The sequence below is a fragment of the Bartonella melophagi K-2C genome (assembly GCF_000278255.1).
GTDB lineage: Bacteria > Pseudomonadota > Alphaproteobacteria > Rhizobiales > Rhizobiaceae > Bartonella > Bartonella melophagi.
In genome coordinates, this window is sequence record NZ_JH725081.1 from 499868 (window position 1) to 557538 (window position 57671).

Below are 57671 nucleotides of genomic sequence, written 5' to 3' on the forward strand. Positions count from 1 at the left end.
ACCAGGATGTTGGCTTAGAAGCAGCCATCATTTAAAGAAAGCGTAACAGCTCACTGGTCTAAATAAGGGTCTTTGCGCCGAAAATGTAACGGGGCTCAAGCCATACACCGAAGCTGTGGATTTACTCTTATGAATCATATGAGTAAGTGGTAGCGGAGCGTTCCGTAAGCCTGTGAAGGGAGACTCGTGAGAGCTCCTGGAGGTATCGGAAGTGAGAATGCTGACATGAGTAACGATAAAGGGAGTGAGAGACTCCCTCGCCGAAAGTCCAAGGGTTCCTGCTTAAAGTTAATCTGAGCAGGGTGAGTCGGCCCCTAAGGCGAGGCCGAAAGGCGTAGTCGATGGGAACCACGTTAATATTCGTGGACCTGTGGGAAGTGACGGATTGCGTATATTGTAAGGTCTTATTGGATTGATCTTGCAGTGAAGTAGTCCCAGGAAATAGCTCCCACATATAGACCGTACCCGAAACCGACACAGGTGGACAGGTAGAGAATACCAAGGCGCTTGAGAGAACTACGTTGAAGGAACTCGGCAAATTGCACGCGTAACTTCGGAAGAAGCGTGACCCTTTTGCGGGCAACCGTTAAAGGGTGGCACAGACCAGGGGGTAGCGACTGTTTACCAAAAACACAGGGCTCTGCGAAGTCGCAAGACGATGTATAGGGTCTGACGCCTGCCCGGTGCTGGAAGGTTAAGAGGAGATGTGCAAGCATTAAATTGAAGCCCCAGTAAACGGCGGCCGTAACTATAACGGTCCTAAGGTAGCGAAATTCCTTGTCGGGTAAGTTCCGACCTGCACGAATGGCGTAACGACTTCCCCGCTGTCTCCAACGTAGACTCAGTGAAATTGAATTCCCCGTGAAGATGCGGGGTTCCTGCGGTTAGACGGAAAGACCCCGTGCACCTTTACTATAGCTTTACACTGGCATTTGTGTCTATCTGTGTAGGATAGGTGGTAGACTTTGAAGCAGGGGCGTCAGCTCTTGTGGAGTCACCCTTGAAATACCACCCTTATGGATATGGATGTCTAACTGCAGTGCGTTATCCGCATTCAGGACAGTGTATGGTGGGTAGTTTGACTGGGGCGGTCGCCTCCTAAAGAGTAACGGAGGCGCGCGAAGGTAGGCTCAGAACGGTCGGAAATCGTTCGTTGAGTGCAATGGCATAAGCCTGCCTGACTGTGAGACTGACAAGTCGAACAGAGTCGAAAGACGGTCATAGTGATCCGGTGGTCCCGTGTGGAAGGGCCATCGCTCAACGGATAAAAGGTACGCCGGGGATAACAGGCTGATGACCCCCAAGAGTTCATATCGACGGGGTTGTTTGGCACCTCGATGTCGACTCATCGCATCCTGGGGCTGGAGCAGGTCCCAAGGGTATGGCTGTTCGCCATTTAAAGCGGTACGTGAGTTGGGTTCAGAACGTCGTGAGACAGTTCGGTCCCTATCTGCCGTGGGTGTAGGAATATTGACAGGATCTATCCCTAGTACGAGAGGACCGGGATGGACGTATCTCTGGTGGACCTGTTGTGGCGCCAGCCGCATAGCAGGGTAGCTATATACGGACGGGATAACCGCTGAAAGCATCTAAGCGGGAAACCCACCTGAAAACGAGTATTCCCTGAGAACCGTGGAAGATCACCACGTTGATAGGTCAGGTGTGGAAGTGTGGTAACATATGAAGCTTACTGATACTAATCGTTCGATAGGCTTGATCGTTCCCATTCCCTATGTTCATTCTAAAATAAAAAACTCAAATAAAACTAAGCAAAAAAACCAGTTCTCGTTCATTGATATGTTCTTAGCTGACTTGGTGGTTATAGCGGAATGGCTGCACCCGATCCCCATCCCGAACTCGGCCGTGAAACGTTCCAGCGCTGATGGTACTGTGTCTTAAGGCACGGGAGAGTAAGTCACTGCCAGGTCTGTTAAAAACATACAATGGTCTTCTCAAACAGTTTCCAATAGAGGTCAGCAGTCAAGTGATTTTGTTACAAACAATATCATCGTCACAATAACTGTGGGATCTCTGCAATGGCGCGGGGTGGAGCAGCCCGGTAGCTCGTCAGGCTCATAACCTGAAGGCCGCAGGTTCAAATCCTGCCCCCGCAACCAAAAAAAATTCTGACAAAATCTGTACTCTCTTCTAAAAAAACACCACCATTGGAAATTAATATTTGCTTCTTAGGGCTTTACCTTACTATTAAAGTTCTCATATCCGCTGTAAAATATTCTTATCTGACCATTTCTCTAAAAGTCTCTTCTCTCTTCATAGCACAATACATAGTTCTTATGTTTGCACGGCTCTTATATGTCTGCTGTGTTTTTAAGAGGGGTAAGGGCTTATTGTCTTCTGCACTTCCTTTATATCTTACTACAGACGGGTAAATGGGTGTATCTATCTCGTTTAAAGGGTAGGGTATATAGTATATAAATGATAGGGCACAAAGCGTCTGTTCTTATTCATGTATGATTATTATAAAAGATGTTGTGGCAGTGCTCAATAAATCTGTTCAAGCTCAAAGTCAGAAAGGGCATATGGTCATTTTGTAAAAAAAGTGGTTATCGTGCATATTCCATTAAGATAATAAAAACGCTTATAAAAAAGAGAAAAGGCCTTTTTTATCAACTTTACTCACTTAAATTCCATCTGGAAAGCATACCTTAACATTAGCGCCTAAAAAAGCTACAATCACTCTGAATGCGCTTATCATAAATCTATCAAACAGATAAATGAAGGTGGTAGGATCAGCATTTCTCTAATGATAAAGTGTATAAAATTTATAAGTTGGTAGGTGTTTCAAGCATGTACTTATCCATCTTTCGAAATGCTAGAGGTAATTGTTTCTCCTTTTAAGAAAGCTGCCATGAGTTAGCAGCTTTCTTGTTGTGATGATCAATTATGATCCATTGCAGCAGTGCTTTTTAAGCAAAGCTTTTAAGTAGGCAGCAATGTTTACGGCTTTTGGCACCATAATAGCCACATACAGTCGCAATGACAGCGCCGATAAGACTACCTAAAAAGCTCCACCACCCAATTGTAGAAGCTGTTCCAATGGCTTTGTCTGCAAAGCTTTGAGCGCTCTTTGCTGTTTCTTCAAGGTAATGAGATAATGTGTCGACTTGTTGGTTGAAATTTTTGATTGCCTGTTCAGTTTTTACCCGTGCTTCTTGATAAAGAGTGATTGCACGATCTGCAGTATGTTCAGCTTCAGCCTGGGTCATGCCATTGCTCGTAAGAGCGCGGATGACATCTTTGCGATCAATATTATCTGTAATCGTTTCAAGGCGGCTAGATAAACGATTTCCTAGCTTCTTAAGATAGACAGAATAACCGGTAGGATTATGCATCAAAGCTGTGATGACAGACTGTATATCATTTAAGCTTTCTTTATAAACGCTATTCAAACGTTCAGGGTTAAGAGCTGGAATATTACTTTCGTTAAGTACTGTTCGTAAATCCTTGCCTAGTTTATCAAAATCAATTTTATGGCTGTTTTTATCACTCAACAGTTTGTTAAAATAGTCATAGTCTGGAGATGAGAAGAGGGTATCGATCCCTTTTCCTAGGCTAGAAATAGCGTTTTTGGAGCTAGATGCAACGCTTGAGAGAGTTTGAGCCCCCATGTGTGCTGCTCCGGAAACGAACAGAGTTGTCTGAAGTGTTATAAGAAGCATGAGAAGAGCCCAGGTTAAGAAGCCATGTGCTGCTCCTGCTTGTTTTGCAAAATATCCAGCAACAAAGCCACCAATAGCAAGACTAAGAAACATCACAATAATGGAACCGATGCCAACAGACATCAAAACTCCTCCAAAAGGTGCAGAAGAATAGAGGTCAATTTGTCCTAAACCTAAAGCTGCGAGCAAAAAAGAAAAGCAAATTGAAGTAGCAATAGCTGTAATCAGTCCTGCAAAAAGAGCTGACCAAGAAAGAGGCCTATGAAATAGTGGACGCTGAGGTTCCACAATTTTTTCTCCATGAAAATGTGGATTTAATGATGTTTCTGTTGGAATGCGCGTTTCCATTTGTTTATCTCCTTCTATGAGTATTGATATACAACGCATGATCTGCGTCTATGTTTCAATCTAGGGAGATATTGATAGAAGGAAAGGGTACGCCTAATAATGCCAGGTCTTTAGGAGCTATATCCGTTTTAAATAAACCTTGAAAATAAAGCATCTCATTGCCATGATCATTTGTAATAATCTATTTACTAAAGGAGTAATGATGTGATGCTCTTTAAAGAGTAGTACAGTGTTATAGCGGTGTAATGGGGCCTCTTATTGTGAGTTTTTAGGTGCGGGAACTTTTGTAAGATGAGCTCTTGTAAATGGTTGTACTGTTCTTACTGCAATGGATGATGAGGGCATATTATAGTATTTATGGTGTGCTAGGAATATATTATTATTTTCTTTATTGGCGACCGCATTGAGCAACTTTTGTTATGTCCGCTTTGTGGGGTTATAAATAAATTGCTGATGCTGATCAAAGTTATAGGACAATGAACGATGATATTGTTTTTGTCTTTTTTTGAGAATATTTATGCTTTTGCTGATAAAGCAGATAAGAATTACACTGTCTTAGAAAGAGTGCTCACAATGGTTCAAATGTGACACGAATACACTTTAGAAATAAAAAAGCTCTATTAATGGTGTTTACTTGTTTGAGACAAAACGCCAATAAGCACTAGTGTTACAGGTTATAAAAAGAAAAATTAAGGAGGAAAGAGAGGTTCAAAAATAGTGTTCCTTAATAGAGAGAAGAACTAGTGATTGAAGTAAGTAATGCATGGCGAAATATAAAAATTAGAGACTTAGCTTATTGCCATTACAATTTTGGCTTAAACTTACGGAACTGAATGGCAAAAATAACATCAATACTATTTGAGATTGTTAAAACTGTTTTTACTTGTTCAATGGATAATCCAGTGGCAAAAAATTATATGTGAAGGATTTTTTTTGAACAAGACTCTATCTTTAGAATAATATGCGATGTTCATACTAGGAATAGTTTGATAAATTTTTAGCTATTGGCTTTGATATATAAGTGTTTCAAAAATATTTTGAATCTATCAATATAGCGGGTTAAACAATTAAAATTGTTTATTGTTTCCTAAAGTTTGATTTATTGCGATGTGTAGGAGTATGTTTTTTATGCTAAGTTTAATTATACTGTATAATAATTTTTTATAGAAAAAATGTAACAAATAAAAAAGCCTTGTTAGAAACAAGGCTTTTTAGTGATTAAGTTATACAATATACAAGAAATTAGAATTTATAAGATACTCCAGCACGAAAATCATTAGTCTTGTAATGAAGTTCAAAGCTATCTTTAGCAAATTTCTTTTTTCCGAAATCCGAATAACGGTACTCTGCACGCAAAATAATATCATCGGTCATTGCAAAATCAATACCCGCACCGAAAGTGTAACCAATCATTGTTTTTGTTTCATCCACCACATTATTAAGCTCTTTGTCGTGTGTTGCTGTGCTTGATAGCGATAGAATATTTTGGAACTGTCCATAAGCAACACCACCAGCAATATAAGGCATAATACGATCCGCAGCAAAACCGATACGTATCCGTGTAGCACCAGTCCATTTTTGATTTAAAGTATACTTAAATGTTATACTATTTTTTTGTGCCTCTTCTATATTAATTGTATTTTCTCTTAATTGGACATCTCTTCTTAACCGTTGGTGTTGGCTATTCTCATTATTTGGTGTTAAGTTATTTTCTCCTAGCATATCATCTACAGTAGATGGGGGGGTAATTACGATAGTGTTTGTATTTTTTCGTGCAGATAGAAGTATATCCGTATCAATGCTTAGGATAAGACCATTACTGAGATCAACATTGGAACCTGCATAAAAACCACCTATGAAACCAGAAAGTTTAGGCAAAAATTTTTCATTAACTGGAACCCATTTTTTAGGTCTACCACTCTTATCAGGAAGTAAGGGAATATCATCATCATGACTCATTGCGGAAATCTTACTTGAGAAACCACCAACTTGCCCCCCAATATAAAAACCACTCCAAGAAAAAGTAGGGGGTCTAACAATTGGTGAAACACCCATTTTGTAATTTTCTTTAAAAACTATACTATCTGCTGCTTGTACTAAAGAAATTGTAGCTAAAGTGAAAATAGATGTAGCTATTAAACATTTTGTATTCATATTTTTCTCCAAAGGTAATAGTTTAAATACGTAATGTTATTTTTACATCAAAAAATTTACAAAATGTTGATTTTTTCTTTGTCTTAAAAACAATGCTTTACAATATATTTCAAAGCTTTTTTTATGCAAGATAAGCTTATATGTGCTTACTTTCGGTGTTGTTATATAAATAATCAAAATGATTTTAATAATACATCACTATGTTTTTAATTTCTTTAAGAACAAGTACAGTAACACAATCTCTTAGTTTAAGCAGCATTCCTCCAATATCGTTGATACAGACATCAAGTCATTTCATTAAGATTGTTATTCTTACTCTTCCTTCAGCTTCTGTCTCAGTAATGCTTAATGCTATAAATAGATGTGATATGAAAAGATTGTCCTGTTTTCTTTCGTGTATAATATAGGCTGCCCAGTGAAGGAAAAAGACCTTTTGTGGATAAATTAATGGCTATTCTTAATGCACTCAGAAATACAAGTGTCATACATAATAACTGGATTCAACATTTCCGGGGAAGATATAAAGCATATAACTTGTACTTCATTTGGAGATGAGAAGAAGCTTGAAGTTTTAAATGTTTTGTTTACGGAACAGCATAAGTAATATCTTCTACTTCCCTTAATATTTCTTGTTTTTTGTGTTGTAGATAAAACTTCATACCTTACAATAATATTATAGATAAAATTACTCCTAAACTTTTAAAATTCTTCATTTTGTGTCACTACATTAATTAATTTAAATAATGCTAAAGCGTATTATGCCTATTCCATAGCCTATAAACAAATATTTACCAAGGCGAATGAGCGCAAGGATCATATCATTGCTGAGTTGACTCCAAGGCAGAATAACTTGAATGTTTAACGATCTTATGGACTGTTTAGTTTAACCCAAGCAGCAAAAATGTTAGAATTAGAGCCCAAAGATTTTCTAGTTATTTTCACATTTATTATGGGGTTTATTATTGTATTCCAAGAGGGTTTTTATTATCATTATTAAAGTAAAACTAATAAAAAAACTAATGAATTGTATAATCTGCATCTTCAAATACCAGTGGAATAGAAAAGACCGTTTCTAGCGCAAAAATCACAGCCAAGGGATTAGTATGCTTGTAGGAGTAAATTCAAAGACAGCGCGCATATTAAAAGATATCAATTAAGGCACGACCCTTTTTAATACACGTGTTTTTCACGCTAAAAGTAAGGTGTATCCAAAATTAATAAAAATAATGATGAAAACTTCCTTTATAGCAAAAGTAGCGCAGAAATATAATTTATCAGAACAAAAATTTCGTGAAGCACTCTGCAAAAAAAACACCGATAACAAAGATAATCTGCTTTCTGTTACATGCGCTATGTATTTGGAAAACATTAAATATCCAATAAAAATCACCTAATATTTAAAAGAATGCGAACAGGATACAAAATATTGGCGAAAATATCCTTTTAGCATATTGCAGAATGAAGCAATTAAACAATATGCACGTCTTGCCCTCGATTCTGTTGGTCCTTTTTTATGAAGAAGAATAAAGCTTTTTATAAAGAAAAAGGTGTAGCCGATCATATTCACGAGATCATTTGCCACAAATGAGATTAATTATAATCTCCAAAACGAGAGGGTATCTGATGAATTGCTTGTGCAAATCAAAGAGTAAAAAAACAAACACAAACAAAGTGGTTTTAAGCTCGTTTAAGAAAAGTTACTGCTTCAAGCAGTGACAGCATTGTCAGTAAAATAACTAAAAGCTTGCCGACAAGTAGATATAAAGACTACAAAAATAAATTCATCCCAAAATGCTTAGAAGGTGAAACAATATCATCTTATGAAATGTTAGTTATAAAATGGGAAAATAAGCGTGAAGAGAAGGTAATTAAAGAATACAGCCTCAAACGTAAGGTCACTATTATCAAATGCGGATTTATTCCTCATCCTACAATTAAAATGGCAGGTGTTATTCCTAATGGTCTCATTGGGGATGAAGGTCTTATAAAGATCAAATATTCTCAACTAACAACGCATGTACGTTTTTTGTTGGATAGTAAATCAAACCTGAATATATCCTACAAATGCAATTCTAAATGGCTTGCACAGGGAGAAAATGGTGTGATTTTGTCAGCTATAATCCTTGGCTTAAAGGCCAATACACTCATTTGTGTATAAAAATTAACGCATTTCACGCGATGATGAACAAATTGAACGCATCAATAAAGCTGTCGAAACATTTTTAGAAGAAATAAACAAGAAATGCAAATCTTTATACAAGCTGCTTAACCCTATGAGGGCGCTCTTTTACTTACATGTCTCCTTGAGCGCCTCTACCATCCATTTATGTAATATAAGAAGAGAGAGGCAATGAAATGATATTTAATGATGGCGATAGATATGTCACAACACGTAAATGTACATAGCTTTTCAACGTATCAACAAAAGGTTCGAATTGGGTGATGCAAGAAGCTTTTTCCGAACCATATAAATTAGGTAGAGCAGTAAGATGGAGAAAAAAAGTCTTATTTTTCAAAGAAAATAAGCTGCAAATAGGAACAATTTAAGTAAAGTTATATAAGCCGCAAAAGATAGACTAAAAGATGGTCTAAAAATTATCAAATTAAATAAAAATCTATATATTCCGATATATTAAAGACAAAAAATGGTGCCCAGAAGAGGACTCGAACCTCCACACCTTGCAGTACAGGTACCTGAAACCTGCGCGTCTACCAATTCCGCCATCTGGGCAATAGAATTTATCTAAGCTTGAGAAGTAACTCTGTCAATGATCATTAGTTCACTAAAATATTAGAGTTAAGGTGTTTATTTCCCTAAATTACAATTATAATGATTTAAGGCGTAATGATTTTTTTTGATAAAATTGTTGAATCGGAATTGAAGTCATAAATAATAGGGATACCGGTTGCTAATTCTTGAGATATGATTTTTTCACTACCTAGACCTTCAAGTGCCATAATAAGAGCACGCAGAGAATTACCATGTGCTACAATTAAAACAGTTTGAGAGCGCAAAATATGGGGCTGGATATGGTAAAAATAATAAGGCCAGACACGTGCACCTGTATCACGCAAGCTTTCTCCATTAGGTGGTGCAATGGCATAAGAGCGGCGCCATATATACACTTGTTCTTTCCCCCATTTTTGACAAGCATCATCTTTATTTAAGCCGGATAAATCACCATAATCACGCTCATTCAATGCTGAATTTTTTATCAATTGCAAATCTGTTTGTTCTGTTTGTTCTAAAATATGCTGAGCAGTTTTTTGTGCACGCTGTAAGGCTGATGTATAAGCAACATCAAATTTTAAGCCAGATTCTTTTAGTTTTTTTCCTGCTTTTATTGCTTCTGCATGACCTTTTTCTGTCAAATCTGGGTCTTTCCAACCCGTGAAAAGATTTTTAAGGTTCCATTCACTTTGCCCATGACGGATTAATACAAGTGTACGTCCCATTATAAATTTCCTGCAGTTGATTGATTAACGTTAATCGTTCAGGTTTAAAACATCCAGCATTGAATAAAGACCATTTTTATGATTTTTTGCCCACAAAGCTGCTTTTAATGCACCGTTGGCAAAAATAGAACGTTCTTGTGCTGAATGTGAAAGAACAATGTGTTCATTTGGACCTGCAAAAATAACACTATGCTCTCCGACAATTGTTCCACCCCGTAAACAGGCAAAACCAATAGTGCCTTTTTTGCGTGCGCCTATAGAGCTTTTGCGTTCACTGACATAGACATCTTGGAACTGCACATTGCGGCCTTCTGCTGCTGCATTTCCAAGAAGAAGAGCTGTTCCAGAAGGAGCATCAACTTTGCCAGAATGATGCATTTCGGAAATTTCAATATCAAATTCTTCAGATGTTAATGTTTTAGCTGCTTTCTTTACAAGGTCAGCCAAAAGATTAATTCCAAGACTCATATTCCCAGATTTGACAATGGTTGTGTGCATCGCAGAAGTTGCAATTTGTGCCTCTTCTTCTTTGCTAAATCCTGTTGTTCCTATAATGTGGACAATGCCTTTTTGGGCCGCATAATCAGCATAGATAATAGTGGCTTGTGGCTGGGAAAAGTCTAAAATACCTTCAGCGTCAGAAAAGGCTTTTTCAGGATTATCAGTGATTGGAATTCCAAGAAGGTTTGAACCAATCAATACGCTGGTGTCTTTCCCTACAAAAGATGATCCTTTGCGCACAAGCACACCACAAAGTTCTACGCCTTTTCTATGTTGGAGAGCTGTAATTAACGCACGCCCCATTCTCCCATTGGCACCAACAACTGCAAGGCGCATGTTTTTCTCCTTATGACACTTTACTCTGTGATTATAGGCAAATTCTTTTCTTTTTGCCAACTATTCTTTTTTTATATAAAGCTAAATTTAGCACATTTAGCAGTTTAAGCTGATGGCTTGTTTATGTAGAATTTTGTAAGAAATATATTTTTTATTATTATAGCAATAAATACTGCAAATGTAGGTAAAGTATTTTCATAGTATATTTTTTGATTTTATTGTAATTTTTGTATTTCACTAAAATAAATAATAAATTTATGTTGTACAATGTATATTAATTGTAAACTTAAGAACGCCTTTTGTTTACCTATATGTAAATTATTTCAATAATATTATTGCGAGTTGTTATATGAGCAAAATTGAATGCTTTCTTTGAGATTGATAATATACAGGAATTTTTTTTACAATTTGATAAAAATTTTAGTTAAGATTGCTCCTATTGGTCAATATAAGATAGTTCTAAAAATTACAGTATTCATTGACAGATCAGAAGTCCAAATCAGCGTAATGGGAGCTGGGCGTAATTCCACGGATCCGATCATTTAAAAGAGAGCGAAAAGAAGGGCGGGATTTGATCCGCATATACCATTCTCGAACAGCAGGAGATTGCTCCCAGTCAATTTCTCCTAGAAAATCAAGTACAGAAATAGAAGCTGAAGCTGCTAAATCTGCATAGGAGAGTATAGATCCAGCTAACCAATCACGAGATGTGCAAAGCCAATTTAAGTAATTCATGTGTGGTGGAATATTAGCACGTGCACTACGTAAAATTTGCGAATTGGGAGCTCCGCCACCAATAGCCAATGGCATTTCACGTTTATAGATTCGTTCTCGCACAATATGGCGCGTAACTTCATTTTCAAATTTGTTTAAAAACCAATCATTAAGACGGCGCACTTCGGCGCGTTCTAAAGGGTTTGCTGGAAAAAATTGTTTATCTGGTCGTAAACTACCACGAGTTTCATCTAAATATTCATAAATCACAGTGGCACCCGATAATGGTATTTCATGTTCAGCAAGGAAAACGGGCAAATGTCCTGCTGGATTGAGTGCAAGGAACTCAGGTTTCCTTGCCCATTCATTCTCTTCAATAAGATGGGTTGCTATACCATATTCTTCGAGAATAAGACGTATGAAACGAGAGGCAGAAGATAGAGGATGATGAAAAAGTGTGAGCATAATTTATGTGCTTAAATAGAGTCGATAGATTTTTAATATAATAGGGATTTTTATAAAGGTGCTTTGTTGAAGGAACAAGAACATTAGTAATTGCTAACAGTTATGTTTAATAATCTATTAATAGAGATATTTATATTTAATAAAGATATCGTCTTATTGCGTAACTGCTTGCAAAATGGCAGTACGTAATTCTTCTAAACCTAAAGCTTTTTGTGAAGAGGTGATTAGCAACTCTGGATAAGCAGCCGGATGTTTTAAAATATTTTTTTTTGTAGTAGTTACTAAAGTTTCAAGTGCATTCGGTTTGATTTTATCACTTTTGGTTAAAACAATTTGATAAGAAACTGCTGCTTTATCAAGAAGATCCAAGACATCTGTATCATTTTTTTTAATTCCATGACGTGAGTCAATTAACACATAAGCACGTTTGAGTGTTGTGCGCCCTCGCAAATAGTTAAAGATCAGACGTGTCCACGCTTCAACGCAATTTTTAGGAGCTTTGGCAAAACCATAACCAGGCATATCGACAAGTGCTATAGGGGGAAAGTCTTCTTTCTGATCACTTAAGTTTTCAGGTATAAAGTAATTAAGTTCCTGAGTACGCCCTGGTGTATTTGAAGTGCGTGCTAAACCTTTTTGCTGCACCAATGCATTGATTAGGGAAGATTTTCCAACATTAGAGCGTCCTACAAATGCAATTTCTGGGGGGCCTTCAGGTGGAAGACATTGTATTGCAGGCACACTGCGAATGAATATCCAATTGCAAAAAAAAATCCCAGAAGTTATAGGATGTTTTGTCATTTATGTTTTTCTTTTTTAGATTTCTTATGAAACATAGCCTTAAGATTGTCAAAAAGCTCAATTTTCACGCCTTGACGTTTCATCATGATGCCTTGTTGAATAATTGACAATGTATTATTCCATGCCCAATAAATAACAAGACCAGCAGGGAAGGAAGCTAGCATAAAGGTAAAAATGACAGGCATCCATGTGAAAATCATAGCTTGTGTTGGGTCTGGAGGAGTTGGGTTCATATGCATCTGTAGAAACATTGTTATTCCCATGATTAAAGGCCATGCACCGAGGATAAGAAATGTTGGCACTTCATAGGGTAGTAAGCCAAATAGGTTAAAAATAGACGTTGGATCAGGCGCTGCTAAATCGTGAATCCAACCAAAGAAAGGTGCATGTCGCATTTCAATGGTAATATAAAGAACCTTATAAAGAGCAAAAAATATTGGAAATTGAACTAGCATTGGCCAGCAACCCGCAAGGGGGTTAATTTTTTGGGTTTTGTACAATTCTATTACTGCTTGTTGCTGTTTAACTCGGTCATCTGCATATTTTTCTTTTATTTCTTGCATCATTGGTTGCACTAACTTCATGCGCGCCATAGATTTATAAGATTTGTTAGCAAGCGGGAATAGAAGTACTTTCAAGAGCACTGTAACAAGAAGAATGGCAATACCAAAGTTTCCTGTTTGTTTATAAAAAATATCAATAAGAGCGAACATTGGTTTGGTGATGAAATCAAACCAACCCCAATCAATTAAAAGACCAAATTTCCTAATCTTTAATTGGTTTTGATAACGGTTAATAATCTCAACTTGTTTTGCACCCGCAAAGAGACGATTTGTAATAGTTTTTGTTTCATTGGGGGCAACTGTTAAAAGAGAACTTTGTAAGTCGGATTGATAGTGGGTATTTAGTTGATTAAAATAAATAAAACGACTTGTATATTCTTGATTTTGTGGGGGAATAACCACTACAGCCCAATATTTATCGGTAATACCAATCCAACCTCCTGTAACTTTGGAGAAGATCATACTTTTCTGACCATTTTCAGGATTTGGGTTGAGCTCTTCTAGATTTTTATATGTTTCTGTTTTGAGTGAATCACCCGCGATACCAATCATACCTTCATGGAGCAAATAAGTTGCATTTGTATGCTCTGGTGGAGCGGCACGTGCAACTCGGGCATAAGGCGAAAGATATATAGGATTGTCACTTTCATTTTTGATAGAATCTTCAATGGTGAACATGTAATGATTGTCGATTGAAAGAGTACGACGGAAAATTTGTCCTTGTCCATTATCATAAATTAAAGTGACAGGTGTTGAAGGGGTTAAAGTTGTATTTTCACCTTCTATCTGCCATTGTGTATGAGATTGTGGCAATGCTGCTGCTGGTAGAGATGAACTCGTAAAACCAAATTCAGCAAGATAGGTTGTATTAAATCCATTGGGATTGAGCAAAGCAATTTTCGGTGCCCCCTTATCTACAGTTAAGCGATATTTTTTAAGGAAAAGGTCATCAAATTGTGCACCAACAAGATTAATGGAACCTTCCAATTCATCAGTTTTAATTGCAATACGGTTTATTTTGGCCAATTCTGCACTACGATTTTCAGGTGTCATAGGGCGATCAGATATAGATCCCGATCCACTTGTTTGAGCAGCATCAGAGAAATGCGTATCAGTTGAGGGAATTTCTGAACTTTGTTTTGACAATTGCTGTGCCATTTGCATTTCTTGTAGTTTTGCTTGTTGGGGAGCAACATAAAAAAAATGCCATGCAACAAAAATAATAAGAGACAATCCAATGGCGATAAAAAAATTACGATTATATTCCATTTGTACTTATCCTATTGCCGTTGCTGGTTTTTAATTTTTGGCTTTATTCGTCGGTTTAATTCATTAATCAGAGATGAAAACGGTGCGTGAAGTGCATCGGGATGAGCTACAATGACATAATCAGTTCCTGCTTCTATGTTGTCTTTTATTCCAACTCGGACTGCTTCACGTAGACGCCTTTTAATGCGATTACGTTTGACGGCATTGCCATTTTTACGCGTTACAGTAAAGCCTACACGTGCAACAAGAGGATGTTTTATTTCTACTGTTTGTTTACGAGGTTTAATTTCAAGTAGAAATAGAGGACCACGTCGTTTTTCTCCTGTGCGTACAGCCAAAAAATCTGCTCTTTTACGAATGCGGCGGGGATGTTTTTGCTTCATGAAAGATGCTTCGTAGCTTTATTAAATGCCTGCCTTTTACAGAAAAGACAGGCACCAAAGATTCATAACGAAAAAATAACTAACGACATTCAGTCTATTATAAAAATTCAAAGAATCAAGCAGATAACCGCTTGCGTCCGCGATTACGCCGAGCTGAAATGATTTTACGCCCACTAGCTGTTGCCATACGGGCACGGAATCCATGGCGGCGTTTACGAACAAGTTTAGAGGGTTGATAAGTACGTTTCATTTATCCAAATACCGTTGTGCGGCCCTTCTTAGTTCTATAGCACAATAATATGCTCGATGAATAATCTTACTCTATCAGATAATTCTAAGGTAAATGTTACCCTATAAGGAAAAGCATAAAAAAGTCAATCTTAGATTATTTTTTCGTGTTTTAAAAAGACGCAAGAAGTTTGAAGTTTATTGACTTAAGCAATATATTTATTATTCGATCAGTTAATAAAAAAGGCCATGCAGATGCGCAGCCTTTTTACGTAAGAATGTTATGGAATTAATTACGGAACAACGATAAAATATTCTGACTACCTTGGTTTGCAATAGAAAGAGCTTGAATACCAAGCTGTTGCTGAACTTGCAAAGCAGACAATTTTGTAGATTCTGCATTCATGTCAGCATCAACCATTGAACCAATTTCTGCATCAACATTGTCTAGTAGTCTTTTAGCAAAGTCGAGCTGGATATTCACCAAGTTAACTGCAGCACCAATCTTAGCACCAGCAGTAAGAGTTACATCCACAGCATCACGCACTGTATTCTGAAGACTACCTAGAAGAATATGTTGTGCCTCTACAGACAATTTATCAACCTCAAACATTTCAGTGAATTCAGCTAAGGAAATCTGATCAGTTACTTCTTTAAAAGCAGCTTTTGCTTCATCTCAATCTTTTTGCCCACCTTCTAGTTCTTTCTTAGCTTCTTCTAATGCCAATGCAGCTTTTGCATCAGCAACTTTATCTTCTAACTCTTTGTATGTTTTTTTGCTTTATAGAAAGTCTCAAGAGCTTTATCAAAATTTGGTTTTTCTTCTCTAAATTCTTTTGTTGCTTCTACCGCTGATCCGAAAATGTTCTGCAAAACACCTTCAGTCATATCAATGGTGCCATATCCTCACCGAGAACACCAAAATTCAACTCACGACCACCAATTTCAATCATATCAACATAGACAGCTGCACCTTCACGATGATAACCAGAAGCTATGCTAACAGTTTGACCACCATTGGAAGTATGTTTTTGCCACCAAACGAAGCAAACTAAACTGCATTCGAAATATTCTTCATATTCGCTTTCATCGATTCTTGAAGCTTTGCAATATCACCACCACTCTTTTCATGAACAGAAATCATTGATTTTTGGATATCATCAAGTGCTTCTTTGGTTAGATCAACAGCTGTAGCAGCAATGCTCACCTGTTCTTTACCCAAGTTAATGGCATCAATAACAGCGCTCATTGTGTTACTGTCATGTCTCATCATTGATGAAATAGACCAGTAAGCTGTATTATCAGCAGCACTGTTAATACGCAAACCTGTTGAAACATGGTCTTTTGATTTATCTAAATTAGAATCAATAGTATAGAGCGTCTGCAATACAGTTATCGCAGATCTATTAGTAAGTATACTTGAACCCATAATCTCGTCCTTATAACGAAAATAATTAAAAAGGAACATGCTATTTTTATAGCTAATGATAGAACGACATCATATCTGTCAGGTATGTCATATGACCTATCATTTTATAAAAGTGATCAGACTAAAAATATTGTTCAAGCACTTTTTTGATCTGTAGATAACGTTTCAATTCTTTGCAGAGTTGTTTTAAGAGCCGTTATTAAAGCAGTATGCCCACCTTGGTTAGAAAAACAATTTGATAAAAGTTCATTTGTTCCTCCCTTGGTTGAAAATTCTCTCTCAAGAAGTGCAAAATCAATAAATGTTGAACAATGAGCTTTTGTTGTTTTGCGCATTTCATCAGCAAGATTACCAAACATCATAGAAAGAAAATCTGCTGACTGAGATTTTTCTATTCCTTGTGTTATCAACCATTGATGTACCGTCTCTATAAAATTAAAATACACCCCCATAAGTGATCCAGCTGTCATGAAAAGGTTAAACTGATCTTCCTTTTCAAGCGCTAATGTGCTACCCAACTTATCAAACATGGCACGTAAAAATGGATGGTCGGGATAGATTGGTGTTAAATTTTTGCATTCTGCTACAAAAGGAAGAGGAATAGCACGATAAACTTTATGATTTATCCATTTCTCAATATCTGCTGCTCTAGCCATTGCAAGTACAGAAACAACAAGTTGTTCTGGATGAAAACAAAGAGAGCGTAATATCTCTTCAGCAACTTGGCTGCGCAGACAAAGGAAAACACAATCGCTACTGTCTAGCAATGCTTGGTTATTTTCAGCAATTATGACTTTATCGTAATCGTTAGAAAGACGTTTTGCTATTTGTGCATTGCGTGATGAAACGATAATTGAATCTACATCAAAAGCACTGGCCATTAAGCCATCAATCATTGCAGCACTAATTGTACCCGTTCCCAAAAAGCCAATTTTCATGTCTCTCCTCATTTTTACAACTTAAAGTGGATCTCAAATCAGCTCTTAACATACTTTACTGTTATTGATTCACTAATAGTTGATAATAAATATTCTTAAAGACTTCAGTAGGCTACCCGCAATGTAAGTAAGGCCATTATTTTCCTATAATCCAGACAAAGCAAAATATGACTTAAGTCATAAAGACTATAAATTTGCATCTGTATAGCATTATTCTAAAATTAAGATACACATCTTGCCACTTAGCGCAATTGTCTCACTCAGGTAATGAAAGAAAATCTCATATGAACAAGAAACAGAATGCACTATAATGCTCCTGACTCTATGAGAGATAGAAATTTACATCAAATAGACAAATGCAAAAAACACTCATTTTATAGTTTTCCAAATAGTTAACGCATTTTATTTGCGTCTAAAAATTAAAAAAGAAGCAACGCAATAAATAGGGAGAATAATCAATCCAAAAATTTTAAGCTTATCAAATAAAATTACGAGACATTTTTAATGTATACGCACACAAAAACAAAATATTTTTGGCTGATATAATAAAACGGCATAGAAAACTTTATCTATGAGACTCAATAAATGCGGGAATATGACGTGGCCAACGCCACGGTAAAATTGCAATTAAATCAAAGCGCACACATAAAAGAGAGTAATCTTTTTGTCGTGCTAACCAGACGTTAGCCGCCGATATAATGCGTTTTTCATTTACCTGACAAACTGCGGTCATTGCTTCAGTTAATGTTGAACGTGCTTTCACTTCAACAATTAAAACAAGATTTCCACGCCGCGCAATTAAATCAATTTCTCCACATTTTGTTTTAAAACGCATTTCAGCAATATGAAATCCTTTCAAGCGCAACCACCAAGCTGCCCACTTTTCGGCTCGAATACCTTTATAAAAGGATTTTTTCTTATGCTTTTTTTGCATAAACCTCATCCTCCCTTTAAAAGAGTTGATCGTTGGAAAAGTTCTTGTTTTTTCAAGCCTGTTTTTTTTGCAACTAAAGCAGCTGCCTTCGCCGCAGGATATATACTGAGCAACTCTAGTAACATCGCATCAATTTCTTGAGTACTCATTTTCTCTAAAGATGTTGTTGCCTCTCCAACGAGTATAACAATTTCTCCACGAATACGAGCTTGTTTTCCATACTTCTCAACTAAGTTTTCTAAATTGGAGACATCTATAGTTTCAAATTTTTTTGTTAATTCACGGCATATTGCAGCTGACCGGTCAGCTGTAAAAATAGTAACCATATCTTGCAAAGTCTCTATAAGGCGATGAGGCGATTCATAAAACACTAAGGTTGTAGGTATCGATTTTAATTGTTCCAGCCGCTTTTGGCGCTGCGTTTTCTTCGCACTTAAAAAACCTGCAAAGAAAAAACTATCTGTAGGAAACCCTGTTGTTATAATAGAAGCTAAAAGAGCTGATGCACCAGGAATTGGAACGATTTTGTGACCAGCTTTACGCGCCTCTTTTACTAATTTGAATCCTGGATCAGAAACAAGTGGTGTTCCAGCGTCTGATACAAGAGCCACTGTTTTATTTTCTGCCAAAGCTTCTAATAATTTTACCCCTACTTTTTGTGCGTTATACTCATGATAAAGAAATGTTTTTTTCTGAATACCATAGTGTTCTAACAAAACACGTGTCACCCGCGTATCCTCACAAGCTAAAATATCGACTTGTGCAAGAACTTGTAAAGCACGAATAGTTATATCTGCAAGATTTCCGATAGGTGTTGCCACTAAATAAAGTGCTGGTTCTATAACTGGTGCACAAAAGGCATGAGAACCTATAAAATATACTTTTTCACTCACACTCTTTTGCATATTCAATGCTTTCTCTACAAAACTTTAGCAATAATCCTAGGAACAATCGTCAGACATTTCTGCCAAAATTTTCTTTGTTGCAGCCAAAGGATCAACAGCTTGAATAATAGGTCGTGCCACAACAAGATGGCTTGCACCAGAATCCAATGCTTTTCTTGGCGTCATAACCCGTTTTTGATCATTCTTATCACTCCCCACAGGACGAATCCCCGGCGTTACTAATGCCATATCAGTTCCAATCACTCTTCGCAAAGCTTGTGCTTCAAGTGCTGAAGCAACAATGCCATCCATCCCTGCTTCTCGTGCTTGCTCAGCTCTTTTAAGCACTAATTTTTGGGGAGTGTCTTTATAACCAACATTTTTTAAATCGGCCTCATCCATTGATGTTAAAACTGTTACTCCCAGTAAACATAAATCACTTCCTTTAGCCGCTGCAACAGCTGCTTTCATTGCTGTTGGATATGCATGAATCGTCAGCATTGAAACACCTAATTTTGCAATATTTTCTACAGCTCTAGCAACGGTATGATCGATATCTAACAATTTCATATCGAAAAACACTTTTTTTTGCGCTTGAATAAGATCTTTGGCTAATTCCATTCCACCAGAAAAAAACAACTGATAACCGATTTTATACCAGCTGACACGATCACCCAATTGGATGATCAATTTTTCTGCTTGTTTAATATCCGGAACGTCTAACCCCACAATCAAGCGTTCACGCATCATAGTTACCATTAAAACACTTCCTTATATTTTAGGATTACTTTAGGTGAGACTTTATTCAATAAAACAATGAAATTAAGAAAATCTTCCCTTTATCTGATGAACAATTGCACGGTAAAGATTGGCATGCCTACCTTTCGGCTCAGCAACAAAAATTGGCACTCCACCATCTGAAGAAAATCGGAAAGTTGCGTCAAGTGGTACTTCTGCCAAGAAAGAAATATCTCGGCTTTCCGCTTCTGTACGCACAGTACCATGGCCAAAAATATCATAGCGTTTTCCTGTATCAGGCGCAATAAAGTAGCTCATATTTTCAATAAGCCCCAGAATGCAAACTTTGACTTTTGTAAACATTTCTACAGCTTTGCGTGCATCAACTAATGCAAGATCTTGCGGAGTAGAAACGATTAGCGCACCCGTTAACGGCACTTGTTGAGCTAGTGTTAATTGTGCATCCCCTGTTCCAGGTGGCATATCAACTACCAAAACATCGAGAGGCCCCCATAAAACATCTTTTAATAATTGAGTTACAGCTGCCATCACCATAGGACCACGCCACACGATTGGTTTTTCTTCTTCAACTAAAAAGCCCATCGACATTAATTTAAGGCCAAACTTTTCAAGAGGTTGAATTTTTTTGCCATCAACCAATTGTGGTTTTTGATTTACAAGTCCTGTCAAACGTGGCAAAGACGGGCCATAGATATCTGCATCCATCACCCCCGTTTTAAAACCAGCATCCTGTAAAGCCAAAGCAATATTTATTGCTATTGTAGATTTACCAACTCCTCCCTTTCCAGAAGCAACAGCAACGATATGCCGTACATTTTCTATCGGCATTTTCATAGGCAATGTATTTGCTTTACGCTTCTGCATAGAAAAAGCTGCATTTTTGTCCGTTTGAAAAAATGTCAGCGATTGTTTTTCTTCCGTAAGCGTGACAACAACTGCTTCAACTCCATCCATAGCATACACTACTTTTTCAGCAGCACGGCGTAATGGTTCTAATTCTTGTGCACGTTCACGGGGAACCGTAATGGAAAAGAAAACCTTACCACCTGTAATGAATATTTCTGAAAGCAATCCAAGCGATACAATATCGCTTTTAAAATTTGGTCCTTTAATTTTACGCAGTTCTTCACGAATAGCTTCGCGTGTGACAGGGACCACACTCTTTTTCCTCTCTATACAGATGTTAGATAATGCAGCAATAAAGAGAAAAAATATTCACGTCAATCACCTTAGTATTTTCTTCATTAAAAGTTACAAAATTTCAGTATAATATTAATATATTATGTCTCTTTCGAAAATGCCAATTTAAGATACAAAATCAATTCTATACAACAAATTTTAGAGTAGAAAATGCATTGCAAAATTTCATTATGAATACTGATTTCATGTTTGTTCTACGATTTTTTCTACAAACCTCTGCAAATAACTCAAAATTTGAAAACCTTATTGATATTATAATGCGCCATTCTCTCCTTATTTTCAATTTTTAATCATTCACTTGCAGCACAACAAAATAACTACAAATTATTCTATCACGCCTCACTTTCTTTAACGTGATCATCAATAGAACTATGCTTAATTTCTAAGAAAAGAAGTTTAATTCTGTTAGTTAGAGCATGTATCGTGTATTAAGAAAATAACGCCAAATGTATCTATGCTTTAAAAGTCGCACGCATCAGTGGTATAGATCAAAATTGTTACCTGAATAAAAATTGTATTTATTAAAATATGGGGTTTTTAGTTTTTTGCAGAAAAATAATAATTTTACTTACATTGAGAACAATAGTTATTGAAGCTTAAAGGTTCCTCATCAATTATTTGTGAATCAATAATAGTAAATATGTTTGAAAGCAAAGAATTGAAACGTTATCTACAGATCAAAAAAGTGCTTGAACAATATTTTTAGTCTGATCACTTTTATAAAATGATAGGTCATATGACATACCTGACAGATATGATGTCGTTCTATCATTAGCTATAAAAATAGCATGTTCCTTTTTAATTATTTTCGTTATAAGGACGAGATTATGGGTTCAAGTATACTTACTAATAGATCTGCGATAACTGTATTGCAGACGCTCTATACTATTGATTCTAATTTAGATAAATCAAAAGACCATGTTTCAACAGGTTTGCGTATTAACAGTGCTGCTGATAATACAGCTTACTGGTCTATTTCATCAATGATGAGACATGACAGTAACACAATGAGCGCTGTTATTGATGCCATTAACTTGGGTAAAGAACAGGTGAGCATTGCTGCTACAGCTGTTGATCTAACCAAAGAAGCACTTGATGATATCCAAAAATCAATGATTTCTGTTCATGAAAAGAGTGGTGGTGATATTGCAAAGCTTCAAGAATCGATGAAAGCGAATATGAAGAATATTTCGAATGCAGTTTAGTTTGCTTCGTTTGGTGGCAAAAACATACTTCCAATGGTGGTCAAACTGTTAGCATAGCTTCTGGTTATCATCGTGAAGGTGCAGCTGTCTATGTTGATATGATTGAAATTGGTGGTCGTGAGTTGAATTTTGGTGTTCTCGGTGAGGATATGGCACCATTGATATGACTGAAGGTGTTTTGCAGAACATTTTCGGATCAGCGGTAGAAGCAACAAAAGAATTTAGAGAAGAAAAACCAAATTTTGATAAAGCTCTTGAGACTTTCTATAAAGCAAAAAAACATACAAAGAGTTAGAAGATAAAGTTGCTGATGCAAAAGCTGCATTGGCATTAGAAGAAGCTAAGAAAGAACTAGAAGGTGGGCAAAAAGATTGAGATGAAGCAAAAGCTGCTTTTAAAGAAGTAACTGATCAGATTTCCTTAGCTGAATTCACTGAAATGTTTGAGGTTGATAAATTGTCTGTAGAGGCACAACATATTCTTCTAGGTAGTCTTCAGAATACAGTGCGTGATGCTGTGGATGTAACTCTTACTGCTGGTGCTAAGATTGGTGCTGCAGTTAACTTGGTGAATATCCAGCTCGACTTTGCTAAAAGACTACTAGACAATGTTGATGCAGAAATTGGTTCAATGGTTGATGCTGACATGAATGCAGAATCTACAAAATTGTCTGCTTTGCAAGTTCAGCAACAGCTTGGTATTCAAGCTCTTTCTATTGCAAACCAAGGTAGTCAGAATATTTTATCGTTGTTCCGTAATTAATTCCATAACATTCTTACGTAAAAAGGCTGCGCATCTGCATGGCCTTTTTTATTAACTGATCGAATAATGGGTATACGCTTGGTTTTTCTGATAAGAGTAGTCTAGCTTAGTTAATTAGAACATGGGTTAGGGAAGTAAAGCCAGATGTACTTTTATAAGCGTATGTATTAGTAGTATAAATCAGAATTTACCTGAATAAAAATTGTATTTTTATTAAAATGTAGGGGTTTTAAATTTTTTTTCGGAAAAAGATAATAAGGCACTAATTACATATTTGGGTAAAAAGGTCCTTCACTTCCTTGCGGGCAAGTCCAATTGATATTTTGGTTAGGATCTTTAATATCACATGTTTTACAATGGATGCAGTTTGAGGCGTTAATGATATAAATTTTATGATCATTATGGTCTAGCCATTCATAGACACAAGCGGGGCAATAGCGTGTAGAAGGTCCCCCATAGATTGCATATTCAGAGTTCTTATGTTTTTCCAGTGAGGCTATTTTTAAGTGGCAAGGTTGATTTTCCATATGATGCGTATTGGAAAGTGCTACACTAGAAAGACAATCAAAAGTCACAATACCATCTGGTTTTGGATAAATAATAGGTTGAAATTTTTCTGCTGGTTCCAAATATGCATAGTCTGGTTTTCCATGAGAAAGTGTTCTAAATAAAGAAAAGCCAAAAATCTGTTGCCACCACATATCAAATACAGCAAGCTTAATTCCATATTTTGTACCATATTTTGCCCAGAGAGGCTTGGTATTACGTGATATATAAAGATCTTTTCCGATAGGACCTTTGCGCCAATGATCTTCGATCTCTTTGACTTCATCATGGGTACGATTTTGGGCAAGGGCATCAGCTATTTTGTCAGCTGCTAGTATACCGGATAATATGGCATTATGTGAGCCTTTTATACGAGGTACATTAACAAAGCCAGCAGAACATCCAATGAGTGCACCACCAGGAAAGATGAGTTTTGGTACAGATTGCCAGCCACCTTCGCTGATGACACGTGCACCATAAGCAAGGCGCTTTGCACCCTTTAAAAGTTCATACAGTTTGGGGTGTGTTTTGAAACGTTGAAATTCTTCAAAAGGAGAGAGATAAGGATTTTTATAATCCAAGTGTACAACAAGGCCAACAGAAATTAAATTGTCTTCTTGATGATAAAGAAAACCTCCACCACCAGTGTTGTTATCCAATGGCCAGCCGATGAAATGCTGAACTAAACCAGGTTTATGCTTTGAGGAATCAACTTCCCAAAGTTCTTTAAGACCAAGACCAAATTTTTGTGGTTCACGGTTCTTGCTAAGATCGAATTTTTGTATGAGTTGTTTAGCAATTGAGCCACGCGCTCCTTCAGCAATGAGAGTATATTTCGCTAGTAAAGCCATGCCAGGAATATAATTTTTTCCAGGTGTTCCCTCTTTTTCAATGCCCATATCACCTGTGAGAACACCAATAACAGCTCCTTTATCATTATAAAGGACCTGAGATATGGCAAATCCGGGATAAATTTCAACGCCAAGCACTTCGGCTTTTTTACTTAACCAACGGCAAACACTCCCCAGTGAAACAATATAACAACCATCATTTGATAAGATTTTTGGGAGAAAAATATTAGGTAATACTTTAGTGCTTGTTGGCTTCAGTAGAAAAAATTGATCGCTAGTGACAGGTGTTTTGAAAGGATGATTTTGTTCATTTTGCCATTCTGGTAAAAGTGTATTTATACCGATAGGATCAACCACTGCACCTGATAGAATGTGAGCACCGATTTCTGAGCTTTTTTCGAGAATTACAATAGAAAGCTTTGGGTTGTTTTGTTTCAAACGAATTGCGGCAGAAAGGCCTGCAGGTCCTGCTCCTACAATTACTACATCAAATTCCATACTTTCACGTTGGTGATGTATAAGTACGTTCATAATAAAGCTTTCTCTAACTCAGGAATGATGTGGTGAAGATCACCTACGAGTGCGTAATCAGCAATATGCATGATGGGGGCTTCTTCATCTTTATTAATAGCCACAATGGTTTGTGCATCCATTATTCCTGCTAGATGCTGAATGGCACCAGAGATGCCTATGGCAATATAGAGTTTAGGCGCGACGATTTTTCCCGTTTGTCCAATTTGCCAATCATTTGGGGCATAGCCTGCATCAACTGCTGCGCGACTAGCCCCCACTGCAGCTCCTAGTTTGTTCGCGAGCGGTATAAGTAGTTCCATAAACTTCTCTTGCGAGCCAAATCCACGTCCACCTGCTACAATGACTCGTGCTGATGTAAGGTTAGGGCGATCACTTATGTTGGTTTCTTCTTTTACGAAAGAAGAAAGGTTTGGGTTAGGGGCTGGTGTTATTGTTTTAATAGGTGCGGAATTTCCTTGAGGAGTTGGAGCAAAAGAAGCTGTGCGCACTGTTATAATTTTTTGGTAGTCATTTGCACGCACGGTTTCAATGGCATTACCTGCATAAATTGGTCGTTTAAAAGTATCAGGCGTGACAACAGCAATGATGTCTGAAATTTGCATAAGGTCAAGGAAAGCAGCCACCCGTGGCATTACACTTTTGCCAATACTTGTAGAGGCTGCCATGATGACATCATAGTTATTGGCGAGTTCAACAATTGTTGCTGCCATAGGTTCGGCTAATTGATGTGCTAAATAATCAGCTTCGGCAATAAGTACTTGCCGAACACCAGCTAATTTGGCACTGTTTTCTGCAATCGATTGAACCTTCATTCCACAGACCAAAATATCGACATCACTACCAATTAAGTGAGCGGCAGTGAGTGCTTTTGCAGTTTCTTCTGACAAGGAATGATTATTATGTTCGGCCAATAAGAGAATTGCCATAAGTTATTGCCTTTTTATGCATTGTTACTTTTGATATATCTGTTATCGTATTTTAAATACAACTTGTTTTTTTGAGCGCACTAACAAGCTCTGCTACATTTGCTACTTTAATTCCTGCTTGACGGGATTGAGGCTCTTCAATGTTAAGCACTGTTAAACGTGCTCGTGTATCTACGCATAAATCAGCAAGTGCCTTTTGTTCAATAGGTTTCTTTTTAGCTTTTATAATATTAGGAAGAGAAGTATAACGCGGTTCATTTAGTCGCAGATCAGTAGTCATAACAACAGGAAGAGGTAAGCAAATGGTTTGCGTGCCACCATCTACTTCGCGAGTAATAATAGCTTGGTGACCTTCTATGTTGAGGTGTGAGGCAAATGTTGCTTGCCCCCAACCAAGCAGAGCTGCTAACATTTGACCAGTTTGATTACTTTCATCATCAATTGCTTGTTTGCCTAAAAAAACCATAGTTGGTTTTTCTTCAAGAATGATTGTTTTAAGAGTTTTAGCGATTGCTAAAGGCTCAAGCACTTCTTCAGTTTTGACAAGAATGGCGCGGTCAGCACCCATTGCAAGTCCTACTTGTAAGGTCTCTTGTGCTGCTTCTGACCCAATTGAAACAAGAACAACTTCTGAAATTTTACCGACTTCTTTTTGCCGAATAGCTTCTTCTACAGCGATTTCATCAAAAGGGTTCATAGACATTTTTACATGGGATAGATCAACACCTGTGCCATCGGGTTTAACACGTATTTTGATATTATAATCAACAACACGTTTGACAGCGACAATTATTTTCATAATGATCCTCTTTAATTTATATAGTCACTATTTTATAATAATAACCACAAGAAACCAAATCATTTAAGATGATGCCAACAGTTGGTTTAAAAAAACATTGCTATATTGCTATAAAGATATAAGCTTTTGGTCAATGGTAAGAACAAGTCAGTTAGGTGTTGTGTTAGAATTGAATGGGGTGAAAATTAGTAACATTTCCATTAATTGTTGTTAGTTAACTTTGTTCTTATATTATTATTTTTAATTTCTCTTATCGTTTTAAAGCTCTATTTACTAAAATGAACCACACTCTCATATTATAAATATGATTTCTTGAAAAAGGTGAAAAGGGATGCATCTGTGAATATGAAACGTCATGTTATAAACCCGGTTGCACATAATCAACTTTCTACTTTTGTTGTTGAACAAAAGCAGAAAACGAAAAAGCATGCCGAGATAACTATGTCCGATATTGCTACTAAATTGCGCTACGTTTACACACAAATGCAGATAAAAAAAATGCCCAATCAATTAATTATACAGGGCTTTGTAGATAATAGTATTAAATCTTATTTAGATATGATTAGTCGGGCAATTTTAGCTGAGCATTCTGCACGTGATCAAGCGCAAAAAAAGCTGTTTGAACGTTTGGAGCAGATAGAAAGACTTGTTCAAAAGCTTCTTTATGAAAAGAAAAATTCACAAGAAACTGTTATGAAGCAGCGTGTTCCTCGTGCACAATCAATTAATTCTGTTGTGCATCATCTTGCTCATATGACATGTGAAGAAAACTAAACATTTGGTGCATTAAGAGAACGCAATTTTCTAGAAAGTAGTCAATTGAATTCACCTTAACAAAGTAGTTTTAGTTCTTTATCAATAAAAGCTGTGAAACATTTCTTAATAAAATTTTATAAGGCTTTTCAAAAAGGAAAGCCTTTTTAATATTCAATTACCTGGCTGTTTAGTTAAAACTTCTTGGTGTGTGCTTTTTTTCAAAAGAAACTCTAAAATTTTTTTTCTTGTCACTACAGAGCTTTTGTGGAAATTTGTTTTTAAGAGAGCTTCTTAAAGTGCTTTATTTTCTACGGAAGATGCGTAAAAAAAGAAAAACAGGCATAACAATTACTGCACCAGCCAAGGTCACATGGAAGAGATTTACAAAAGTCATAAATCCTGTTTCCCATAGAGATTGAAGGAAGTCTATTATTTCCCAAATAAGATCAATAGGTGTCCACCCTAGGATGTTTATAGCGATTCCAGTGAAAAATGAAAGGATAAGCAGTTTTACAGCAATACGCCCTGGTGTACCACCAAGAAATGAATGAAAAGAATTATGTGAATTTTTTCTATTTTTCATTTTGACGTGACTTCAAATATACTAAACTATGTATGTAGTGCAAATGATATACACATAACGAAGAAAGAAGACGGATTTTATCGTTATTTGTTTGCTCTTTGTTTTTTAGGTTTTGCTCTCAAATTTTACATCCTAAAATATTAGTGTAATATTTGAGCTGTTGTTTTGAACTGCTTTCATGTTTAACTAACAATTTTTGTAATATTTTCATAAGAACTTCTCATTAGTTGCTTGATGTTGTTTAATTTTGGAGTTCATCAGGCGTTATTGGCAATTTTTACCAGTAATTTTCACCTCTTGGATGACGGCGAGCATTTCTCAATATAATGTTATTGTGGAAGCGTTAATATGTTGTGCATAGAATATGTTTCAAGAGATTTCGCTTTATAGAGATACTATTCATCTTCATAAAGATGTATTTATGTTACAGTTTGAGTTGAGTGTTTTTAAGGTTAAGAAAGTTGAAAAATACGATGGATTTATTTAGTCCACGACTGGTGGCAACAAATGTAGCAGAATTTAGTGTTTCTGAAATATCAAGTGCTTTAAAACGCATTATTGAGGACAAATTTGCTTATATACGGGTACGGGGAGAGATATCTGGTTATCGTGGTGTTCATGCTTCAGGTCATGCATATTTTACTTTAAAAGATGATAAAGCTCGGTTGGAGGCTGTTATTTGGCGAAGCTTAATGGAAAAGCTTAAATTTCCTCCTGAAGAAGGAATGGAAGTGATCGCTGTAGGCAAACTTACTACTTATCCAGGTTCATCAAAATATCAAATAGTCATTGATGCTCTTGAGCCAACAGGGGTTGGTGCTTTAATGACGCTTTTAGAAAATCGTAAGAAAAAGCTTGCAGATGAAGGCTTGTTTGATGAAGCAAAAAAGAAGCCACTGCCTTATATGCCTCAAATTATAGGGGTTGTGACATCACCGACGGGAGCCGTTATTCACGATATTATTCATCGTATATCAGATCGTTTTCCTTTGCATATTTTGGTTTGGCCTGTAAGAGTTCAGGGAGAAACGAGTGGTCGAGAAGTAGCTTGTGCTATTGAGGGGTTTAACGCTCTACCTTTAGGTGGTGTTTTATTTAAGCCTGATCTTATTATTGTAGCACGCGGAGGAGGGAGTTTAGAAGATTTATGGGGGTTTAATGATGAGGCAGTCGTTCGTGCTGTTTATGCGTCGACTATTCCTGTTATCTCTGCAGTTGGGCACGAAACAGACTGGACGTTGATTGATTATGTTGCTGATTGGCGGGCACCAACCCCTACAGGAGCGGCAGAAAAAGCTGTTCCTGTTAAAGTTGATCTTGAAGTACAATTAGCGTCACTTGGTGCACGTCTTCGTGCGGGATTGACGCGTTATTTTAGTTTTCATCAACAAAAATTGCGTGCTATTTCACGAGGTTTACTTACTGCCGACCGATTACTTGCTTTGCCGCGTCGTGGTTTTGATGAAATTTCAAGCCGGTTGCAACGAGCTCTTTGTATAAGCTACGAAAAAAAACTTTTTTACTTTCGTGCTCTTAGTGTTCGATTTTCTCCGCGTTTGTTAAATAGTGAAAAAGCGCGATACAATGTAAAAGGATATACGATACATCTTCGTCGTGCTTTCTTACGCAATGTTGAAAAACAACGTGCTCAGGCAGAGATGGCATTTAGGCTTTTAAAAAGCACTTCTTATCAGAATATTTTAGAGCGGGGTTTTGTTTTGGCATTGGGTCAAGATAATAGGCCGGTTAAACGATTAGTACAGTTGCCTAAAACAGGTCAGATGAGTTTACGTTTTTTTGATGGTGAAATTAGCGTTTCAACACTTAATTGTGCTTCAAAAAACAAACGGATAAAACAGCAAAAAGATGATCAAGGAACACTCTTCTGATACGGTAGATTCTGCACTCAATGAAGGACTTTTGATGGGGGTGGATGGAAAAGTTCGTTGTTTTTGGGCAGGAACTAATCCACTTTATTGTGCTTATCATGATCATGAATGGGGAAAACCCATTTTTGATGATTTGCGTTTATTTGAAAAAATTTGTCTTGAAGGTTTTCAGGCAGGTCTTTCTTGGTTAACAATTTTGAAAAAAATCGCCCATTTTCGTAGGGCTTTTGATAACTTTGATTTTGAAAAGATAGTTCATTATGATGAAGCTAAAATCAACATGTTAATGCAAGATAAAGGTATTGTTCGCCATCATGGGAAAATCCGATCGGTGGTTAATAATGCTTTTAGGACACAAGAAATTATAGCAGAGCAGGGCAGTTTATCCCACTATTTTTGGTCTTTTCAACCACCACTGTCTGAGCGTCCTGAAAAGATAGATTTTCAAATGTGGCAGGACAATCCTGTAACAGATGCTTCTATTCGTCTTTCTACAGATTTGAAAAAACGTGGTTGGACATTTATCGGTCCCACTACTTGTTATGCTTTTATGCAGGCAATAGGCATAGTTAATGATCATCTTGAAGGGTGCTTTTGTCGGTGAATCTGCGAAGATTTATTTTAGCTAACCTTATTTGTTTTGTGATTATAAACGATCATGACAAACTAAAATACATATCTGGGAGGAAGGTATTAAAGATAACGTGAATTATATATTGATTATATAATATGTTGACGCTTTAAATAGGGATTTTATTGTGTGCTTATTAGTTGAAAATACTTAATAAACAGGTTTCATTTTCTCTATTTTAAATCAAAATTCAGCGTTTAACTGCTAAAAGTATAAAGCAAATTGTTAAATATTAGAGCAAATTATTTGGGTATACTTAAAGGTAAAATAGTATGCGGGAATATTCTTTTGTATTTTACTGATTGACCAATTTTATTCCAAGATAACACAACAGAAGTAGACATGCGCTTTTGAAATTAAATGTATTTAAATAATATGATTATTTTTAGAGGTTTGCGCATGTGCTTTTAATAAAGGTTCGTGATGTGGGAGAAGTTGCTTTGCAGATTTTATATAATAATTTCACGCATTGTCGATAACCATGATAACTAGTTTAAGTTGAAATTATGACTTATATTGGTTGTGAGAAAAGAGTATTTTAGTGCAAATATAAATCACTATGTTAAAAAAAGCACTGTTTGAGAAGAATTTACAAGAATAAAAAAAACGAGATATGTATTTTTAAGTGTGAATTTATAGAGCAGACTTTATATAGCCCATTTTAAAATCACAATATCGCAACCGTTGTATCTATTATTAAAAAATAAGTTAAAAGTAGTATGGCTGTATGTTTTCAAATGTAATTGAGAAATAAATTCAGTGCATAAAGAAGGAAATAACCACCTAAAAGAATGCTTGCATTATATTTATTCAGTTTTTACTGATATAAACTTACTCAGCTAAAATGACTAATTTAAAAATAAGAGTTTAAGGGAAAGATCTATGAATATGAAAAAGAAGATATTAAAAGCGAGCTGTTCTTTTGTTTCTGCTCTTATAGCTGCAGGCATGCTGTTGCAACAAACGTCAGCAAAAACACCTGCCGATACACTCGTGATGGCTTGGAATCTTGATGCGATTAGTGCATTTGATCCTGCTCAAGTCAATGATTCTTACAGCAGTGAAATTATTCACAATATTTGTGATAGTTTGGTTGATACTGATCCAAATGATGCAACCAAAATGATTCCGCATTTAGCAAAGAGTTGGGATGTTACAAGTGATCATAATACGATGATTACTTTTCATTTGCGTGATAATTTAAAGTTTGCTGATGGCCGACCTGCCAGTGCTGGTGATCTTGTTTGGAGTATGAAGCGTGTTATTCAGTTGAATATGGCTAATGCAGCAACATTTAATGAATACGGTATTACAGCGCAAACGGTTGATTCTGCTATTTACGCGCCGGATGAGAAAACTGTAGTAATGAAATTTGATAAGCCTTATCCAGTGGAGCTTATTCTTAATAATATTGCTGCTAATCGTGTTGCTGTGTTGCTTGATCGTAAAACGATTATGAAACACGAAAAAGATAATGATATGGGAAACCGGTATTTAGCAACTCATGCTGCTTGTTTTGGGCCTTATCAGTTGATCAGTTGGCGTCCTGGAGAAGCTATTTTACTACGTTCTCATTCCAATTATTGGGGAGAAGCACCTAAACTTAAACAAGTTCTAATTCGTCATGTTTCTGAATCTGGTACGCAACGCTTATTATTGCAAAAAAACGATATTGATGTAGCACGTGACTTAACACCTGAGGCTTTGGAAGATCTTGAGAAAACAACAGATGTCAGGATTGAAAGAATATTACAGCCAGCTATGATGTATTGGGGTTTTAATATGACAAACCCTATTTTTGCTAATGAAAAAGTGCGTTTGGCCATGCGCTATCTTATTGACTATGACAATCTTGGTAAAACAGTTTTGAAAGGTATTGGTATTCCACGCTCTAGTTTTATACCTACCGGCGTTTTTGGTGCTTTGGATGAAAAAGAAGGACAGCCTTTCAAACTTGATCTTCAAAGAGCTAAACAGCTTTTAGTCGATGCAGGTTATCCAAATGGGTTTGAGGCACATATCATTGTGGGCGGGGCTCCTTATACTTTACCAGTTGCTCAGTCTATCCAAGATAATGCAGAAAAGGTGGGGGTACACCTTAAAATTGAGCGTGTGGCGGGAGCACAATTGTTTTCAAAAGTTTCTGCACGTGCTTTTGATACAGCTTTTTTAGGATGGGTTAATGAGTCTGCAGATCCTCATACAATGGCTTTGCGCATTATTTATAATCCCGACAATCGTTTTGAGGCTAAAAATACGGCTTATCCTAGTTGGCAGCAAGGATATTTTGATGCAAATATGAATCAACAAGTTGAAGACGCTTTATTTGAACAAGATTTAGACAAACGAGCGCAACAATATGCTAATTTACAACGTCAACTTATGCAAAAAGGACCTTATGCTTTTTTGTTTCAAAAATATAATACTGTAGCTGTTTCACCTGTTATTAAAAAATGGGTTTGGAATAGTGCACCACGTGTTTTCTATAGTTCAATTGAAAAATAAGCGTATTTTAGAGAATAAAAATACAAAGAGTGGGTAGTTATAAGATTAGTAATGAGCAATAACCCCTTGCATAAAAATGATTTTTAGTGATTTATAATACTAAACTGTAAAGGGTAGCTCATTCATAAAAGTTCAATTTATGTGTAGTTAGTCAATATTAGCAACACGTGGTAAATAATATTACCCAGTATATTTTCTCCTATATTATAGGGTGATATAACTCTTAAGTATGGGAAAAGAGACTAAGAACATTTTTGAGTTTAAGTTGGATAAGTAGGACAAGTTACGTACGTACAATGTTTTGTAGGGGAAAGAGCCAATAAAGAAATGGTAATCACTTTATTTGGAAACAGTGAAACACCCTAAAAAGGGGGGTGGAAGGGAATTAAAAGATAATGTTTAAGAGTTTTGGTGCTTTATTAGGATTAATCGTTTTTTTTAGTAGTTTAATGCCAACAGCACTAAGCACTCCACCTAAAAATACATTAGTGATAGCATGGAATATTGATTCGATCAGTAATTTTGATCCTGCTCAATCTGTTGAAATTGTAACAAGTGAATTATTGAGCAATATGTGTAGCTCTTTGGTACAGTTTGATAAGCATGATTTTACAAAGATCCGTCCTGCTATGGCTCGGTCTTGGGATGTTTTAGATAATGGGAAGAGAATTGTTTTCCATCTTCGTGATGATTTAAAGTTTGATGATGGAAGAATGGCAACTGCAAAAGATCTTGCTTGGTCAATGCAGCGAATCATCAAATTAAATTTGGGTTTTTCTCAATCTTTGGGAGACTTTGGATTTACTACAGAAAATGTTGAAACCAGTATTCAAGCTCTTGATGATACAACTTTACAGTTAGACTTTGATAAGCCTTATCCTGTTTATCTTATATTGGCTACAATTGGACAAACTTATACTGCTGCTTTGCTTGACCGGAAAACACTTGAAACAAATAGTGTTAATGGTGATATGGGGAATAAGTATTTAGCTACTCATTCGGCTTGTGTTGGTCCTTATAAATTGGTTCGTTGGCTCCCCGGAGAGCGGGTTGTTTTACAAGCCACCCGACATTATTGGGGAGAGAAACCCAAAATTCAACAAATCTTGATACTTCATGTGGCTGAATCAACAAGCCAGAGATTGCTTTTGGAAAAGGGTGATGTGGATATAGCACGTGATCTTTCTTCAGAAGATGTTTTAGACATTGAAAAACAAGGGGGATCTATTAAGATTAATCGTATTTTGCGGCCACAATCTGTTTATCTATCGTTGAATAATAAAAGAGAAATTTTTGCTCATGAAAAAGTAAGATTAGCGTTGCGTTATCTTGTTGATTATGACAATCTTGGTAAAACAGTTTTGAAAGGTATTGCAATTCCTCGTGCAAGCTATATGCCATTAGGCATGCCAGACGCTTTGGATGAAAAAGAGGGAATGCCATTTGAGTTGGATTTAAAAAAGGCAAAACAATTAATAAGTGAAGCAGGTTATCCAGATGGATTTAAAGCCAATCTTTTAATTGGTAGTCTTTCCTATATGTCATCTATTGCACAGTCTATTCAGGAAAATGCGCGCAAAATTGGAATTGATCTTACAATTGAAAAAATGACACAGACTCAATTGTTAAGCCGTGTTCGTGGAGGGAATTATGACATTGCTATAATGGGGTGGCATACAACAATTCCCGATGGACATTTGTCTTCAATACGTCATGTTTTTAATCCTGACCCAACATTTACTCAAAAGTACAACATGTATTTGGCTTGGCGGGCTGGTTATTATGATGTAAAGGTCAATAAAATGGTAATGGATGCTTTATCTGAGAAAGATCAAAATAAACGCTTTGAACAATATCGTAATTTACAGCATTATATCCTTTATCATGGTCCTATGGCTTACTTGTTTCAGACCTATTATATCATCGGTATGGGGCCTGAGGTTAAAAAATGGTTTTGGAATAGTTTTGAGATTCGCTATAGTGAGGCAGAAAAGTAAGTTGTAACTCTATTACGAATAATGGTTGTTAGATATGCGAGTGCGATGTGTTTTCTTATATAGCTAGGGAAGATCGCAAAGCGTAGGTTTATATAAGTGTGTGGGGAACTACCATAATGGTTTTGTTAGATTCAAAAGCTGATGTAGCATTAGCACAAAAGCAGAGAAATCCGCATGTATGGCCTTTTTTCTTTAGGTCGTTTAAGCTGTTAATTTCGATATTAATTACATTATTTGGTTTAGTAACAATCACTTTTTTTATTGGTCGTCTTTTACCTTTAGATCCTGTTATTGCTATCCTGGGTGATAATATTAGTCAGGAAGCTTATGATACAATGTTTTATAAATTAGGCCTTGATCAGCCACTAATTGTACAATATTGGAGTTATCTTCAAAATATTTTTCTGTTTGATTTGGGGGACGCTTTAACTTCTGGGCGTCCTGTTTTGGAAGATATTTTACGTGTATTTCCTGCAACGCTGGAACTTGCAACGGTTGCTGTTATTATTGGCACGAGTTTGGGTATTCCGTTAGGGGTCTTTGCAGCAATGTATCGTAATTCATTTGTTGATTATTTCGTTCGTATTTTTACATTGATAAGTTACTCAACACCAGCTTTTTGGCTTGGATTGATGGCGTTATCAATATTTTACGCTAAACTTGGTTGGATTGGTGGGCCAGGGCGTATTGATTTTCTTTATGAATATTCTTTCGAACCCAAAACAGGTTTATTTCTTTGGGATTCTGCTATGCAGGGTCAATGGGAAGTTTTTGGCAATGTTTTTAGTCACATTATTATGCCTGCCTTAATTCTAGCTTTTGGTGCTATGGCTTATATTAGTCGTATGACTCGTGGGTTTATGATTGAGCAGCTTAATCAGGAATATATTCTTACAGCACGTGTTAAAGGATTGTCATGGGCTCTAACAGTTTGGGGGCATGCTTTTCGTAATTCTGCTGTTCAGATTATTACTGTGGTTGGCCTTTCTTATGCGTTTTTGTTGGAAGGTGCTGTGTTGACAGAAACAGTTTTTGCTTGGCCTGGTTTCGGACGTTATTTGACTAATGCGCTTTTTGCAGGAGATATGAACGCAGTTGTAGGTTGTACGCTACTTATAGGATGTTTTTCTGTCGCTATTAATTTATTTTCTGATTTGCTTTATCAGCTTTTTGATCCAAGGACACGTTGAATATGACAATAAGTAATCATAATAATCCGCGATCTTCATTTTCTTTGAGTCGTTGGTTGAATGAATCTGTTCCGCAGTCAACAATCCAGGCAAATATACAAAGATTTTATTATTCATTGACCATTTTTTTTCATAATTTTTCAGCTGTATTGGGATTGGCTATTATCCTTGTTATTCTTTTGTGCGCGATTTTTGCACCTTGGATTACTACCTATGATATTGCCAGCAATGACCTTACTCATCGATTACAACCACCGTCTATGCTACATTATTTTGGGACTGATGAATTGGGTCGTGATATTTTTAGTCGATTAATTTTTGGTGCACGTATTACCCTTTACATTGTTTTTTTAACGACAATTATTGTAGGCCCAATAGGGCTGATTGTAGGCACTATATCTGGCTATATGGGGGGGTGGGTTGATACGGTTTTAATGCGTATTGTAGATATTTTTCTTGCATTCCCAAGTTTGATTTTAGCACTTGCTTTTTCGGCAGCTTTAGGGCCAGGTATTGAAAATGCAGCAATTGCAATTTCAATGGCAGCGTGGCCACCAATAGCACGTTTGGCGCGTGCAGAAACTTTGACCATACGTTCATCTGATTATGTTGCAGCAGTTTTTCTGCAAGGTGCATCAATGTGGCGAATTATTTTGTTTCATATAGCACCAATGTGTATTCCTTCAGTGATTGTACGGTTAACATTAAATATGTCTGCAATTATTTTAACGGCTGCTGGTCTTGGTTTTTTGGGATTGGGTGCTCAACCACCAACTCCTGAATGGGGTGTTATGCTTTCGACTGGTCGTGAATTTATGATGACAAGTTGGTGGTTGGCAGCAGTACCAGGTTGTGCAATATTGCTTACAAGTCTTGCCTTCAATCTTTTAGGTGATGGACTTCGTGATATATTGGATCCGCGCAATGGATAAAAAATTATTAGAGATAAAAGATTTACGCATTTCATTTCCTACAACGCGTGGTATTTTAGAGGTTGTACGTGGCGTTAGTTTTGCTGTGGGAAAAGAGAAAATTGGAATTGTTGGAGAATCTGGGTCTGGAAAATCGACAACTGGGCGTGCGATTTTAAAATTAAATCCAAGATTAGCAATTATCAAAGCTCAAAAAATGTGCTTCAATGATATAGATTTATTAGCTGCCAGTGAGTATCAGATGCGCTCTATTCGGGGAAAGCGTATTTCGATGATTTTACAAGATCCCAAATATTCACTTAATCCATTGATGAGAATTGGGAAGCAGATCATGGAGGCTTACCGTATTCATTATCGTGTTTCAAAAATGGAGGCATGGGAAAAAACGGTTTCTGTGTTGGAATCTGTTCATATTCGCGATCCTGAACGTATTATGCGGTTATTTCCTCATGAAATATCAGGTGGGATGGGGCAACGTGTTATGATTGCCATGATGCTTATCCCTAAGCCTGATTTGATTATTGCAGATGAGCCAACATCTGCACTTGATGTCACTGTGAGATGTCAGGTTTTAGCAATATTGGATGAGCTTGTAACAAAGTCTGGAGCGGGACTTATTTTCATTAGTCATGATTTAAATCTGATTGCTGATTTTTGTGATCGTGTTTTAGTGATGTATGCTGGTCGTATATTGGAAGAGCTGCCTGCACGTGATTTATCTCGTGCATGTCATCCCTATACTAAGGCTCTTTTGCAAAGTTTACCACAGCTTGATAAACAAGTTGGCGTTTTGTCTGTTCCTGAGCGGAATCCTGATTGGCTACATGGCCCAACAATTGTTAATGGCGTTGAAGGAACTTACCATGACCAATTGTAAAAATATTATTGAGGTTTTTGATTTGTCTGTAACCTTTGAGCGTGGGCACAAGGCGGTAGAGGTTGTTAAGGAAGTCAATTTTCATATTAAGCGTGGTGAATCTTATGGTTTGATTGGTGAATCAGGATGCGGAAAATCAACCATTTTGAATGCATTAGTTGGGCTTATTCCTGATTATAGGGGGCATTTTACCTTTGATGGACAGGAAGTATTAAAGAAAAAAAGTAAAACTTTTTTACGCCGTATTCAAATGGTCTTTCAAGATCCTTATGCTTCGCTTCATCCAAGGAAGATGGTGCATACGGTTCTTTCGGAATCTCTTACGATCCATGGCATGGATAATCAAAAAGAAAGGGTGCACGATGTTTTGCATTCTGTTGGTTTAGATTCTTCATTTCTTTACCGTTATCCACATGAGTTATCAGGAGGGCAGCGTCAGCGTATTGCTCTTGCTCGTGCTTTGATTATTGAGCCAGAAGTTTTGTTGCTAGATGAGCCAACATCTGCACTGGATGTATCTGTGCAGGCTGAAATTTTGAATTTATTGAAATCATTACGAGAAGAAAAACAATTAACCTATTTGATGGTATCCCATGATCTTCCTGTTGTTGCGCATATATGTGAGCGTATTGGAATTGTGCATCAAGGAGTTATTTTGGAAGAGTTAAGTAATAGTAATTTGCGTCATTTGCGTGCGCAACATGATTATACAAAAATGTTTTTTAAAGCGAGTACTAAGCCAATTTCTTATGAAGAAGAAAGAACGTAATTGGTTTTACAAAAATGGGAGAGGTTTTTTTTATTTTGGATCTCTTGTGCTAAAATAAGGAATTTTCTTTATCTTTCTTTTGCCTCTTTATTATAAAGACATTTTATAAATATAGGCTTGGTACCTAAAATTTTTAGCAATATGATTGCTTGTTGATTTAGAAATTTTACTATTACCCTTCTCTAAAAAGTTGTTTATAATTATCTAATAGAATTCGTCAAAAACCAATGATGCAGAATTCCTTTTAAAAGTGCTATAAAAAAGCGCTGGTAGCGGAGGAGGGATTCGAACCCCCGACACAAGGATTATGATTCCTCTGCTCTAACCTACTGAGCTACTCCGCCAAAACAGAAAGATATTACAAACAATTTTATCTTTGGCGGATATAAGAGGTAGAATAGTGAGATGTCAAGCGTCGTTTTTAAGCTTTTCTCTTGTCATTCTATTTCATCCCCGATATGGAATGAATGGAAATATAATTTTCATAGAGTTAGGCAAATAAGGTGTAAAAATGACACCACGTGTAGCGGTTTTAGGATGCGGTTATTGGGGTGGGAATCATATACGAACACTCCAAAGTCTTGGAGCTTTAGCAGCAGTTTCTGATATTAATTCTAATCGGGCTATGAGTTTTGCAAACGCGCATAACGTTGACGCTATAGCACCTGATGATCTTTTTACTCATGGGGATATTGATGCGATTGTATTAGCACTCCCTCCACAATTTCATACAAACAATGCACTACGTGCTCTAAAAAATGGTAAAGATATTTTGGTTGAAAAACCAATTGCTTTAAATATGGTTGATGCTGAGCGCCAAGTTCATGTGGCTAATAAATATGGGCGAATTTTTATGGTAGGCCATGTTTTACGTTTTCATCCTGCTTTTGAAAAAATATGTGAATTAGTGGTGAATCAAGAATTGGGAGATGTGCGTTATATTTATTCTCATCGGTTAGGTTTTGGAAAGTTTCATATGCAAAGTGATGCTCTATGGGATCTTGCTCCTCATGATCTTTCAATGATTTTTGCGTTGACGGGGTGTGAACCTTCTGAAATTCAGGGAGAGGGGGCTGCAGTAATTGATCAACTTTCTGATTTTGCACATATTCATATGGCGTTTCCAAATGGTATACGCAGTCACCTTTTTACTTCACGCCTTAGTCCTTATCGTGAAAGACGTTTAACAGTCGTTGGTACAAAAGCTATGCTTATATTTAATGATATGGAACCGTGGAATCGTAAATTAGCATTTTGCTGTTTTTCTGTTTGGCAAGAAAATAAAGGGTGGGCTTTTCATTCTGATGAATTAAGTTATATTGATATTTGTGAAGGTTTACCCCTTACTTATGAGTTGCAGCATTTTCTTCATTGTATTGAAACGCGTCAGACACCTCGTACAAATGGCGATGATGCTCTTGCTGTTTTACGAACTTTAATCGCTGCTAATATAAATCATCGGAGATGAAAAATAGATAGTATTTTCATATTCTTGTAATTATCAATGGAGTTAATATGCAATTTATCGACCTTGGAGCGCAGCGCGCACGCATTGAAGAGAAAATTAATGCCACAATTGCGCATGTGGTGGCCAGTGGTCAGTATGTTTTAGGGCCGCAAGTAACGGAATTTGAAGAAAAATTGGCGGATTATCTTGGCGTTAAACATGTGGTTGCATGTGCCAATGGAACTGATGCATTGATGATGCCTCTTATGGCTAAAAATATTGGTCCAGGTGATGCTGTTTTTTGCCCAAGCTTTACGTTTTCTGCAACAGCTGAGGTTGTTGCTTTGGTAGGAGCAAAACCTGTTTTTGTGGATGTTTTGCCGGATACGTTCAATATTGACGTTGATAAACTTGGTGAAGCAATCGAAATGATAAAGAAAGAGGGGCAGCTCAAGCCAAAAGCAATTATTTCGGTCGATTTGTTTGGGCTACCTGCTGATTATAAAACAATTTCTGCAATAGCTGCGAGAGAAAATCTTTTTGTTATTGAAGATACTGCTCAAGCGATAGGTGGTAAAATAGGTAATGTTATGTGCGGAGCTTTTGGTGATGTTGCAGCAACAAGCTTTTATCCAGCAAAACCATTAGGATGTTATGGTGACGGAGGCGCTATGATGACCAATGATGGTGATCTAGCAGCGCTTTTACGTTCAATTTTGTTTCATGGTAAAGGGAAAACACAATATGATAATGTTCGTATTGGTTTAAATTCACGGTTGGATACAATTCAAGCTGCAATTTTATTAGAAAAACTTGCAATCATTGAAGATGAGATGGAAAGGCGTGTGGCAATTGCTCAGCGTTATTCTAATGGTTTAAAAGATATTGTAGCAATTCCACAAGTAGGAAGGGATATTCGTTGTGCTTATGCGCAATATACTATTAAGGTGAAAAATCGCGATCAATTAAAGATGTATTTACAAGAAAACAGCATTCCTACAATGGTTTATTATAATACTCCATTGCATTTACAACCAGCTTATAAACACTTTCCCTACGTGAAGGGTTCTCTTTCTGTTTCTGAATCTTTAGCAGATTGTGTTTTAAGTTTGCCTATGCATCCTTATTTATCGCAAAGTGATCAGGATGTAATTATTCAACACATAAGAAATTTTTATCATTTTTAAGAGAATATTTGTATTTTTAAAAGACTAAGTTGTTATATTCGTTTTATTTTTTTGAATGCATCGTTTTTTGAAGAGAATTTTTTACGCTGTGATTTTATAAAATGAAATTTAAAATTATACAAAGAAGGCTCATCAACAAGGTTCTCATAGAGAGAAGTATATTTGTATTTTTATTCTTAATATAAGATGAGAATATTTATGATAGTGAAGTCATTGATTGATATAATCTTGATCTTTGTTAGCAACTATATAAACGGCTTTTAATAAACGAGTAAATTGAAAAACAAAATTTAAATAACAAGCTGATAATATGTAAGCTAAAAGTATTATAAGTATTATAATGTTCTTTCCATCATGAAAAATATCAATAATGGCTTTTAAAAAAGATAAGATAATTATCAATTGAGTAAGCAGTGTTTTATGTGAGTAAGTAGTGTTTTATGGATCAATATAAAAAGCAAGAAGAGACAAAATTTCAAAATTATTCAAAATGAACGTTGTGGTTTATAATCCAATTGTCACTATAATCATAATAACGGTTCTTATCCTAATATAGAAATTAGAGTTTAAAATATACTAGCAATTGTAAGTAGCTGATATAAAATTACTGTAAGTATTTAAACAAGATAATGATTGCCATTTTCCAAAAACGATTGTGAAACAAATAATACAACATGAACCGATTATGGTTAGGAAATATATAAGGAATTTTTCGACATTTTATGTACTATTAATAATTGCGACAAAAGATATCCAAAGATTTATAGTAATTTAGATCGCTTATAAAATCTTTTAAAGATTATAGTTTAGGCAGTTTTTTATGCTGGGGGTTTTATCGTTAAAAGGTGTATAATTTTTAACATAAGAGGAAAATTGCAACCACCATTTAGCCACTTCAGTAACTTCTTAATGTATAAACATTAACTAATATTATTTTTAAAGATAGTTTATGTAGAAAATATTTATGTAGTACGGATTGTTTTTTGGCGAATATAGGATGCGAGATCACTTTTACTTTTAGAGTTTTTGATCAATGTATTGATGGGAGAATCTTCACCTTCTTTTAAAGCTATTTGGGCAGCTAATATAGCTGCTAGTTCTTTTGTTTCTTTACGCAGCTCATTGAGCAGTTGATTGCTAGAATCACTGTTAAGGTCATCGATTTGAACTTTTAATAAGCGTCGTTGAAAATCTTCTATTTTTTTACGCATAGCGTTAGTTTCCAATTATTAAGAGATTTACCACAAGAATATGTTGCTTGTTTTTATGTGATTTAGCTCCTGTTTAAGGGGAATATGGAATCCATTATATGGTAGAGACAATCAGATAAAATTGCTTTTTGCTTGATTGAATTGAATTTTATCTTTGAAAAAATTGTATTTTTGTCATTGTATATTAGTTTTATAGCATACTTGAGCATAAAAAATCATAGCTTTCTTATTGCATTGAGTGGTAACAGAACTGTTATAGAAACAAATTGATGTATGAGGCAAAGAGTATTTTGCCAAATAAAAAGAACGACACATCCTCTTAAACCCGGAAAATAGAAACGCTAAGAATAAAAGAAGAATTGATTAATTAGCATAATTTCTTTTAATACAATTGTTTAAAATGGATTCCATGTTGGCATGGGTGTTAACTTTAAATATCCCATATTAATGCCAAGACGTGCACCAACCCCTGTACGCACTGGAATCAGTAAAGTATTATTACGTTTAAGAGCGTGAAAACCGACTCCCGCAACTAAATAGGCTGAACCTGAAATACCGCCATAACGTCCCCATAAATTGTTTATATCATTGAGATCATAAATTAGAATCATTAAACGAGAACCTTGACCGCCAAAATCCCACCCTACAGATGGTCCTTGCCAAAAGACTTTATGCTGACCATAATTTTTGGTAAAGATTTGCCCTTCACCATAAGTTAATCCAGCAAAAAAAGCACCGGAAGCTTCTTCTCCTAAAATATAAGCATTTGGAAGACCGTATCGCGAAAAGATATTTTCAATTGCAGTTGCTAGATTATTTGTAGTTTGTCCAAAAAAATTATGGCCAGAACCAATAATTTCTTGCATTGAATAATATTTATTTTTGTCCATTGGTTGAAGTTCAGCGCTTGCAGAACCTACCGTTACAAATAAAAGAGCTATCAAAAGTACAATATTTGTAATCCAGCGTGATAAAAAAAAGAGAGTCATAGGATTTTCTTTTTAGTTGTCATATAAAAGGATGTTAAAGTTTTTATTCAATTTAAATAGAAAATAAGGCATAAAACTGTTTAAATCCTTAAAGTTATCTCACAAAATTTTTTTAATGTGGTTATTAATTTTCATATATGCACTGAATGTTAAAAGTTCTAGCGTAAAATGAGTTTTAAATTTTTAAGTTTGGGAGTTATCAATAAATTATGACGTCAGCTGTTTCTTTGAAGTTTGCCGATCTTACTGCGCTGCTTTGTAGCCGTATTTGCCATGATTTAATTTCACCTATTGGTGCCATTCAAAATGCGATGGAACTTTATGATGAAGGAGGAGTTGAAGAAGATGCTTTGCAATTGGTGCGTTCGTCTGTTTCAAAAGCTTCTGCGTGCTTACAATTTTTCCGATTAGCTTTTGGTGCTTCAGGATCAGTGGATAGTCAGATAGACACTCGTTTTGCTGAACAGGTTGCTCAGCAATATATGGCAGAAGAAAAGGCAATTTTGAAATGGCAAGCTCCCACTTTGCTTTTACCAAAAAATGAAGTTAAGCTTTTGCTGAATTTATTATTAATTGCAAATACAACCATTTCCCGTGGTGGTGAAATAGTTGTGACGATTGTACAAGATATAAATACACGCTCTTTCCGATTTGAAATTTGCGGTCAAATTTTACGTATTCCCCTTCGTTTTGTTGAATTATACAATAAAAAAGCATTGGAAGAAACAATTGATGCTCACGCAATTCAATTTTACTATACAATATTACTGGCTGAGCTAACAGCTATGACACTAAACATACATGAAACTGATAGTCATATTATTTTTGAAAGCACAAAGAAACTTTAAATAAAATTGTTTATACTACGCCGAAAATACCCTAATCCTGTGGGTTAATAGAATGATCTTAGCCTTTCTTAACTAACCCACAAGCATTTTTGTATAAAAAAATCATTATGTAAAATCTTTATTTAAGAAATAAAACTTCACACTTAACATTCCAAGACTGTACTTATACGTTTTATTATTTAAGCGGTTTTGCGTATATTTTCTTCAGATGGATCACGTAATACATAGCCGCGTCCCCAAACTGTATCAATATAATTAACTCCCGATGATACAGCATCCAATTTTTTACGCAACTTGCAGATGAAGACATCAATAATTTTAAGCTCTGGTTCATCCATCCCACCGTAAAGATGATTGAGAAACATTTCTTTGGTGAGTGTGGTTCCTTTACGTAATGAAAGAAGCTCTAGCATTTGGTATTCTTTACCAGTTAAATGAATGGGACGACCCGCAATCTCAACTGTTTTATTGTCAAGATTGACAGTAAGATCACCTGTGACAATAACTGATTGTGCATGACCTTTAGAACGACGCACGACAGCATGAATACGCGCAATTAACTCATCTTTATGAAAGGGCTTAGTCATATAATCATCAGCCCCAAAGCCAAAACCACGTACTTTATCTTCAATGCTACTCATACCCGAAAGAATAAGAACGGGGGTTTTTATTTTTGCTAATCGTAGAGTCCGCAAAACATCATAACCTGACATATCAGGTAAATTTAAATCAAGCAAAATAATATCATAATCATAAAGCTTACCTAAATCAACGCCTTCTTCACCTAAATCAGTAATATAGACATTAAAATTTCCTGATTTTAGCATCAATTCGATGCTTTGAGAGGTTGTTTTGTCGTCTTCAATTAATAATACGCGCATTTTTAAATTCCTCGCTTCGCTCCTTCCGAATCAAATGGAGCTCTTTATTTATACAACTGATAGTACTACCAGTGATAAAAAGTAATGAAATCAAACATTTAATTATTAAAATGTTTGTGAATAATGCAGTGGTACGCGTAACCAATCACCACTGTTTTCTCCCCACTATCTGAGATAGTGATTAACAAAATATTTTCATTTTTGGAAGAGGTTAATAAAAATTATTTTAGAAGAATTTTACTTTTCTTAATTAAGCAAAAAAATTAGTTACCTATTTTATTAATTTTTTACTTTTAAAAAATCTTATAATAAATTATTAAAATTATGATGTTTGTTTATTATGTTTTAAATTTCTTTGATTTTATAATAGAAATGAAAAATGAATAAGTAGTTGATATTTTTTAAACATATTGTGTTTATTAAGTGTTTTTAAAAAGGCAAAAAAGAGTTATTTTTCAACTTAAAAAGAATGGTTTACTTTTTTTGTTGAAAGGATGGTGCTAGAAGTCTGTGTCAGAGGGGAAATGTGCGTTTTTTGTTAGCGCAATCAAGGAGTAGCAAGAATGAAGCCGCAGCAGAGTATGATAAAGTTAAAAATGTTTCAAGTACGTGAGAAACGTCATGAAATTACACAGCTTGAAATAATGATCAAAGAGTTTGAACAAATGGTACTAGAGCTAGAAGCGCAAATTGCCAGTGAAGAACGTAAATCTGGAAATAATGATATTCATCATTTTGCTTATTCGACTGTTGCTCGTGCAGCGCGCAAGCGACACGATAATTTAACAGATTCAATTCGTAATTTACAGCTTCAAAAAGCAAATGCTGAGATTACTTTAAATGAAGTTGAAACGGAATTGCAACGTATGCAAGTTCTTGAAGTGCGAGAAAATAAGAAGGCCGTAGGTGAGTAATGACCATGTTTTTGTTCAGTCTCGCACTCTATGATTGAATGATACAAACTGTAGATTAGGTATAAATTTTTAGTTTGTGGATTATAATAGAAAATAGCCAGATTTAAAAAATCTGGCTATTTTTGAATATAAGGCCTGAAAATCCATTACTATCAATGGCAATTAATGCCTGTATTGTTGGATTCTTGTTGTCCGTAATCCAGCTAAGCCGTGTTCATCAATCGAACTTTGCCATGAGAGAAACTCTTCTACAGTCAAAGTATAACGTTGACACGCCTCATCAAGACTTAATAATCCACCTCTGACAGCAGCAACAACTTCAGCTTTACGCCGGATAACCCAGCGCCTTGTTGTTGGTGGTGGCAGGTCGGTAATTGTAAGTGGACTACCATCCGGGCCAATCACATATTTTATTTGTGTTTTTATCAAATCGGTCATTGTATTCTCTACTTTTTTCAAGGACCTGAGATGCTTGTAAAGCATGAGCTTTAAAAAAGAACTAAACACGTTGAAAAAAAATTAATAAAATCGATTCAAATGCAAAAAGGCAGATAAAAAACAAAGAAAACAGCTTTTTTTCATTTTTTTAAAATAAAAAACCTTATCGAAAATATCATAATGTACTGTTTTACTTATCTTTTATCTGCCCCTTTGCATTTTGGGTCGCTTCTTTAAAAATCTAATACTATTAGTTGTAGGAAGGATAAAAAAACAATATAAAGAGATAATGGATAGTGTATATATATGAAAACAATCCACTTACTAGCGCATATTTTAAGTAGAGAATGAGCATATGCCTTTAAATAGCCTTGATTTGCCAGGACAGCCCGAAAACTCTCGTATTGTTGTTGCGATGTCTGGAGGCGTTGATTCGTCTGTTGTGGCGGGCCTTTTAAAAAAAGAAGGTTATGATGTGGTTGGGATTACCTTGCAACTTTATGATCATGGTGTTGCAACGCATCGTGTGGGGTCGTGTTGTGCAGGACAAGATATTGAAGATGCTCGTCGTATAGCAGAAACATTGAAGATACCTCATTATGTTCTTGATTACGAAAAGCGATTTCGTGAAGCTGTAATTGATCCTTTTACAGAAAGTTATACACATGGAGAAACCCCTGTTCCATGTGTGGCTTGCAATCAAACTGTTAAATTTTCTGATTTATTAGCAACTGCACGTGAATTAGGTGCAAATGCTTTGGCAACCGGTCATTATATTCGCAGTCGTTCTTGTGGTGCGCACCGAGCATTGTTTCGCCCTCTTGATGCTGACCGTGATCAGAGTTATTTTCTTTTTGCCACAACGCAAGAGCAAATTGATTATTTGCGTTTTCCACTTGGAGATCTTCCAAAAGCACGTGTTCGTGAAATAGCAGCAGAAATGGGTTTTGTTGTTGCCGATAAGCATGATAGCCAAGATATTTGCTTTGTTCCACAAGGGAAATATTCTGATGTTATCACAAAATTGCGCCCAGAATCTACAAATCCTGGAATTATTATGCATATCAATGGGCAAATTTTGGGCGAACATTCAGGAATTATCAATTATACTGTTGGTCAACGTCGCGGCATTGGGATTGCAACTGGTGAGGCGCTTTATGTAGTTTATCTTGACGCGGAAAATGCGCGCGTTATTGTTGGTCCGCGTGAGATGTTAGAAACGCATAAACTTTTTTTGCGTGATGTAAATTGGCTTGGTGATGAGCAATTGGACAATTTTTCTCCTAATGGTATTGATGTAGTAGTCAAAATTCGTTCAACGCGTCCTCCACGTCCAGCTCGTTTACATTATCAGAATAGTGTCTTTTCTGTTGATTTATTAGAAAGCGAAAGTGGGGTTGCCCCTGGGCAAGCCTGTGTTTTTTATAATGAAAATAGTAATGAGGCGCGTGTTCTTGGGGGTGGGTTTATTACACATTTAGAACGTTCCGCAGGTGCTGAGGCAATGTTGAAACAAGTTTTGCATAATTTAGAAACAAAAACTATTACTTCTCCTCAGACTAAAGAAGCTATTGCGTGCAAATAAAATAGTAAGCTAATAAAATTAAAATATGTATTTATAGTTTTAAATGTTCTCACTTTTAGTTTAGTTTATCAAAATCAGCAAAATGTGCTAATGCAATACCTGATGCGGTAGCAACATTGAGGCTATCAAAACCATAAGCCATAGGAATGCGTAGGGTCTCTGATTTTTGTAGAATATGAGCTGGCAAACTATCATCTTCCGCTCCTAAAATAATAGCAGTGCGTTTTGTTGAGTTTGCTTCTTTGAGATAGCGTGGAGCAGAAGGAGAAAGGGCATAAAGATGAAAGTCCGCATCATTTAAAGCTTCAATAATGCTATCAATATCAGCACCTTGTGTATAAGGTATTTTTAGAGCAGCACCAACAGAAACTCTGATTGCTTTTCGGTATAGCGGATCGCATGAAGTTTTATCAACAATAATACCATGACTGGCAAAAGCGGCTGCATTGCGAAAAATGGCACCCATATTATCGTGATTAGAAATACCACATAAAACTGGTACCAAGGTTTTTTCTGGAAGATTTTTTTAAAAATCTTTGTAATGAGGGTAAAGTTTTACGTTCACCAATACCAAGCATGCCACGATGAACATGAAAACCAGCAATATCGTCTATGACTTTTTGCGGAACACAATAAATAGAACAGGTTGGTTTTGTTGCTTTTAAAATAGGCATAATTCCAAGAAGACATGCTGCTACAATAAGCAATGACAAGGCAGAAAAATCTTTTGAATGCAGCAATGCTGACAATACTACTTTGCCTTCAGCAATAAATTGCTGTTGCCGTCCAACAAGATCTTTTTCACGAATATTATGGCGTAGGTCATCAGTTTCGTGGATTGTTGTGATATTCAAAATCATATTAGAGCTTCTAACATTATTTTTTCTAAATCACCAGCGTAGTGAATGCTGTGTCTTCGTGATTGAATGGGGAGACAAAAAAGATGTATTATTTTTAAATTTAAAGTAGAATATATGTTGACATAATACAACCATAAGTATAAAATACAACTACCGAGTGCAGCACACAACAGTGTTTTATTCGGGTACAGTGTCTTAGGTCCCCGCTATTTCCTAAGACTGTAGTCCCTTTCTAGGGGAAAAGAATCTGGGTTCCCAATGCCCAGATTCTTTTTTATGGGGATAGTATTTATAAAAATGCTTTTTTCTATGGCTAAAAATAATTTTTTGAATTGCACGTTATAGACCACAAAATAAAAATTTTGTGATGAGTATTCTGTCCACTTTATGGTTTTTCTTTAAGTAGAATTATTTCTAACAACCATAAGTTTTAATGCATTTGGGAATAAAATCACAACAATAATATTAACTGGCTTTTTTGTTCTTTATGCAGTAACAGCTATGCTGAATGAAAATGGTCATAAGAAATATGTAAGTATTACGTAAGTATAAAGTGTGTTTAAAAAAATTGTTTCTCAATTATAAAGCAACAAGAGTGTTCTGTCTATTCAATAAGCAATTATAACAGTTGGGTTGATAAATCTGGTATCGCCTTAAGAGTTGTCTCTTCTTTTTATGGGAGACATTCAAGTCGTTACAGTTGATTTAGTATGGTTTGTGGTGTGGCAATTGTTGCACGAACAGTAGGCCTACGGTAATTGTTTTATTTTAAAGCTATCTGATATTGAGGAATGGTGTAAAGGCATATCAATAATGTTTATAGGTATGCTGCTCAAAATATTGTGCTTCATTTAATAGAGAATGGTGTGTGGTTATGAGTACAAAGATAAAGATACAAAAATTGACACTATGGTCTATTTTAGTGGCTTGTATCGTTTTTGCTTTGAAATATTGGGCTTATCAGATTACCGGTTCGGTTGCACTTTATTCTGATGCTTTGGAATCAATTGTTAATATAATTGCTGCATTAGCAACATGGTGGGCTGTTAAAATAAGTCTTAAACCAGCTGATCAAAATCATCCTTTTGGGCATCATAAGGCAGAATATTTTTCTGCTATTTTTGAAGGTGTATTGATCATTATTGCAGCAATTATGATTTTAAGAAAAGCATGGCTGGCTCTTTCAGCTGTTGAATTACCGCAACAACCTGGAATATGGGTTGGTATTAATATTGCAGTTTGTATTATAAATTATTTTTGGGGTTTAATTCTTATTCAACAAGGAAAAATTCATCATTCACCAGCTCTTAAGGCTGATGGAGCGCATGTAATGATGGATGTTTTAACTTCCTTTGGCATTTTAGTAGGACTTATTGCTGCCTTTATAAGTGGATGGACTGTTTTAGATCCAATTTTGGCAATAATGGTTGCTATTCATATTCTTGTGCAGGGTTGGAAAGTGATTCATAATTCTGTTCAAGGATTAATGGATGTTGGAGTTGAATTAAATGAAACCACGCGGATTAATGATCTTATTTTAGCAAATGCATGTGGGGCTATTGAAATACATGATTTACGCACACGTATTGCTGGTAGGGTTACTTTTATAGAGTTTCATTTAGTTGTACCAACTGTAATGCAGGTGGGAGAAGCACATCAGATTTGTAATAAAGTTGAGGAAGCAATTAGAGTTGAATTTAAAAATGCACGTATTACTATTCATATAGAACCTGAAAATGAAGCCAAATTTCTTCCTGGTACAATGACTATTCCTTCTTTGTGAGAAATTTCCTTTTTATTTGTTTTTTCTATGCACAATGCATAATCGAATTTTGTATAGCTATAAAAATAGCAATCATGGATTATTGTAGATATTTATTTTAGTAGGGGGTTTCTATGATAGTGGGATATTATATGAAAGTAATGTATCAATGCATCGGTAAAATATGCGGCATTATACTTGATAATATTACAGCTATTATATCAGAAACTCTGAGTTTTGTGGTTGATTATAATATTGTTTTAAGAAGGATGAACCACAGGATATTTTGGGGTTAATAGTTTAAAATACTAAAGCTCAGTTTTTTCAGTACACATTATTTCATTTTTTCGATTAATAATACTATAACGTTGTAATTGACAGTGCCATTGCTGATAAGAGCGCTCAATAGTAAACAAGTTGAAATTGGCAGGTGGTTTCTTGCTCCCAAAAGCTTGTGATGCGGAAGAAACACCGACAATAGGAACTTTTTTCATTTTTCCTTCAATGAAGTTTAATGTAGGTAAGTGGGTATGGCCGTGAAGAATAAGCTCACAACCATGGTGTTTTATAACGTCTAGAAATTTTTCTATACCCCATAATTTTTTATACCAAGAAGTAGCATTATGAAAAGGAGGGTGATGTATCATCACAATACGAAAAAGATCACGCGCTGCAGCTTCATTTAAAAATTGAGATAAAGTCTGTGCTTGCATTTTATCAAAATAGCCAGCAGCTTGGAAAAATGGTGTAGCGATGGCTGAAGAAGCACCGATAATAGCCACATTATCGCGAACGCGCATATAAGGAAAAACATTATTTTGAGGAATATCACCTGTGATCCAAGGTTGAAAGGCGATACAGGCTTTTTGAAATGCTCCGCGAACATAAGCATCATGATTACCAAGCGTTAAAGAAATATTTTTAGGATGGCCTTGTGCACACAACCAACGGCATGCTTGTTCAAATTCTTTATCTAGAGAAAGATTGACGAGATCACCAGAAATTACAAGATGATCAGGTTTTTCCTTTTTCAATGCATGCATTAAAGTGTCTAAAACACTTGTTGTCATTTGGCTTTTGCGTTTTTTTTGCCAATTTAAATAGCCAGTAAGACGCTTCCCAAAAAGCTCAGATAAAGAAGGTTGTGGGAGAGGTGAAAGGTGCACATCCGATATATGGGCAAGATAAAACATAAATGTTAGCATAGTACTGAAAACAATTTAGGCAATAGAAAAATAGCCGGTTTATTGTTGGGAGCGGTAGAGGGGTTAAGGTAAGAACAGTTTGCTAGAAAGTTTTAAGAAAACTTTGCAAGCATTTGCGGTGTTAGAAAAAAGTGCTAAAAGCAAGGTTTTTCAAATGGGTTGGGTAATGTGTGAAAAAATAGTGACAATGAATCAAAATTTTTAAAACTAAAATAATTAGCTTTTTGTTTGCATATTAATTTTTAGGAATGATCTATGATAAACTTATCGTCTACTTCTCAATCTTGTACTCCCTTTTCTGCAACTGATAATACGATAAGTTATTGGCCTGAAACAATTGATCATGATGCTCAAATTAAGCAAATTAATCAAATAGTTTTTGGTCCGGGTCGTTTTGTGCGTGCAAGTTATTTACTGCGAGAAGATGGTAAGCATGATCGTCAGCTTTCTTTTGTTGCTTGTTTGGAAGACCATGTTATTGGTTCTGTGAGGATGACTCCTATATACATTGGTATACAAACTGCTTATTTGCTAGGTCCTCTTGTTGTTCTGCCTGACCATAAAAATATTGGTGTAGGAAGCAAATTAGTACGTATGGCATTACAAGCGGCGGAAAATTGTAATGTTCCTTTGATCATTTTAATTGGGGATAAGGATTACTATGGCCGTTTCAATTTTAAAAATGTACAACATGGGCAAATACAAATGCCTGCGCCAGTGAATCCCCAACGATTATTAGTTTTAGAATTACAAGAAGATGCGTTAAAAACAGCACATGGTAAAGTACGTTATCGTTCATGTAGCTAATATACATTTTTCCTGTAAAATAGATTTAAGTTATCTTGAAGCGATTAAAAGATCGCTTAGAATTTTTAGTGATTTTCACGATACCACATGCTGCTGAGTAGTAAAAAGCAGGTGATCAGAGCTAAAAATCCAGAAAAGATTGGAAAATATGAGGTATTAACCAAACGGGTTTCTGTTGCTTCTTTCAGAACAATTGATTGGGCACGAGGAGATATTAATTTTGTTTTCGTTTGAATCAATTTAATGGGGGGAAGGTGAATGCCATCTTTTTTCTCATGATGCAAACGTACTACATGACCGCCAGTATGTTGGCTGATAGGGGTTAGTTTTTCTTCTGTTGAAATTAAATCAGAAAATTCAAGACTATCGAGTGCGCCTATAGAAGAGAGCACTGTTTGATCACCATTGTGGATGGTAAAGATTCCTGTTTCATCAGTATTTACAGTTCCTGTAAAAACACCTTCTTGTTCTTTTGTGAGAATGATCTTTTGTTTTTTGCCAGAGGGGAAGATTACTTCGGTTGGCTCTGGCTGCTCTTTAAGTGTTTGTCGACGAATTGTTAAATGATGATGATCATTTACAGTACTTAATCTTTCTTCTTCAAGTTCTGGTTCTTTCATGAGCCAATGAGCAATGCGACGATAAAGAGCAGCGTAAGGCCCCCCCCCTTCAAAACCTCGTGCCCACAACCAACTTTCATCAGAAAGCAACATACCTACTCGGCCTTTATCAGTATGTGAAAGAAGCAAAAGCGGTTGTTCATCAGCTCCTTTCATAATAGGAATACTTTTGTTTGTGTTTTGAATTGCAATTTGTCGTAGCCATCGCCCCCATTGAGAGGCTGGGTGGGTAGGGGTAGCAAGACCTCGCGTAACAGGATGGCGTTCACCTTCTTTGGTTAATGTAGGGCGGAAAGGTTTTTGAATAATAGTACCATTTGGTAATGCTGGTAGAACACTTATTAAAGGTGTTTTAGCAAGTGACTGTTCATTAGCAAATTCAGGCCCTGTTACTATGAGTAATGCCCCACCTTTTTGTACATATTGAGTAATATAATCATAATAAATCAATGGTAACACATTGGAATGTTGGAAGCTGTCAAGAATGATAAGATCAAAATTATTGATTTCTTCAACAAATAACTGGGTTGTAGGAAAAACTACAAGTGACAATTGGCTCACAGGCGTATTGTCTGCTTTTTCAGGTGGACGCAAAATAGTAAAATGAACAAGATCAATATTGGAATCACTTTTTAAAAGGTCACGCCATGTACGTTCACCATTGTAAGGTGTACCCGAGATGAGAAGAACACGCAAATTTTCTCTAATTCCTTCAATGACAGCAATGGCGCGATTATTATCGAAGCTTAATTCACCTTCATAAGTATCAGTTGTAGCTTGAATGATATTTTTTTCAGCATGAGGAAGAGTGATTTCAGTTTGAAAAATAGTACCAGGAGTTACAGAATAACGGCCAACTTCTTGACCATTAACACTTATAGAAATGTTTGCTTGCGCTGGTATAGCTTTTTGAGGTTGGCCTTTATCTTCTACCAAGATGGAAAGTACTTGTGGTTTATTGATAAGAGCAAAGCGGGGAGGAGAAATAAATTTAATTTGACGGTCAAATTCATTAGATCTCCCTGTTATAAGAGCATTAATTGGTGCACTATCATGAAGTTCTGATAATTTTGGAATATCATGCACTTGTCCATCTGTGATCAAAATTGTTCCTGCATAGCGAGATGGGGGTATATCAGCTATAGCTTGTGTTAGAGCATTAAATAAATTTGTTGATGGTGCATAATGGTTTTCAGAAAGTTTTCCAGCTTCAATAAAACGCAGCTCAAATTGTGGATAGTGGGATAGCTCATTTGTTAATTGTATGCGCGCTTTGTGACTATCATCTGCACGTGTACTAAATGTTTGACTTTCGCTTTGGTCAATTACAATACCCACAGTGCTTTTAACAGGTTGGCGCTGTTCTTTTATTATCATTGGATTAAGCAAAGCAAGAATGATTGAGCTCAATGCTATAAGACGCAACAAGGCTCCAGGGCGCTTCGTAATGAGGCCAATAATAATAAAAAAAGTGGGAAGTCCTCCTAAAAAAAGAAGCCAGGGGATGGGTAGAAGAGACTGAAAAGTGATCGATGGTATCATTGACTTTTTTTTCTGTTAAAGCTCTCTAACAATGCAGGAACATGAACCTGATCGGCTTTATAATTACCTGTGAGCATGTAGATGACAATATTCAGTCCTGCACGAAATGCCCATAGGCGTTGCATAGGATCATTGGGAACAAGTGGGTATTTCCATGTACCTTTCTCGTCTAGCGCCCAAGCACCAGCGAAGTTATTGGCAGTGATAAGAAGAGAACTAACATTATCGCCAGTAGCAATAGAATTTTTATTTTTTTTATTTATTGATGATGCTTCAACCCATAAAGGTGAGCCACGATAGCGTCCAGGAAAATCAGGCATAATATAAAAAGAACGAGTAATAACATGATCAGCTGATGCTGGTTCAATGGCTGGGATATTTAATTTGCTTAAAATAGCACGCAATCTTTGTGTAGCTGGGGTAGCAGTTTCTTCAAGGTTAAGATTGGCGCTTATTTGATCACGCGTGTCAAATAAAACTGTACCACCATGTTTCATAAAAGCGTTTATTTTTTCAAGGCTTTTTTGCGTTGGCATGGGGCCATCAGCGTCAATAGGCCAGTAAATAAGAGGATAGAAAGAAAGTTCATCTTTATCAAGATCAAGCGCTACAACAGAACCGGGTGAAAGCATTGTACGCTCTGAGATAAATTGACTGAGTGCTTCCAAGCCACTTTTACTTGTTGTATCAATTTCATGATTATGAGTCACAACATAAGCAAGGTGGGTGGCTCCAGCTGCTTGCACTATGATTTCATCATACTTTTCTACAGTTTGTGCATGAGTGATTGGTGGATAAGACAATAAGACGATAAAACTTACTATCAGAGGTAGTAAGAGAAATATATTACTTCGTCGATTAAAAAGAAAAGCTCCTCCCATCCATAAAACTAAAAAACTATCTAGCGCTAAGAGTAGGCTAGCCAGCCCTAGAAGTGGTCCAGCAAAATGTTTCTCTTGTGTATCATAAGATAACGGGTCATTACCTGAGGAGGCAGGTAATGGCGATTGTTTTGTTAAATGTGATGAATGATTTAATAAATTCAATGCATAAAGATTATTTTTAGAACCGTAAAATCCAGGTGGGGTATCATAGGATGGAAGGGGTAGTTTTTGTACATCAATAACAAGTGGAGCAATATGAGGGGAGGGTATCTGTAATTGACCATCAGCATTTAATGTTCGCCAAGGGCTTTGTGCTGTTGTTGCCTGTGTTTTTATAGGGGGTTCCTGGTCATATACACGAAGCGTGGTAAGCTTTTGCAACATTTGCGCAAAAAATCCAGAAAGCGGAAGATTTGACCATGTAGGATCAGGCGCAATGTGGACAAAAATGAGTATGCCTTTTCCATAGTTAGCAGCTGTGAGAAGAGGTGTGCCATCAGCAAGACTAAGCCATGTTTTTTCAAAAAGATCTGAGCTTGGTTCTGCCAAGATTTGACGTGAAACAGTAACTTCTTCTGGAAAAGGAAGGTCAAAGAAAAAGCTATTTTTTGCAAAAGGTGCTAATTTTTGTGGTTTAGCCCATGACATAGTACTTCCAAGATAACGTTCACCAGAACGTAGTGGTACAGGTAGTAAACTGTCATATTGTTCTGTAGAACTCAAATTCTCCCCAGCAAAACGAATAAGCACTCCCCCTTTATTTACAAAATTAGATAGTTTTTTTTCTGCTACTTTTGACATATTAGCAATGTCACCCATAATGAAAACAGACGGATTTTGTTTGAGTAAGTGATCAATATCAATTGAAAGCTCTCCTCCACCAGCTGTTATAATCTGTGCATGTTCCTGCAATGCTTTGATGACATAGTAAAGTGGAGACAATAAAGGCTGCACCATTTCATTAACGCTTGGTGATAGAAGAGCAACGCGACTTATTTGGTTACGGCTATCAATTAAAAAAGTTGCAGCAGCTTGAGCATGGTTATCAATTTTTATCCACGCAATGTCATTACGTAATTCAAGCGGTAAATTAAGGGGGACAAGAGCTGTTGTTTCTCCTTCATGAAAGTGTACTGTAAAACGTTCAAGAAGCTGACTTTTCAAATCATAAAGACTTAATGTCGTCATAGACTTATCATGAGTGGTTGCGCGAATAACACGTGCTGCGATATTTCCATCATTATTGACTATACCTGTTATGCCAATCAAGTGAGAAATGTCAGCTGAATACCATAAGAGTGTTTTAGGCTTTAATTGTTCAATGAAAGTGAGAACTTGTTTATCTTCGTTTGTTTGTAAGCCATCACTTAAGTAGGCAATATCAAGAGGTTTTTCACCAGTTTTTTCAATAAGTTTTTTAAATGTTTGCACACGATTGATGGGCCAGGGTTGAGGTTGCAGATGTATTAAATGTTGTCTTACAACTTCTGCAGAAAAGGGGCCAATTTCTTGGGTGTTGTTTTCAGCTGTTGCAAGTAAATAAATGTCTTTTTCATGTTTTTCTGCTTGTACAAGTAAGGATTTTGCAACAGTAATACGTTTTTTCCATTCTTCAGCAGAAGCCCATCCATTGTCAATAATAAGTGCCAGCGGTTGAGATCCGGAAAAAATAACAGGATTTTGGTTCCATATAGGGC

Annotated in this window: 47 protein-coding genes, 3 tRNA genes, 2 rRNA genes and 4 pseudogenes (2 of these 56 running past the window's edge); 25 read left to right on the forward strand and 31 right to left on the reverse strand. The window is 36.2% G+C overall.

The genetic code is table 11. The annotated features are described in order from the left end of the window. The 3 genes from ME3_RS02090 to ME3_RS02100 all read left to right on the forward strand — a co-directional run. Positions 1–1721, forward strand: a 23S ribosomal RNA gene (locus ME3_RS02090) (it extends 1100 nt beyond the left edge of the window). 90 nt (positions 1722–1811) lie between these two features. Then, a 5S ribosomal RNA gene (gene rrf, locus ME3_RS02095) occupies positions 1812–1927 on the forward strand. A gap of 113 nt (positions 1928–2040) precedes the next feature. Further along, positions 2041–2117 (forward strand) — tRNA-Met (locus ME3_RS02100). An 810-nt stretch (positions 2118–2927) separates the two neighbouring features. Here the strand turns inward: ME3_RS02100 and ME3_RS02105 are convergent. Both ME3_RS02105 and ME3_RS02110 read right to left on the reverse strand, forming a co-directional pair. Then, positions 2928–4028 carry a YrzE family protein gene (locus ME3_RS02105; RefSeq protein ID WP_007476688.1) on the reverse strand — a complete coding sequence of 367 codons (1101 nt, stop codon included), beginning with the start codon at positions 4026–4028 and terminating at the stop codon, positions 2928–2930. A gap of 1242 nt (positions 4029–5270) precedes the next feature. After that, a complete protein-coding gene (locus ME3_RS02110; RefSeq protein WP_007476693.1) occupies positions 5271–6182 on the reverse strand; it encodes an outer membrane protein in 912 nt (303 codons plus the stop codon). 420 nt (positions 6183–6602) lie between these two features. On the opposite strand from ME3_RS02110, the pseudogene ME3_RS07135 reads away from it, so the two are divergent. The 3 pseudogenes from ME3_RS07135 to ME3_RS07140 all read left to right on the forward strand — a co-directional run. After that, positions 6603–6786 (forward strand): annotated as a pseudogene (locus tag ME3_RS07135) (helix-turn-helix domain-containing protein); the annotation flags it as partial. 1023 nt (positions 6787–7809) lie between these two features. After that, positions 7810–8437, forward strand: a pseudogene (locus ME3_RS02115) (lambda exonuclease family protein); the annotation flags it as partial. Between the two features lie 100 nt (positions 8438–8537). Beyond that, positions 8538–8729 (forward strand): annotated as a pseudogene (locus ME3_RS07140) (helix-turn-helix transcriptional regulator). Positions 8730–8828: 99 nt separating this feature from the next. Here ME3_RS07140 and ME3_RS02120 read toward each other — a convergent pair. From ME3_RS02120 to ME3_RS02185, 16 genes are all read right to left on the reverse strand, one after another. Further along, positions 8829–8913, reverse strand: a tRNA-Leu gene (locus ME3_RS02120). Between the two features lie 104 nt (positions 8914–9017). Further along, positions 9018–9638 carry a 2,3-bisphosphoglycerate-dependent phosphoglycerate mutase gene (locus ME3_RS02125; RefSeq protein WP_007476696.1) on the reverse strand — a complete coding sequence of 207 codons (621 nt, stop codon included), beginning with the start codon at positions 9636–9638 and terminating at the stop codon, positions 9018–9020. Between the two features lie 30 nt (positions 9639–9668). Further along, complete coding sequence (gene dapB, locus ME3_RS02130) at positions 9669–10475, reverse strand: 4-hydroxy-tetrahydrodipicolinate reductase (protein ID WP_007476697.1); 807 nt, start codon at positions 10473–10475, stop codon at positions 9669–9671. 486 nt (positions 10476–10961) lie between these two features. After that, positions 10962–11654, reverse strand: a complete 693-nt coding sequence (locus ME3_RS02135) for a glutathione S-transferase family protein (protein WP_007476698.1) — start codon at positions 11652–11654, stop codon at positions 10962–10964. 153 nt (positions 11655–11807) lie between these two features. Beyond that, entirely contained in the window at positions 11808–12455 is a 648-nt protein-coding gene (gene yihA, locus ME3_RS02140; RefSeq protein WP_007476699.1) for a ribosome biogenesis GTP-binding protein YihA/YsxC, read from the reverse strand. Beyond that, a complete protein-coding gene (gene yidC, locus ME3_RS02145; RefSeq protein WP_007476700.1) occupies positions 12452–14287 on the reverse strand; it encodes a membrane protein insertase YidC in 1836 nt (611 codons plus the stop codon). Before yidC ends, yihA begins: the two co-directional genes overlap by 4 nt. An 11-nt stretch (positions 14288–14298) precedes the next feature. Then, positions 14299–14670 carry a ribonuclease P protein component gene (gene rnpA / locus ME3_RS02150; RefSeq protein WP_007476701.1) on the reverse strand — a complete coding sequence of 124 codons (372 nt, stop codon included), beginning with the start codon at positions 14668–14670 and terminating at the stop codon, positions 14299–14301. A gap of 115 nt (positions 14671–14785) precedes the next feature. Continuing rightward, positions 14786–14920 carry a 50S ribosomal protein L34 gene (gene rpmH / locus ME3_RS02155; protein ID WP_007476702.1) on the reverse strand — a complete coding sequence of 45 codons (135 nt, stop codon included), beginning with the start codon at positions 14918–14920 and terminating at the stop codon, positions 14786–14788. 267 nt (positions 14921–15187) lie between these two features. Further along, positions 15188–15511: a flagellin gene (locus tag ME3_RS06790; protein WP_007476703.1), complete on the reverse strand. Its 324-nt coding sequence runs from the start codon at positions 15509–15511 to the stop codon at positions 15188–15190. A gap of 143 nt (positions 15512–15654) precedes the next feature. Beyond that, positions 15655–15786, reverse strand: a complete 132-nt coding sequence (locus tag ME3_RS07300) for a hypothetical protein (RefSeq protein ID WP_007476704.1) — start codon at positions 15784–15786, stop codon at positions 15655–15657. 163 nt (positions 15787–15949) lie between these two features. Next, on the reverse strand, positions 15950–16327 hold the full coding sequence (locus ME3_RS07145; protein ID WP_007476705.1) for a flagellin N-terminal helical domain-containing protein: 378 nt from the start codon (positions 16325–16327) through the stop codon (positions 15950–15952). Between the two features lie 134 nt (positions 16328–16461). Next, complete coding sequence (locus ME3_RS02165) at positions 16462–17265, reverse strand: pyrroline-5-carboxylate reductase (protein ID WP_007476706.1); 804 nt, start codon at positions 17263–17265, stop codon at positions 16462–16464. Between the two features lie 565 nt (positions 17266–17830). After that, positions 17831–18199: a YraN family protein gene (locus ME3_RS02170; RefSeq protein WP_007476708.1), complete on the reverse strand. Its 369-nt coding sequence runs from the start codon at positions 18197–18199 to the stop codon at positions 17831–17833. A 5-nt stretch (positions 18200–18204) separates the two neighbouring features. Further along, positions 18205–19092: a 16S rRNA (cytidine(1402)-2'-O)-methyltransferase gene (gene rsmI / locus ME3_RS02175; RefSeq protein WP_039952474.1), complete on the reverse strand. Its 888-nt coding sequence runs from the start codon at positions 19090–19092 to the stop codon at positions 18205–18207. A gap of 48 nt (positions 19093–19140) precedes the next feature. Further along, a complete protein-coding gene (pyrF, locus tag ME3_RS02180) occupies positions 19141–19842 on the reverse strand; it encodes an orotidine-5'-phosphate decarboxylase (RefSeq protein ID WP_007476712.1) in 702 nt (233 codons plus the stop codon). A 63-nt stretch (positions 19843–19905) separates the two neighbouring features. Further along, positions 19906–21000, reverse strand: coding sequence for an Mrp/NBP35 family ATP-binding protein (locus ME3_RS02185; RefSeq protein ID WP_007476715.1), 1095 nt, complete (start codon positions 20998–21000; stop codon positions 19906–19908). A gap of 869 nt (positions 21001–21869) precedes the next feature. On the opposite strand from ME3_RS02185, the gene ME3_RS07150 reads away from it, so the two are divergent. The 3 genes from ME3_RS07150 (at position 21870) to ME3_RS06805 (ending at position 23009) form a co-directional block, all read left to right on the forward strand. Continuing rightward, positions 21870–22247, forward strand: a complete 378-nt coding sequence (locus tag ME3_RS07150) for a flagellin N-terminal helical domain-containing protein (RefSeq protein ID WP_007476705.1) — start codon at positions 21870–21872, stop codon at positions 22245–22247. A 163-nt stretch (positions 22248–22410) separates the two neighbouring features. After that, positions 22411–22542 (forward strand): hypothetical protein, encoded by a 132-nt coding sequence (locus ME3_RS07305; protein ID WP_007476704.1) that lies wholly within the window; start codon positions 22411–22413, stop codon positions 22540–22542. A 143-nt stretch (positions 22543–22685) separates the two neighbouring features. Beyond that, on the forward strand, positions 22686–23009 hold the full coding sequence (locus tag ME3_RS06805) for a flagellin (RefSeq protein WP_007476703.1): 324 nt from the start codon (positions 22686–22688) through the stop codon (positions 23007–23009). A gap of 266 nt (positions 23010–23275) precedes the next feature. Here the strand turns inward: ME3_RS06805 and ME3_RS02195 are convergent, their stop codons facing one another. The 3 genes from ME3_RS02195 to ME3_RS02205 are packed head-to-tail and all read right to left on the reverse strand — an operon-like array spanning position 23276 to position 26665. Then, on the reverse strand, positions 23276–24937 hold the full coding sequence (locus ME3_RS02195; RefSeq protein ID WP_007476718.1) for an electron transfer flavoprotein-ubiquinone oxidoreductase: 1662 nt from the start codon (positions 24935–24937) through the stop codon (positions 23276–23278). Next, on the reverse strand, positions 24934–25866 hold the full coding sequence (locus ME3_RS02200) for an electron transfer flavoprotein subunit alpha/FixB family protein (protein WP_007476719.1): 933 nt from the start codon (positions 25864–25866) through the stop codon (positions 24934–24936). Before ME3_RS02200 ends, ME3_RS02195 begins: the two co-directional genes overlap by 4 nt. A 52-nt stretch (positions 25867–25918) precedes the next feature. Beyond that, on the reverse strand, positions 25919–26665 hold the full coding sequence (locus ME3_RS02205) for an electron transfer flavoprotein subunit beta/FixA family protein (protein WP_007476721.1): 747 nt from the start codon (positions 26663–26665) through the stop codon (positions 25919–25921). A gap of 339 nt (positions 26666–27004) precedes the next feature. On the opposite strand from ME3_RS02205, the gene ME3_RS02210 reads away from it, so the two are divergent. After that, positions 27005–27439: a hypothetical protein gene (locus ME3_RS02210; RefSeq protein ID WP_007476724.1), complete on the forward strand. Its 435-nt coding sequence runs from the start codon at positions 27005–27007 to the stop codon at positions 27437–27439. 283 nt (positions 27440–27722) lie between these two features. Here the strand turns inward: ME3_RS02210 and ME3_RS02215 are convergent, their stop codons facing one another. Next, positions 27723–28004 carry a DUF6460 domain-containing protein gene (locus ME3_RS02215; protein ID WP_007476725.1) on the reverse strand — a complete coding sequence of 94 codons (282 nt, stop codon included), beginning with the start codon at positions 28002–28004 and terminating at the stop codon, positions 27723–27725. 473 nt (positions 28005–28477) lie between these two features. On the opposite strand from ME3_RS02215, the gene xseA reads away from it, so the two are divergent. The 8 genes from xseA to ME3_RS02255 all read left to right on the forward strand — a co-directional run bounded on the left by xseA (position 28478) and on the right by ME3_RS02255 (position 38794). Then, entirely contained in the window at positions 28478–29893 is a 1416-nt protein-coding gene (gene xseA, locus ME3_RS02220; RefSeq protein WP_007476727.1) for an exodeoxyribonuclease VII large subunit, read from the forward strand. Further along, a complete protein-coding gene (locus ME3_RS02225; protein ID WP_007476730.1) occupies positions 29871–30497 on the forward strand; it encodes a DNA-3-methyladenine glycosylase I in 627 nt (208 codons plus the stop codon). The genes xseA and ME3_RS02225 overlap by 23 nt, the downstream gene beginning before the upstream one ends. Positions 30498–31406: 909 nt before the next feature. Continuing rightward, positions 31407–33029 (forward strand): ABC transporter substrate-binding protein, encoded by a 1623-nt coding sequence (locus tag ME3_RS02230; RefSeq protein WP_007476731.1) that lies wholly within the window; start codon positions 31407–31409, stop codon positions 33027–33029. A gap of 395 nt (positions 33030–33424) precedes the next feature. Beyond that, positions 33425–35026: an ABC transporter substrate-binding protein gene (locus tag ME3_RS02235; protein WP_007476733.1), complete on the forward strand. Its 1602-nt coding sequence runs from the start codon at positions 33425–33427 to the stop codon at positions 35024–35026. A 116-nt stretch (positions 35027–35142) separates the two neighbouring features. Then, positions 35143–36216 (forward strand): ABC transporter permease, encoded by a 1074-nt coding sequence (locus ME3_RS02240; RefSeq protein ID WP_007476735.1) that lies wholly within the window; start codon positions 35143–35145, stop codon positions 36214–36216. Positions 36217–36218: 2 nt separating this feature from the next. Beyond that, positions 36219–37148 carry an ABC transporter permease gene (locus ME3_RS02245; RefSeq protein WP_007476736.1) on the forward strand — a complete coding sequence of 310 codons (930 nt, stop codon included), beginning with the start codon at positions 36219–36221 and terminating at the stop codon, positions 37146–37148. Then, entirely contained in the window at positions 37141–38025 is an 885-nt protein-coding gene (locus ME3_RS02250) for an ABC transporter ATP-binding protein (RefSeq protein WP_007476738.1), read from the forward strand. Before ME3_RS02245 ends, ME3_RS02250 begins: the two co-directional genes overlap by 8 nt. Next, on the forward strand, positions 38012–38794 hold the full coding sequence (locus tag ME3_RS02255; protein ID WP_007476740.1) for an ABC transporter ATP-binding protein: 783 nt from the start codon (positions 38012–38014) through the stop codon (positions 38792–38794). The genes ME3_RS02250 and ME3_RS02255 overlap by 14 nt, the downstream gene beginning before the upstream one ends. A 267-nt stretch (positions 38795–39061) precedes the next feature. Here the strand turns inward: ME3_RS02255 and ME3_RS02260 are convergent. Then, positions 39062–39138 (reverse strand) — tRNA-Met (locus ME3_RS02260). Positions 39139–39305: 167 nt separating this feature from the next. On the opposite strand from ME3_RS02260, the gene ME3_RS02265 reads away from it, so the two are divergent. Both ME3_RS02265 and ME3_RS02270 read left to right on the forward strand, forming a co-directional pair. Further along, complete coding sequence (locus ME3_RS02265) at positions 39306–40262, forward strand: Gfo/Idh/MocA family protein (protein WP_007476741.1); 957 nt, start codon at positions 39306–39308, stop codon at positions 40260–40262. 47 nt (positions 40263–40309) lie between these two features. Continuing rightward, a complete protein-coding gene (locus ME3_RS02270) occupies positions 40310–41428 on the forward strand; it encodes a DegT/DnrJ/EryC1/StrS family aminotransferase (RefSeq protein ID WP_007476743.1) in 1119 nt (372 codons plus the stop codon). Positions 41429–42390: 962 nt separating this feature from the next. On the opposite strand, the gene ME3_RS02275 is transcribed toward ME3_RS02270, so the two are convergent. Together ME3_RS02275 and ME3_RS02280 are read right to left on the reverse strand one after the other, a co-directional pair. After that, a complete protein-coding gene (locus ME3_RS02275; RefSeq protein WP_007476745.1) occupies positions 42391–42639 on the reverse strand; it encodes a hypothetical protein in 249 nt (82 codons plus the stop codon). 395 nt (positions 42640–43034) lie between these two features. After that, positions 43035–43628 carry a DUF1134 domain-containing protein gene (locus ME3_RS02280; RefSeq protein WP_007476747.1) on the reverse strand — a complete coding sequence of 198 codons (594 nt, stop codon included), beginning with the start codon at positions 43626–43628 and terminating at the stop codon, positions 43035–43037. A gap of 209 nt (positions 43629–43837) precedes the next feature. On the opposite strand from ME3_RS02280, the gene chpT reads away from it, so the two are divergent. Then, a complete protein-coding gene (gene chpT / locus ME3_RS02285; protein ID WP_007476749.1) occupies positions 43838–44476 on the forward strand; it encodes a histidine phosphotransferase ChpT in 639 nt (212 codons plus the stop codon). 179 nt (positions 44477–44655) lie between these two features. On the opposite strand, the gene ctrA is transcribed toward chpT, so the two are convergent. Next, positions 44656–45357, reverse strand: coding sequence for a response regulator transcription factor CtrA (gene ctrA / locus ME3_RS02290; protein ID WP_007476750.1), 702 nt, complete (start codon positions 45355–45357; stop codon positions 44656–44658). 563 nt (positions 45358–45920) lie between these two features. Between ctrA and ME3_RS02295 the strand changes: the two genes are divergently transcribed. Next, entirely contained in the window at positions 45921–46271 is a 351-nt protein-coding gene (locus tag ME3_RS02295) for a hypothetical protein (protein ID WP_007476751.1), read from the forward strand. Positions 46272–46433: 162 nt separating this feature from the next. Here the strand turns inward: ME3_RS02295 and sciP are convergent, their stop codons facing one another. Then, positions 46434–46709 carry a CtrA inhibitor SciP gene (gene sciP / locus ME3_RS02300; protein WP_007476752.1) on the reverse strand — a complete coding sequence of 92 codons (276 nt, stop codon included), beginning with the start codon at positions 46707–46709 and terminating at the stop codon, positions 46434–46436. Between the two features lie 355 nt (positions 46710–47064). Here sciP and mnmA point away from each other — a divergent pair, with 355 nt between their 5' ends. Next, on the forward strand, positions 47065–48294 hold the full coding sequence (mnmA, locus tag ME3_RS02305; protein ID WP_007476753.1) for a tRNA 2-thiouridine(34) synthase MnmA: 1230 nt from the start codon (positions 47065–47067) through the stop codon (positions 48292–48294). A gap of 55 nt (positions 48295–48349) precedes the next feature. Here mnmA and ME3_RS02310 read toward each other — a convergent pair. Further along, positions 48350–49154 (reverse strand): annotated as a pseudogene (locus ME3_RS02310) (TrmH family RNA methyltransferase). An 874-nt stretch (positions 49155–50028) separates the two neighbouring features. Between ME3_RS02310 and ME3_RS02315 the strand changes: the two are divergent. Continuing rightward, positions 50029–50937 (forward strand): cation diffusion facilitator family transporter, encoded by a 909-nt coding sequence (locus tag ME3_RS02315; RefSeq protein WP_039952480.1) that lies wholly within the window; start codon positions 50029–50031, stop codon positions 50935–50937. 287 nt (positions 50938–51224) lie between these two features. Here the strand turns inward: ME3_RS02315 and ME3_RS02320 are convergent, their stop codons facing one another. Then, positions 51225–52121: a metallophosphoesterase family protein gene (locus ME3_RS02320; protein WP_007476757.1), complete on the reverse strand. Its 897-nt coding sequence runs from the start codon at positions 52119–52121 to the stop codon at positions 51225–51227. A 255-nt stretch (positions 52122–52376) separates the two neighbouring features. Here ME3_RS02320 and ME3_RS02325 point away from each other — a divergent pair, with 255 nt between their 5' ends. Beyond that, positions 52377–52928, forward strand: coding sequence for a GNAT family N-acetyltransferase (locus tag ME3_RS02325; protein WP_007476758.1), 552 nt, complete (start codon positions 52377–52379; stop codon positions 52926–52928). Between the two features lie 65 nt (positions 52929–52993). Here ME3_RS02325 and ME3_RS02330 read toward each other — a convergent pair whose 3' ends face one another. Together ME3_RS02330 and ME3_RS02335 are read right to left on the reverse strand one after the other, a co-directional pair. After that, positions 52994–55090 carry a hypothetical protein gene (locus ME3_RS02330; protein ID WP_007476760.1) on the reverse strand — a complete coding sequence of 699 codons (2097 nt, stop codon included), beginning with the start codon at positions 55088–55090 and terminating at the stop codon, positions 52994–52996. After that, positions 55087–57671: the 3' portion of a DUF4159 domain-containing protein gene (locus ME3_RS02335; protein WP_007476762.1), read on the reverse strand. The gene runs 220 nt beyond the window's last position; the window shows 2585 of its 2805 coding nt (coding positions 221–2805); its start codon lies beyond the right edge, outside the window; it ends in the stop codon at positions 55087–55089. Before ME3_RS02335 ends, ME3_RS02330 begins: the two co-directional genes overlap by 4 nt.

Bases quoted from the DNA above. Each gene is read 5' to 3' on its own strand.
- ME3_RS02105 (WP_007476688.1), bottom strand. From the start codon at position 4,028: ATGGAAACGCGCATTCCAACAGAAACATCATTAAATCCACATTTTCAT.
- ME3_RS02110 (WP_007476693.1), bottom strand. From the start codon at position 6,182: ATGAATACAAAATGTTTAATAGCTACATCTATTTTCACTTTAGCTACA.
- ME3_RS02125 (WP_007476696.1), bottom strand. From the start codon at position 9,638: ATGGGACGTACACTTGTATTAATCCGTCATGGGCAAAGTGAATGGAAC.
- dapB (WP_007476697.1), bottom strand. From the start codon at position 10,475: ATGCGCCTTGCAGTTGTTGGTGCCAATGGGAGAATGGGGCGTGCGTTA.
- ME3_RS02135 (WP_007476698.1), bottom strand. From the start codon at position 11,654: ATGCTCACACTTTTTCATCATCCTCTATCTTCTGCCTCTCGTTTCATA.
- yihA (WP_007476699.1), bottom strand. From the start codon at position 12,455: ATGACAAAACATCCTATAACTTCTGGGATTTTTTTTTGCAATTGGATA.
- yidC (WP_007476700.1), bottom strand. From the start codon at position 14,287: ATGGAATATAATCGTAATTTTTTTATCGCCATTGGATTGTCTCTTATT.
- rnpA (WP_007476701.1), bottom strand. From the start codon at position 14,670: ATGAAGCAAAAACATCCCCGCCGCATTCGTAAAAGAGCAGATTTTTTG.
- rpmH (WP_007476702.1), bottom strand. From the start codon at position 14,920: ATGAAACGTACTTATCAACCCTCTAAACTTGTTCGTAAACGCCGCCAT.
- ME3_RS06790 (WP_007476703.1), bottom strand. From the start codon at position 15,511: ATGTTTGAGGTTGATAAATTGTCTGTAGAGGCACAACATATTCTTCTA.
- ME3_RS07300 (WP_007476704.1), bottom strand. From the start codon at position 15,786: ATGACTGAAGGTGTTTTGCAGAACATTTTCGGATCAGCGGTAGAAGCA.
- ME3_RS07145 (WP_007476705.1), bottom strand. From the start codon at position 16,327: ATGGGTTCAAGTATACTTACTAATAGATCTGCGATAACTGTATTGCAG.
- ME3_RS02165 (WP_007476706.1), bottom strand. From the start codon at position 17,265: ATGAAAATTGGCTTTTTGGGAACGGGTACAATTAGTGCTGCAATGATT.
- ME3_RS02170 (WP_007476708.1), bottom strand. From the start codon at position 18,199: ATGCAAAAAAAGCATAAGAAAAAATCCTTTTATAAAGGTATTCGAGCC.
- pyrF (WP_007476712.1), bottom strand. From the start codon at position 19,842: ATGGTAACTATGATGCGTGAACGCTTGATTGTGGGGTTAGACGTTCCG.
- ME3_RS07150 (WP_007476705.1), top strand. From the start codon at position 21,870: ATGGGTTCAAGTATACTTACTAATAGATCTGCGATAACTGTATTGCAG.
- ME3_RS07305 (WP_007476704.1), top strand. From the start codon at position 22,411: ATGACTGAAGGTGTTTTGCAGAACATTTTCGGATCAGCGGTAGAAGCA.
- ME3_RS06805 (WP_007476703.1), top strand. From the start codon at position 22,686: ATGTTTGAGGTTGATAAATTGTCTGTAGAGGCACAACATATTCTTCTA.
- ME3_RS02195 (WP_007476718.1), bottom strand. From the start codon at position 24,937: ATGAACGTACTTATACATCACCAACGTGAAAGTATGGAATTTGATGTA.
- ME3_RS02200 (WP_007476719.1), bottom strand. From the start codon at position 25,866: ATGGCAATTCTCTTATTGGCCGAACATAATAATCATTCCTTGTCAGAA.
- ME3_RS02205 (WP_007476721.1), bottom strand. From the start codon at position 26,665: ATGAAAATAATTGTCGCTGTCAAACGTGTTGTTGATTATAATATCAAA.
- ME3_RS02215 (WP_007476725.1), bottom strand. From the start codon at position 28,004: ATGAAAAATAGAAAAAATTCACATAATTCTTTTCATTCATTTCTTGGT.
- xseA (WP_007476727.1), top strand. From the start codon at position 28,478: ATGGATTTATTTAGTCCACGACTGGTGGCAACAAATGTAGCAGAATTT.
- ME3_RS02225 (WP_007476730.1), top strand. From the start codon at position 29,871: ATGATCAAGGAACACTCTTCTGATACGGTAGATTCTGCACTCAATGAA.
- ME3_RS02230 (WP_007476731.1), top strand. From the start codon at position 31,407: ATGAATATGAAAAAGAAGATATTAAAAGCGAGCTGTTCTTTTGTTTCT.
- ME3_RS02235 (WP_007476733.1), top strand. From the start codon at position 33,425: ATGTTTAAGAGTTTTGGTGCTTTATTAGGATTAATCGTTTTTTTTAGT.
- ME3_RS02240 (WP_007476735.1), top strand. From the start codon at position 35,143: ATGGTTTTGTTAGATTCAAAAGCTGATGTAGCATTAGCACAAAAGCAG.
- ME3_RS02245 (WP_007476736.1), top strand. From the start codon at position 36,219: ATGACAATAAGTAATCATAATAATCCGCGATCTTCATTTTCTTTGAGT.
- ME3_RS02250 (WP_007476738.1), top strand. From the start codon at position 37,141: ATGGATAAAAAATTATTAGAGATAAAAGATTTACGCATTTCATTTCCT.
- ME3_RS02255 (WP_007476740.1), top strand. From the start codon at position 38,012: ATGACCAATTGTAAAAATATTATTGAGGTTTTTGATTTGTCTGTAACC.
- ME3_RS02265 (WP_007476741.1), top strand. From the start codon at position 39,306: ATGACACCACGTGTAGCGGTTTTAGGATGCGGTTATTGGGGTGGGAAT.
- ME3_RS02270 (WP_007476743.1), top strand. From the start codon at position 40,310: ATGCAATTTATCGACCTTGGAGCGCAGCGCGCACGCATTGAAGAGAAA.
- ME3_RS02275 (WP_007476745.1), bottom strand. From the start codon at position 42,639: ATGCGTAAAAAAATAGAAGATTTTCAACGACGCTTATTAAAAGTTCAA.
- ME3_RS02280 (WP_007476747.1), bottom strand. From the start codon at position 43,628: ATGACTCTCTTTTTTTTATCACGCTGGATTACAAATATTGTACTTTTG.
- chpT (WP_007476749.1), top strand. From the start codon at position 43,838: ATGACGTCAGCTGTTTCTTTGAAGTTTGCCGATCTTACTGCGCTGCTT.
- ctrA (WP_007476750.1), bottom strand. From the start codon at position 45,357: ATGCGCGTATTATTAATTGAAGACGACAAAACAACCTCTCAAAGCATC.
- ME3_RS02295 (WP_007476751.1), top strand. From the start codon at position 45,921: ATGAAGCCGCAGCAGAGTATGATAAAGTTAAAAATGTTTCAAGTACGT.
- sciP (WP_007476752.1), bottom strand. From the start codon at position 46,709: ATGACCGATTTGATAAAAACACAAATAAAATATGTGATTGGCCCGGAT.
- mnmA (WP_007476753.1), top strand. From the start codon at position 47,065: ATGCCTTTAAATAGCCTTGATTTGCCAGGACAGCCCGAAAACTCTCGT.
- ME3_RS02315 (WP_039952480.1), top strand. From the start codon at position 50,029: ATGAGTACAAAGATAAAGATACAAAAATTGACACTATGGTCTATTTTA.
- ME3_RS02320 (WP_007476757.1), bottom strand. From the start codon at position 52,121: ATGCTAACATTTATGTTTTATCTTGCCCATATATCGGATGTGCACCTT.
- ME3_RS02325 (WP_007476758.1), top strand. From the start codon at position 52,377: ATGATAAACTTATCGTCTACTTCTCAATCTTGTACTCCCTTTTCTGCA.
- ME3_RS02330 (WP_007476760.1), bottom strand. From the start codon at position 55,090: ATGATACCATCGATCACTTTTCAGTCTCTTCTACCCATCCCCTGGCTT.